The organism is Bartonella schoenbuchensis R1 (genome assembly GCF_002022685.1).
In the GTDB taxonomy this organism is placed as follows: domain Bacteria; phylum Pseudomonadota; class Alphaproteobacteria; order Rhizobiales; family Rhizobiaceae; genus Bartonella; species Bartonella schoenbuchensis.
This window is the reverse complement of sequence record NZ_CP019789.1, coordinates 1,607,228-1,664,898: the sequence shown is the minus strand read 5'-3', so window position 1 is coordinate 1,664,898 and position 57,671 is coordinate 1,607,228. Positions and strand designations below refer to the sequence as shown.

Sequence of the window (57,671 nt, the reverse complement as noted above, 5' to 3'; positions counted from 1 at the left end):
ACTTTGAGATAAAGTAATTTTTTCATCAAAATTATCGTTGTCTTCAAGTGCTGATACTGCAGCTAATGTTGCTTGAAGTGCCATAAAACCAATAACATAATCTCTTGGTGTAATATTGTGTTTTTCTAAAACACCAGCAAGTTTTGGTCGACCAGATACAGAAGCAACAAGCCCTTCAATACTATTATCATTTCCAGTACCAGGTGCGTCCGGTTCTGCGGGTAAATTCGCAACTTCTATTTTAATTTGTTCCATTTTTACAAGAAAATTTTCTGTTAAAGGATAGTTCGCAACGATATTTGAGGGAAGAGTAGATGTTATAACAGAATGATAATCTGTTTCATTTGCCATTGTTTTTTGAGCATATGTTGCAAAAGGAGAGAGTAAAATAAAAAACACATACAATGCCAATTTCAACATGGTTAGAACTATTCCCTTCTTTTACAGTTTTTCAGCAACAACTTTCTTTATTTGCTTTTTTGTTGGTAAGATTTTTTTGCAAAGTATTATTCATTCCAGTAATGAAAAGAATTTATAATTTTTCTTGTTCTAAAATCGTTAGTAGAATTATAGCGTTGTTGCATTGTGACAAAAAAGATTTTTCCATTCTTTAGATGATAAGTACGGCTCAGTAATTAATGCAAAAAGAGCGTTAATTTTAATATCTTTATGATTGTGATAAAAAGTATTTTATCAAAGAAGCTAACAAATCTTTCTTTAAATTCTAATATTTATAACGCCTTTTTGAAAGAATATATACCAATGATAAGCTGGTATTATGGATTTCTTTGTCTTTAGAAAATCATTCAATGATAATAGGTATTACTGCTTAAGAATTAGATTTATCCTTTTTTATCAAAGGGGTTGTTGAATATTTCATAATGATAGTTATTTGTGATAGCATAAATATGAGAGTTATGGACATAACACCAAATACTTTAAAACTAGCCCAGAAATTATCACTGAAATTACGCCAAATAACTTCATTTAGAACAGCAAGAAAAACGAAAAAAAATGCCCACCGATAGGTCAGTTTTTGCCATCCTGTATCGTTCATTTTAAGAGTAGAATCAAAAACATAACGCAATAATGGTTTTTTGAACAATAGGCCACCAAAAAGAATAAGCGCAAATAAACTATTGATGATTGTAGGCTTCATTTTGATAAAAGTGTCATTATGAAGCCAGAGAGTTAAAAACCCAAAGACCAGGACGAATATCCCTGAAATAAGTGGCACTATGGGAACTTTGCGCATAATGAACCATGATAAGCTTAAAGCAATAATAATCGCTATCATAAAAACAGCAGTTGCGGGAAAAATAGGCTTGTTAAAGCTTTTAAAGAGTCCAATATTATTAATTAGCCACTGCCCTTTATAATTGGCGAGAAAAAAAACAACCAATGGGCCCATTTCTAAAAGAAGTTTAAGTGTTGGTGAGGATGTTTCTCGGTTGTTGTTGATATTCTTCAAATTTGGATTATTGGATGAATTAGATTTAGAGTGTTTCATGAAGATTTTCCTACAATAGCTTTCGCAAAATCAGAGGCAGAAAAAGGTTCAAGATCCTCAATCTTTTCTCCTATACCGATAAAATAGACGGGTAATTTATATTTATTTGCAATGGCGATTAGAATTCCTCCTCGTGCAGTACCATCAAGTTTTGTCATAACTAAACCATTAACACCAGCAACATTATGGAAAATGTCTACCTGATTGAGTGCATTTTGCCCGGTTGTTGCATCAAGTGTTTGAAGGACTGTGTGGGGTGCTTGAGGATTATGTTTCTTTAAAACACGAATAATTTTTGCTAATTCATCCATTAATTCACTTTTATTTTGTAGGCGTCCAGCGGTGTCGATGATTAAAACATCACTTTCTTCCTTTTTTGCTTTTTCATAAGCATCAAAAGCTAAACTAGCAGCATCTGCACCAAGTTTAGTTGAAATAACATTAGCTCCTGTACGTTCACCCCAAATATGTAATTGTTCAATGGCTGCAGCACGAAATGTATCACCAGCAGCCAACGTGATTTTCAACCCACCTTCTGCTAATTTAGCAGCTAATTTTCCAATAGTTGTTGTTTTTCCTGTTCCATTGACACCTACCAGCAAAATAACATGAGGCTTATGGCTAAGATCAAGTTCCAGCGGGATAGCAACAGGTTCAAGAACTTTTTTGATTTCATCAGCCATGATGGTATAAAGATCATCTAGAGATAAATCTTTCTCGTAACGGCTGGATGCTAAGATATCAGTAATGCGTGTGGCTGTCTCTACACCAAGATCCGCTTGGATAAGAATATTTTCTAATTCTTGCAATGTGTCTTCATCAAGTTTCTTTTTGATAAAAAGTGCACCAAGGGAATCACTTAATTGCTGAGAAGAAAGAGATAATCCTTTTTTAAGACGCTCAAACCATGCCTCTTTTTGTTCAATAGGCAAGGAAGGTAAATGTTCTTCGATTGTCTTTTCTTTAATTGTGTCAGTGACAATCACTTTTCCAGAAAGAGATTCAAAAGATGAAGATTCACTGTTTTGTATTGGTGTTTCCCTTTGTTTTTCTTTTTCAATATGGGTATTTTCAGATGCAGAAGCGTGATTACTCTTTGTGTTTTGTTCAGCTGTATCAGCTGTAGAAGTTTCATGAAGGGCAGGAGCTTGTTTTTGTTTGATAGTTTGCTCTTTAGATTTACGGAAAGAGAATATTTTTTTAATAAAAGACTGTGTCATAAGAGCTTTCCTATTCAAGCTGCATTCCATTTAATATGTTCAGCAATTAATTTATTACCATCATGGCCAATAATAAGGGCTTTAATGATTGTTCCAGCTTTAGTACCTTTAATATGTGTGAGTGTGTAATCTTCAGTTCGTCCAATTTCATCTTTTTCAACAAGGATTATTTGTTGAGTGTTTTTTGAATGAGAAAGATGTTTTTGATAGGCTTTTTTTCCTGCATTACGGAGCTTTTCTGCACGAGTTTTTATTATTTCGCGGTTAACTTGAGGCATACGGGCAGCAGGTGTTCCTTCTCTTGGGCTAAAGGGAAAAACATGAAGATGCGTTAAATTACATTCATCAATCAAAGCTAAACTGTTTTGAAACATTTCTTCTGTTTCGGTTGGAAAACCAGCAATTAGATCGGCACCATAAACCATTGTGGGGCGTTTAGCACGTAAGTCTTGACAAAACTGGATTGCGTTTTCACGCAAATGTCGCCGTTTCATTCGTTTTAGAATCATATTACTACCAGCTTGTAAAGATAAATGCAGGTAGGGCATTATTCTTTTTTCATAAGCTAGGAGATCGATTAATTCTTGATCTATTTCAATAGAATCGATTGATGAAAGACGTAGTCGTGGTAAATCAGGGACATGATGCAAGATGGCTGAAACTAATTTTCCTAACGAAGCTTTTCCTGGCAAATCGGCACCATAACTTGTAAGGTCAACACCTGTGAGGACTATTTCTTGAACACCATTGCCTATAAACTTTTTAATTTGTTCAATGATAGTACCCATAGGAACTGAGCGTGATGGCCCACGGCTATAAGGAATAATGCAAAATGTACAGCGATGATCGCATCCATTTTGCACTTGTACAAAAACACGCGTACGGCCTTCTATTGCACCAACCATGTGTGGGGCAATGTTGCGCACCTCCATAATATCATTAACACGCAATTTTTCATCGTGATTTATGCCAAAATCAGGAAATTGACGATAGGAATGAGTATGGAGTTTTTCTTCATTCCCTAAAACAAGATCCACTTCTGTCATAAGAGCAAAATTTTCTGCTTCTGTTTGAGCTGCGCATCCTGTAACGACAATACGGGCATGAGGATTTTCACGTTTAGCTTTACGGATAGCCTGTTTTGCTTGTCGTACCGCTTCAGCAGTGACAGCACAAGTGTTAAAGATAATGGCATCACCTTTGAGCTTATCAAGACCAGCAGAAGCACTTTTTTCACGAATGACTTCTGATTCATAACTATTAAGTCGACAACCAAATGTTACAATTTTTATAGCCATCAGGAATAATCCTTTTCATAAGCTCCTGTTAGGGGATCAAAAAGACCGTTGAATTCATATTCTGCCTGGCCTGTCATGACAATATGGTTATCTTCTCGATAATGAATAGCAAGTGTTCCTCCTGGTAGATTTACATCAATATGGCGTTCAGTTAATCCACGTCGGTAAGCGGCTACAGCACTAGCGCAAGCAGCGCTCCCACATGCTTTTGTTAATCCAGCTCCCCGCTCCCATGTGCGTAAGGTTAGACTTTTTTGTGATGTTATAAAAGCAATAGAGATATTACACCGTTCTGGAAAAAGTGGGTCATGTTCAAGCTTTGGTCCATATTTTTCTAATGGAATAGATTGAATATTGTGATCGACGAAAAAAATAGCATGCAGATTTCCGACAGATACAAGACAGGCATCCTGTAGAGGGCCGGCAGTTATTTTTACGTGATTAGTATCGGATATTTCGCGTGAAACAGGCATATCTTTTGCATTAAGATGTGGACACCCCATATCAACGCAAATAAGACCATTACTTTGGCGTTCACCTTCAACAACTCCGGCAGGTGTTTCTAATCGAAAGCTTTTATTAAGGGTGTGATTTGAAAGCCATTCGATAACACAACGTGTACCATTACCGCAGGCTTTTGCTATTGAACCATCAGCATTCCATATTTCGATGCGAAAGTCTGTATCATTTTGAATTGGTGGATGAATAGCCATAATTTGATCAAAATGTGTTTGGGGATCTACAGCTAGGGTAAAAATTGCTTGTGGTGTGATATTATGTGCGCTTTCACGCATATCAGCAACAATGATTTGATTTCCAAGACCATTCATTTTGCTGAAAGGTATCTTCATAAGGTTTCTCTATTTTGAGTGGTAAATGATAAGCACAATAAGGCAATATATGACTGAAAATCTTTCAGATTACTAGTATTTGTTCAAGATAAAACTAAATAAGAAGAGGCATTATTATTCGAGATTGATGATTTTCATCGCACTTCCATGTTTTTTGCCTTTATTTCACGAGTTTTTTTTATTTATTAATTTATCTTAATATAATGGTACATATAAATGGTAGTACATATAAGGGTGCTTTCACGTCTTTTGAGTACGTCTATTTATTATTATTTATGGAAGGCTATTATTATGGGAAGGAGTGAAATATGATCTTTTCAAGAATTTCAGTTTTCATTGCACTATCAGCTATAACTATTTTAAGTGGTTGTTCAACATCCCGATTTGGGAATAATGGTAACACACGAGAGGTTATTTATCCTGTTCAGCAGATGTCGGAATCTGTAACAGAATCTGATCTTACAGAAATTGAAACGTCTGTTTCTTCAATAAGTGAGAGTGAATATCCTAGTAGTGAAATACAAGAAGCGAGTATTGAGCTACCAGGTAATACTGTTGATTTATTTCCTGCCAGTATTGCTGGTGTGTGGAATTTGTCTGTAAACGGTAAAGTTTGCCGAGTTGCAACCCCACAGACAAAATTTGGTCAAGGGTACCGTGCTGGTCCTTTACTTTGTCCAAAAATATTTTCTGGAGTTAAATCATGGGCTATCAAGGGAAAGAGATTATATTTCTATGATGACTCAGGGCACGCTGTAGCTGCTTTTTATTCCACCAATGGGAATTATTTTGAGGGGCGTACATTTGATAACCAGCCAGTTTTTTTAAGCCGTTGATAAAAAAGAAAGATTATTCATAAATATGTGTGTGGATTTTTCTTTTACTGAAAATGATTTGCAAAGGGGATGCTTGGATGGTTTTAGTTTCGACGCGCTATGAAAGTTTAGTTTCCAAAGGAGAAATTAATTCGGATCCAGCTCAATTAGCTTTAATAAAATATTTTGATTGTTTGCTGCAGGAAATTTTGGCACAAAATACTTTTCAGTCTTGGGCATTTTGGCGTCGCTTTAAAAGAAAAAAACAACCCTGTTTACGTGTTTTAGAACAAAATGATAATCATGGTCGTATTCAGGGGCTATATATTTATGGTGAAGTAGGGCGTGGCAAAACCATGTTAATGGATTTGTTTTTCTCTTGTTTACCGCAAGGCAGTAAAAAACGCGCCCATTTCAATGATTTTATGGCTGATGTCCATGAACGTATCAAAATACATCGTCAGATGCTTAAAGGCACAAAAACTAAACAAGATGATCCTATTTTAGCTGTTGCAAAAGATCTTGCACAAGAAGCGCGCGTGCTTTGTTTTGATGAATTTAGTGTAACAGATATTGCAGATGCTATGGTACTCTACCGCCTTATTACGGCTTTGTTTGATCATGGGGTTATTTTCGTTGCCACTTCGAATGTTGCTCCTGATGATCTTTATCGTAATGGTTTGAATCGAGAGCTTTTTTTGCCTTTTATTCAAATTTTAAAGACCCATGTTAACGTTGTTAATCTTGATGCAAAAACAGATTATCGTCTTGAAAAGTCAGATCTACACCATGTGTATGTAACACCGTTAGGGCCTGCGGCAGATGCAAGCATGAATCAGGCATGGGAGTTTGTGCTGCAGGGTCAAAAAGAAATGTCTGATACTCTATCTGTAAGGGGGCGCTTTATTCATATTGCACGTTCTGGTGCAGGGTGTGTGCGCTTTGATTATCAAGATCTGTGTGCAAAGCCTTTGGCAGCAGCTGAGTATTTAGCGTTAGGAGAGCGTTATCATACAGTTTTTATTGATAATGTTCCGGTGATGGATGATACACATCGTAATGAAACAAAACGGTTTATTTTGCTTATTGATACCCTTTATGAACGCCACATAAGACTGTTTATGTCAATGGCAGCAGGGCTTGAAGATTTATATCAAGGGTACTGGCAAACAACAGAAACATTTGAGTTTCAAAGAATACAATCACGTCTTTTTGAAATGCAAAGCCAAGACTATCTAGATATTTGGAAAAAACAGTTTTTGGATAAAATAAAATGATTATTACTTTGTCTTTAGATAAACTATAAAAATAATAGTTCTTTGAATTTAAAAGTATTGTAATAATCTATTGTATTTTTTTAAGATTCATCTTATCGGTAAATGCAGTAAATTTCTAATTTTTGATTTATAGAGGGATTTTATGTCAATGAAGAGAGAAATGTGATTAATTTCATACTTTCCCATTTTTGATAAATTTAGGGGAAATATTCAATCTTATTGGCGCTGAGAATTTTGCGCTTAGTTATCTGATAAAAATTGAGAAAGAAAAAATGGCACGAAAGAAAATAGCTCTTATTGGCTCCGGTATGATTGGGGGTACTTTAGCACATATGATTGGGCTTAAAGAACTTGGTGATGTCGTCTTGTTTGATATTATGGAGGGAATGCCGCAGGGTAAAGCTCTCGATATAGCTGAATCTTCACCGGTTGATGGTTTTGATGTCAATTTAACAGGTTCTAATGCTTATGAGGCAATTGAAGGAGCTGATGTTATTATTGTAACTGCAGGTGTTGCGCGCAAGCCTGGTATGAGTCGTGATGACCTTTTAGGGATTAATCTAAAAGTTATGGAACAGGTTGGTGCAGGAATTAAAAAATATGCACCTTCAGCGTTTGTTATCTGTATTACAAATCCTCTTGATGTGATGGTTTGGGCGTTACAGAAATTTTCAGGTCTTCCGGTGCAAAAAGTTGTTGGTATGGCCGGTGTTCTTGATTCGGCGCGGTTTCGTTATTTCTTGTCTGAAGAATTTAACGTTTCTGTTAAAGATATAACAGCGTTTGTTTTAGGGGGGCATGGTGATTCGATGGTGCCTTTGGTGCGCTATTCAACTGTTGGTGGTATTCCTTTGCCTGATCTTGTTAAGATGGGTTGGACAACTCAAGAAAAACTTGATCAAATTGTTCAACGTACGCGTGATGGTGGTGCGGAAATTGTAAGTTTGCTCAAAACAGGTTCTGCTTTTTATGCACCAGCTTCTTCTGCCGTTTCTATGGCTGAAGCTTATTTGAAAGATACTAAGCGTGTTGTTCCTGTTGCTGCTTATCTTTCAGGTGAATATGGCATCAAAGATATGTATGTTGGTGTTCCTGTTGTTGTTGGTGCTGGTGGTGTTGAAAGAGTGGTTGAAATTGATCTTAATAGGGATGAAAAAGATGCTTTCGAAAAGTCAGTCGACGCAGTGCAAAGGCTCTGTGAGGCTTGCGTTTCTATTGCGCCTAATCTTAAAAAATAAAGCTCAATTCTACGCTTAAATAATAAGATGCTTTAAGTGTTTGAGAGTTGATTTAGTGGTCCATAAAAGAAAAGGGAAAACGAATGAATATTCATGAGTATCAAGCCAAACGTATACTTCACGAATATGGTGCACCAATTGCAAACGGTGTGGCTGTTTATTCTGTAGAACAAGCTGAAAAGTGGGCGAAAAAATTACCGGGACCACTTTACGTGGTAAAAAGTCAAATTCACGCTGGAGGTCGTGGTAAAGGGAAGTTCAAAGAACTTGGCCCTGACGCAAAGGGTGGTGTTCGGCTTGCACAATCGGTTGAAGAAGTTGTTGCTAATGTAAAAGAAATGCTTGGTAAAACTTTAGTAACCAAACAAACAGGTGCAGAAGGTAAGCAGGTTAACCGCCTTTATATTGAAGATGGTGCTGACATTGAAAGAGAGCTTTACCTTTCACTTTTAGTTGATCGTACGGTTGGTCAGGTTGTTTTTGTCGTGTCAACAGAAGGGGCATGGACATTGAGACGGTTGCTGAAGAAACACCCGAAAAGATACTCACTCTTCCTATTGAGAGTGCAAAGGGTGTTACCTCTGTAGATTGTACAAAGCTTTGTGATGCATTAGATTTGCGTGATAGTGCGCGTGAAGATGGCGAAAAACTCTTTCCTATTCTTTATAAAGCTTTTTGTGAAAAGGATATGAGTCTTCTTGAAATCAATCCGCTTATTGTTATGAAAGATGGTCATTTGCGCGTTCTTGATGCGAAAGTTTCTTTTGATAATAATGCTTTGTTTCGTCATCCAGATATTTTAGAGTTACGTGATATTTCAGAAGAGGATCCAAAAGAGATCGAAGCATCGAAACATGACCTTGCTTATATCGCTCTTGATGGTACGATTGGCTGCATGGTAAATGGTGCGGGTCTTGCTATGGCAACGATGGATATCATCAAGCTTTATGGAGCTGAGCCAGCCAATTTCCTTGATGTTGGTGGTGGTGCTTCAAAAGAAAAGGTTACTTCTGCTTTTAAAATTATTACCGCTGATCCGAATGTTAAAGGCATTTTGGTCAATATTTTTGGTGGAATTATGCGTTGTGATGTTATTGCTGAAGGTGTCGTTGCTGCTGTTAAGGATGTTGGTTTGAAAGTTCCTTTAGTTGTTCGTCTTGAAGGCACCAATGTTGAGCGCGGTAAAGAAATTATCGATAATAGTGGTTTGAATGTTATTTCTGCTGATGATTTAGATGATGCTGCTCAGAAAATTGTTACAGCCGTGAAGGAAGCTTAAGTTATGTCGATTCTTGTCAATAAAAATACAAAAGTTTTAGTTCAAGGGCTTACAGGGAAAACGGGAACGTTTCACACAGAACAGGCACTTGCTTATCATGGTACGCAAATGGTTGGCGGTATTAACCCTAAAAAAGGGGGTGAAACGTGGGAAGGGTCAAAAGGAGAAACTCTCCCTATTTTTGCCAGTGTTGCAGAGGGTAAAGAAAAAACGGGTGCTGATGCTTCTGTTATTTATGTGCCACCTGCAGGTGCTGCAGCAGCTATTATAGAGGCTATAGAGGCTGAGATCGGTTTAATTGTCTGTATTACAGAAGGCATACCGGTTATGGATATGGTTGAAGTTAAGGCTAAATTAGAACAATCACAATCACGCTTAATTGGCCCTAATTGTCCTGGTATTCTCACGCCTAATGAATGTAAGATTGGTATTATGCCCGGTTCTATTTTTAAGAAGGGTTCTGTTGGTATTGTTTCACGGTCGGGAACTTTAACCTATGAAGCAGTGTTTCAAACGAGTCGTGAAGATCTTGGGCAGACAACTGCTATTGGTATTGGAGGTGATCCTGTTAAGGGGACTGAATTTATCGATGTATTGGAAATGTTTTTGGCTGATGATGAAACCGAGTCTATTGTTATGATCGGAGAAATTGGTGGTTCCGCTGAAGAAGAAGCGGCACAATTTATCAAAGACGAAGCCAAAAAAGGCCGTAAAAAACCGATGGTTGGTTTTATTGCTGGTCGTACAGCCCCTCCAGGGCGTACAATGGGGCATGCTGGAGCGGTGATTTCTGGTGGTAAAGGTGGTGCAGAAGATAAGATTTCTGCAATGGAATCTGCTGGAATTCGTGTTTCTCCTTCACCGTCACAAATTGGTAAGACTTTGGTTTCAGTTTTGAAGGGATAAAAGAAGGTTTTATCTGGGTGAGTCTTTGTATTCATCCAGATAAACCAAAAAGTAAAAATTTTTTTTACAATGTCCCGACTCTTAGTTAAAAGTAATGTGGGTATATTAAGGAGACGGAACGAGATGTTCCGGGAAGATATATGACAAGGCAGAATGAGATAAATGGTCTTTTTGCGCAAACGTCGTTTCTGTATGGTGGGAATGCAGATTATATAGATCAGCTTTATGCCGAATACGAAAAAAATCCCACGAATGTGGATGAGCAATGGCGTGCTTTTTTTGAGAGTTTTCAAGACAGTAAAGAAGATGTTCTTAAAAATGCTGAAGGGGCAACATGGCAGCGTGACCATTGGCCGTTAAAGGCAAGTGGAGAATTGGTTTGTGCTTTAGATGGTGATTGGTCTGCCTTTGAAAAGTATTTAGGTGATAAGTTAAAGGCAAAAGCCGCTGTGCAAAAAGGGGCGGCTTCTAGCAAACAAGATATTGTTCAAGCAACTCGAGATTCTATTCAAGCGCTTATGATGATCCGTGCTTATCGGACATATGGGCATCTTCGTGCGCGGCTTGATCCGCTCCAGTTGGCAGAAAAACCTGAGGATTATAAAGAACTGTCTCCAGAAACTTATGGTTTTAGTTCTGCAGATTATGAACGCCCGATTTTTATTGATAATGTGTTAGGGTTAGAATACGCAACCATTCCACAAATGCTTGAGATTCTTAACCGTGTTTATTGTTCAACAATTGGTGCAGAATATATGCATATTTCTGATCCCGCTCAAAGAGTGTGGATTCAAGAGCGTATTGAAGGATCAGGTAAGCAGACTGCTTTCACACAGGAAGATAAAAAAGCTATTCTCAACAAGCTTATAGAAGCAGAAGGTTTTGAACAGTTTTTGGATACAAAATATAAAGGCGCAAAGCGTTTTGGTCTTGATGGTGGTGAGGCGCTTATTCCTGCTCTTGAACAAATTATTAAGTGTGGAAATGCTTTAGGTGTGCAAGAGATTCTTGTTGGAATGGCTCACCGTGGCCGTTTAAATGTTCTTTCACAAGTTCTGGCAAAACCGCACCGGGCTATTTTTCATGAATTTAAAGGTGGTTCTTATAAGCCTGATGATGTGGCAGGATCGGGTGATGTAAAATATCACTTAGGAGCTTCAGCTGACCGTGAAATTAATGGTCAAAAAGTTCATTTATCGCTTTTACCTAATCCATCTCATCTTGAAATTATTGATCCGGTTGTTATTGGAAAAGCGCGTGCTAAACAAGATCAACTTGTTGGCCCTGCACGCACTGATGTTATTCCATTAAGTGAGCGTTCAAAAGTAATGCCTGTGTTAATTCATGGTGATGCAGCTTTTGCGGGGCAAGGCGTTCTTCAGGAAACTTTTGGTCTTTCAGGTTTAAAAGGTTATAGTGTTGCGGGCTCTATCCATGTAATTGTCAATAATCAGATTGGATTTACAACTAATCCGCGCTTTTCACGCTCTTCATCTTATTCATCGGATATTGCGAAGATGATTGGTGCGCCAATTTTTCATGTGAATGGTGATGATCCTGAAGCGGTTGTTTTTGCAGCAAAAATAGCAACAGAGTTCCGTCAAACTTTTCATAAGCCGGTGGTGATTGATATGTTCTGTTATCGCCGTTATGGACACAATGAAGGCGATGAACCTTCTTTTACGCAACCTCTTATGTATAAAGCAATTCGTAACCACAAGACGACAGTTCAACTTTACAGTGACCAGTTGGTAGCACAAGGAGTTGTTGGTTTAGAAGAAATTGAGCGCCAAAAGAAAGAATGGCGCGATAAGCTTGAAATTGAATTTGAAGCAGGTGCTTCTTATAACCCCGATAAAGCTGATTGGCTTGATGGAAATTGGTCAGGCTTGAAGGCAGCTAGTGATGCTGAAGAACAGTGTTGTGGTGCAACAGGCGTTGAGTTGAAAACTTTAAAGGAAATTGGGCAAAAGCTTGTCGAGGTTCCATCAAGTTTTCATGTCCATAAAACTATTCAGCGTTTTTTAAACAATCGTGCTAAAATGTTTGAGACCGGTGAAGGAATTGATTGGGCAACAGCTGAGGCTTTAGCTTTTGGTTCACTTTGTTTAGAGGGAACACCAATTCGTCTTTCTGGTGAAGATGTTGAACGTGGGACCTTTTCGCAACGTCATTCAGTTCTTTATGACCAAGAAAATGAAACACGTTATATTCCTTTGAATAATTTACAAAAAGAGCAAGCACTTTATGAAGTTGTAAATTCCATGCTCTCTGAGGAAGCGGTTCTTGGTTTTGAGTATGGATATTCACTTGCTGAACCACGTGGTTTAACGCTTTGGGAAGCACAATTTGGTGATTTTGCTAATGGTGCACAGGTCATTTTTGATCAATTTATTTCATCTGCAGAGCATAAATGGCTTCGTATGTCTGGTCTTGTCTGTTTGTTACCTCATGGTTTTGAGGGGCAAGGGCCAGAGCACTCTTCGGCACGTTTGGAGCGTTATCTTCAACTTTGTGCAGAAGATAATATGCAGGTCGCTAATTGTACAACTCCTGCAAATTATTTTCATATTTTACGGAGACAAATTAAACGCGATTTCCGGAAACCATTGATTTTGATGACGCCTAAATCACTTTTGCGTCATAAACGGGCGGTTTCTTCTTTAAGCGAAATGGGGCCAAAAACGAATTTCCACCATTTATTGCTTGATGATGCGCAATGTCTTAAAGATTCTGCGATTAAATTACAAAAAGATGATAAGATCCGCCGTGTTGTTCTTTGTACGGGTAAGGTTTATTATGATCTTTATGAGGAGCGTGAAAAAAGGGGAATTGATAATGTTTATTTGCTTCGTGTTGAGCAGCTTTATCCTTTTCCAGCAAAAGCTTTAGCGGATGTGCTGTCACGCTTTTTACAAGCTGAAATTGTTTGGTGCCAGGAAGAACCCAAAAATATGGGAGCGTGGTCGTTTATTGAGCCTTACTTAGAACAGGTTTTGACCCGTATTAATGCAAAATATTCACGTGCGCGTTATACTGGGCGCCCTGCGAGTGCATCGCCAGCTGCTGGATTAATGTCTAAACATCTTGAACAACTTGCCGCGTTTCTTGAAGACGCGTTGGGTTCTTAACTTAATTATTACTCTGACGTATGGAAAAATATTATGGCTAGTGAAATCCGTGTTCCTACTTTGGGCGAATCGGTTACTGAAGCAACAATTGGCAAATGGTTTAAACAGTGTGGTGAAGCCGTTGCTGTAGATGAGCCTTTGGTTGAATTGGAAACTGATAAAGTAACGGTTGAAGTTCCTGCACCTGTTGCAGGGAAATTATCAGAAATTCTTGCAAAAGAAGGTGATACAGTTGAAGTGAATGCTCTTTTAGGGTTGATTGAAGCGGGAGCTGCTGGTGCTTCGTCATCGTCTGCATCTTCTCTTTCTGCACCAAGTCCGGCTGCAGCATCTGGACCAGCATCATCTTCTTTGGGTGGTGGTGCAATGCCTCCTGCTCCTTCAGCAGCAAAGTTGATGGCTGAAAATAATATTGAAAAAGATAAAATTTCAGGTTCTGGCAAACGCGGACAGATTCTCAAAGGAGATGTTCTTGATGCGTTAACGCAAAAAACAGGAGCAGGTGCTTCTGTGCCGGTTTCTTCATCTTCATCTAATGAAATGCGTGAAGAGCGCGTTCGTATGACAAAATTACGTCAAACGATTGCTCGTCGTCTTAAGGATGCACAAAATACAGCAGCTATGTTAACGACATTTAATGAAGTTGATATGTCTGCAGTAATGGATTTGCGTAAGCGTTATAAAGATCTTTTTGAAAAGAAACACAATGTTAAGCTTGGCTTTATGGGCTTTTTTACCAAAGCTGTTTGCCATGCATTAAAAGAACTTCCTGCAGTTAATGCTGAGATTGATGGGACGGATATTGTTTATAAAAACTATGTCAATGCTGGAATTGCGGTTGGAACAGATAAAGGGCTTGTTGTTCCGGTTGTTCGTGACGCAGACCAAATGTCAATTTCAGAGATTGAAAAAGAAATTGGTCGTTTAGGGCGCCTTGCTCGTGAGGGAAAATTGGCGGTTTCTGATATGCAGGGTGGAACATTCACTATTACCAATGGTGGTGTTTATGGGTCATTAATGTCGACGCCAATTTTAAATGCACCACAGTCTGGTATTTTAGGGATGCATGCGATTAAAGAACGTGCAATGGTTGTTGGAGGGCAAGTTGTGATCCGCCCAATGATGTATTTAGCGCTTTCTTATGATCACCGTATTGTCGATGGGCAAGAGGCTGTAACTTTCCTTGTACGTGTCAAGGAAAGTTTAGAAGATCCGGAGCGTCTTGTTCTTGATTTGTAGAAGTGCAGTTTTGGGGATGAAAGGAAAAACGAATGTCTTATGATGTTGTTGTGATTGGAGCGGGCCCAGGTGGTTATGTTGCAGCGATTAAAGCAGCACAATTAGGTCTTAAAGTCGCGATTGTTGAAAAACGTGCGACATTGGGTGGTACCTGTCTCAATGTTGGTTGTATCCCTTCTAAGGCATTGTTGCATGCTTCGGAGGTGTTTGCTGAAACGCAGCATGGTTTTGAAGAACTTGGTGTTTCTGTCTCCAAACCTAAGCTTAATCTTAAAAAGATGATGGAGCATAAAGAAACCGTTATAACGGCTAATACGAGTGGTATTTCTTTTTTGATGAAGAAAAATAAAATTGATACTTTTTTTGGTACAGCAAAGATTTTAAATGCAGGCCAAATTGAGATTACCGCTAAGGATGGTAGCCAACAAACAATTGCAACAAAAATATTGTTATTGCTACAGGTTCAGATAGCTCGAGTATTCCAGGTGTCAATGTTGAAATTGATGAAAAGGTTATTGTATCTTCCACAGGAGCACTTGCGCTTGAAAAAGTTCCAACACGTATGGTTGTTGTGGGCGCAGGTGTTATTGGCTCAGAACTTGGTTCAGTGTGGAGCCGTTTGGGTGCAAAGGTTACTGTTGTTGAATTTCTTGATAAAGTTTTAGGATCAATGGATGGTGAAATTTCGCGTCAGTTCCAAAAATTGATGGAAAAACAAGGAATTGAATATAAACTTGGTGCAAAAGTTAAAGCTGTTACTAAATCTAAATCAGCTGCTAAGGTGGTTTTTGAGCCTGTTAAAGGTGGTACAGAAGAAGTTTTGGAAGCAGATGTTGTTTTGATTGCAACTGGACGTCATCCGTATGTTGAAGGTCTTGGTTTAGCAGAGGTGGGTGTTCAATTAGATGAGCGTGGTTGTGTTGTAACTGATCAGCATTGGCAAACCAATATTCCAGGAATTTATGCAATTGGTGATGTCATTAAAGGCCCGATGTTAGCGCACAAAGCTGAGGAAGAGGGCATCGCTGTGGCTGAAATTTTGGCTGGTCAAAAAGGTCATGTTAATTTTGATGTTATTCCTGGTGTTGTTTATACGCAACCAGAAATTGCCAGTGTAGGTAAGACAGAAGAAGAGCTTAAAGCTGCCGGCATTAACTATAATGTTGGGAAATTTCCTTTTATGGCTAATGGACGTGCACGCGCGATGCAAAAAAGTGATGGTTTTGTTAAGATTCTTGCTGATAAAAAGACAGACCGAGTATTGGGTGGGCACATTCTCGGATTTGGTGCAGGTGAGATGATTCATGAAATTGCGGTTTTGATGGAATTTGGTGGCTCATCAGAAGATTTGAGCCGTTGTTGCCATGCACACCCCACTTTATCAGAAGCGGTACGAGAAGCAGCTTTAGCAACATTTTCTAAGCCACTTCATACTTAAGAAAATTTTTAAAAAAGTTTTATGATGTCTCTTGAAAGAGACATCTGTTTTACAGATTAATCTATATCTTTGTGGTTTTATTAACCGCCTCTTTAAAAAAGGGGCGGTTTTTTATATTTTAGCATATTGATGGATTAAAATTGTAATTGTTTATCTTCTTGTTTTTCTCTTATACAGGTCGGAAGCCCCATATGATCAAGTTGTTTAAGGAAGGGGAGTGGTGGTAGTTCTTCTACATTAACCATGGTTTTCACATCCCATATTCCTGTGGCGATAAGAATGGCAGCAGCTGCTGCAGGTACACCGGCTGTATAGGAAATCCCTTGTGCGCCTGTTTCATTGAAAGCTTGTTTATGATCAGCTATATTATAGATAAAAACTTCTCTTGGGCTTCCGTTTTTTATGCCTTTAATGAAGTCTCCAATACAGGTTTTTCCTGTATAGTTTGGCGCTAGAGAAGCTGGGTCAGGTAAGACAGCTTTTACGACTTTCAAAGGAACAACTTCCTGGCCTTCTGCTGTTTTAATAACTTGTTCTGATAAAAGTCCAAGGTTTTTTAAGACGGTAAAAACAGTAATATAAAGTTCACTAAAACCCATCCAAAAGCGGATATTTTGGACATCGAGATTTTTGGATAACGAATGAATTTCATCATGCCCTGTCATGTAAGCCTTTTGTTTTCCAACAACTGGTAAATCCCATTCATGGTTGATTTCAAACATTTGATTGGAAACCCACTTTTTATTTTGCCATGACCATACTTGCCCTGTAAATTCTCGAAAATTGATTTCTGGATCAAAATTGGTTGCAAACCAACGTCCATGCTTTCCGGCATTGATATCAATAATATCAATGTCAGAAATTGTATCAAAATAAGTATCATGTGCTAACGCTGCATAAGCATTAACAACACCAGGGTCGAAACCTGCACCTAAAATAGCCGTTATACCTGCTTGTTCACATTCTTTACGTCTGGGCCATTCGTAATTGTTATACCAAGGTGGTGTTTCACAAATTTTTAAAGGGTCTTCATGAATCGCGGTATCAATATAAGCGCATTTTGTTTTGATACAGGCTGAAAGAACAGACATATTCAAAAAAGGAGAACCAACATTGATAACAATCTCACATTTGGTCTGTTGAATAAGCTTTACAGTTTCTTCGATGTTCATTGCATTAAGCATATGGCTTTTAAGAACACCTGCTACTTTCATTGCTTTTTTATCTTTAATGGAAGCAATTATGGCCTCACATTTTTTGAGTGTTCGTGAAGCGATATGAATTTCTCCAAGTATATCGTTATTTTGAGCGCATTTATGCGCGACAACTTGTGCAACACCGCCAGCACCAATAATGAGAACATTTTTTTTCATTGTAGTTGGTCTCCTTTTTAATATCGCTGCATAATTTTTATATATTATTTTGATTATGAAAGACTGTTTTTATAGTCATTATAGTTGAATTGACGTTGAATGGTTAGATTTCCATTGCATTCTTTAATAACAATGGCTGGCATCGCAACGCCATTAAACCAGTTTTTCTTAACCATTGTATAGCCTGCGGCATCTTGGAAAGACAGTCTGTCGCCTATTTTAAGTAATTCAGGAAATTGGAATGTTCCAAAAATATCGCCAGCAAGACAAGACTTTCCACAAACCATGATTTCATGTGATCCTTGATTTGGTTCTAATTTTGCATTTTCACGATAAATGAGAAGATCAAGCATATGTGCTTCAATTGAGCTATCAACAATAGCGAGGTTTTTTTCATTATACAGTGTATCCAGAACACTAACTTCTAATGTAGTACTTTTTGTGATAGCAGCTTCCCCTGGTTCCAGAAAAACGGTTACATTGTAAGTTTGAGAAAAGCGTTTTAAACGTTCTGCAAGAGCTTCTAGAGGATAATTATTGCCAGTAAAATGAATTCCACCACCAAGGCTAATCCAGTCAACAGCGATGAAGAGTTTTTTAAATTTTTCTTCAATATGATTAAGCATTTGGTTGAAGAGATTAAAATCAGCATTTTCACAATTATTGTGGATCATTAAGCCATTTATAAGGGGTAAGACTTCTTCGATCGCACTTTGATTGGTTTCACCCAAACGGCTAAAAGGGCGAGAGGGATTTGCAAGATCAAAATTTGATGCACTAATACCTGGATTTAGCCTTAATCCTCGTTGAATAGTTTTGGTAGTGCTCGCAAAACGTTGGAGTTGCTGAATTGAATTAAAGATAATTTTGTCTGCATAAGTACATACTTCATCAATTTCATCATCTGCCCAAGCAACCGAATAGGCGTGGGTTTCTTTTCCAAATTTTTCTCTTCCTAAGCGTAATTCATAAAGAGATGATGAGGTACTTCCATCCATATATTCAGACATGAAATCAAATACACTCCATGTTGCAAAACATTTCAAAGCCAGCAAGACTTTTATTCCCGACATTTCTCGTAAACGAGCAATAATTTCCATATTCTTTATGAGTTTGGATTTATCTATAAGATAATAAGGTGTTTTAATCATTGCTCATCCATTCTCTTTTGAAGAATCTTATTATTTCTACCGATGTTTAGTACCTATAGAAATAGGATGTCTCAAGAGAAAAAGTATCATAAAGGAAAATCTGCTATATCTAGCTATAAAAAGACGATCTGTTATCTCATATTGTTTTAAGTTATTTTGAGATTTGTACTACATGCATTGCTTTTAAAATTTGTACTATTTTTAAAACCTTCTATATCTATGATAAGTGTTTTCATAATAACAAAAAATGCTGCTGATTTAGCATAAAAACGATATTGAAATGGGAAAGTTTCATTAGCTATTTTCCTCTAGAGATTTTAACAGTTACAAGATGTTAGGAGCTCAAGAATTTTAAGCTTATCGTCATTATCAGTGTTGTTATTATAAATGTAGTGATAAGTGATAATATTTTGGCATGATATTTGTTGTGTTTGCACATTCAAGTGTTAAATAAGCGGCTATAAAGGCATTATTAATTCAAAGAAAGATTTATGATCTTTTTTGAAAAAAGAAGATTACAGCCCTTAAGATATATATGATTTTTGTTTTGATCATTTATGATCCAAATAATCATAATTATTCATTGTGTCGTCAATTTTATTGTATCGTCAGCTTTATGGGTAAATGCTTTTTAAAAAGTCGCAAGAGGCTAAGGTGGTGTGGTGTGTATAGTTTTCTTTCAAAAAGCAGTTATTTTCTGAAAATTTGCGACGTTTTTTTAATTTTGTTTAAATTTTATTATCATAATTGTGAAATAAAGAAGTTTTTATTTTACCAATACCAAAGCGTTAAAGATAGGGTGGAACTTGGATAATGACAATACGGGAAGCAATGTTGATATTGCTAGTTTTGCTTCCCCTTGGTGGTAGCGCTATCATCGGTTTTTTTGGTTCAACTGCCAAAAATAACGAAGCATGGTTTGCTGGGGCAATAGCGTTTTTTAGCCTTCTTTTCACACTGATACTTTACCCAACGCTTTATGGAAATCATGTAGTACGTTTAGATATTGCTTGGTTACCTGAGTGGGGTGTTAATTTAACTTTGCGCATGGATGGTTTATCGTGGCTTTTTTGCCTTTTAATTACGGGGATAGGCCTGCTTGTTGTTGTTTATGCACGTTATTATATGAACCCGGCAGATCCGGTTCCACGGTTTTTTTCTTTTTTTCTAGCTTTCATGGGATCAATGACAGGGGTGATCTTGTCAGGAAATCTCGTCTTTTTAGTCATTTTCTGGGAATTGACCAGCATTTTTTCCTTTTTATTGATTGGTTATTGGTATCATAATGCTAGTGCGCGTGATGGGGCCCGTATGGCTTTAATCGTTACGGGTTTTGGGGGATTTGCGCTACTTTTGGGAGTTTTACTCATTGGTCATATTGTTGGCAGTTTTGATTTAGATGAGGTCTTGCAATCTGGGAATCTCATCCGGTCGAATTCTCTTTATACACCCGTGCTTATTTGCATTTTATTGGGAGGGTTAACAAAGAGTGCACAGTTTCCCTTTCATTTTTGGCTGCCAAAAGCCATGGCTGCTCCAACGCCTGTATCATCTTATTTGCATTCAGCGACAATGGTAAAAGCTGGGTTGTTTTTGTTTATTCGTTTATGGCCAGTTTTATCGGGAACAGAATCTTGGTTTTTTCTAGTAGGTTTTGCAGGTCTCACAACATTGCTCCTTGGGGCTTATTTTTCAATATTTCAGCAAGATTTGAAAGGTCTTCTTGCTTATTCAACTATTAGTCATCTTGGTTTAATTACAACACTTTTAAGTCTTGGCAGTCCACTTGCATGTGTTGCGGCAATTTTTCATATTGTTAATCATGCTACCTTTAAAGCGTCTTTATTTATGGCGGCCGGTATTGTTGATCATGAAACAGGAACGCGTGACATACGCAAATTAACAGGTCTTTTTCGTTATATGCCTATTACAGGAACTCTTGCTTTAGTCGCGGGTGCGGCTATGGCTGGTGTTCCTTTGTTGAATGGTTTTTTATCAAAAGAGATGTTTTTTGCACAAGCGGTTGAAACACATATGGAATCGTGGTTGGATTGGATTGCGCCTTACGTGGCAACACTTGCTAGCCTGTTTAGCGTGACTTATTCTATACGTTTTATTCATGGTGTCTTTTTTGGGCCAAAACCTGTCAATTTACCCAAAATACTGCATGAACCACCACGTTTTATGCGCTTTCCGATAGAGTTTTTGGTTTTTATTTGTTTGGCAGTTGGTATTTTTCCTAATTTAACAATGGGATTCATTTTAGATAATGCGGTTATAGCTGTTTTAGGGCCTGCGAGAGTTTCTTATAGTTTATCTGTTTGGCATGGCTTTAATACTCCTTTGATCATGAGTTTGGTCGCTTTATCAGGAGGAGTACTGCTTTATATTTTAGGGCGTCGTTATTTTCTATCTTGTGATGAAGGTCCTCCTTTTTTTCGTTATTTAAAGAGGCAGCGTATTTTAAAACGAATTCTCATGATGATTTCTTGGAAATGGGCGCGTGCAGCAGAAGCTCTTTTGTCAACACGTCGTTTACAAGTTCAATTGCATTGGGTGCTTTTGGTTTGTTTTGCGTTTGTTGGTTTTTTATTATGGCATGATGGTTTGATTTCAGCTGGTCCATTATTGCTTTTTCCACTTGATTTACCTTTCATAGCCATTTGGCTGATTGGTGGGGTTTGTGCTCTTTTAGTTGCTTTGTATGCAAAATTTCATCGTTTTGCATCATTGATGCTTTTAGGTGGCGCTGGTTTGATGACCTGTGCGTCTTTTTTATGGCTTTCTGCACCCGATTTGGCGCTGACACAATTGGTTGTTGAAGTTGTAACGGCAATTCTTTTACTTCTTGGTTTGCGGTGGTTGCCTAAGCGTTTATATGATCCTGATCCACTGCCTGTTGGTTTTGTTGTGCGTTTGCGCCGTATGAGCGATTTTATCATAGCGTTTGTAGGAGGAGCAGGTATGGCGTGGTTATCATTTGCGATAATGACGCGCCCCCAAGGGGTAACAATTTCTGATTTTTTTCTTACTCACGCTTATTCTGAGGCTGGTGGTCGCAATGTTGTGAATGTGTTATTAGTTGATTTTCGTGGCTTTGATACAATGGGAGAAATTGTTGTTTTGGGTATCGTTTCGCTCACTGTTTTTGCTCTTTTGCGGCGTTTTCGCCCTGCTCCTGAAAGTGTTGATGCGCCTTTTCAGCAACGTATTCAAACAGCTTTTGATACAGCGCAACCTGATCGTGAAGTTGGAGATACTTTATCGGATTATTTAACTATTCCTTCTGTTATTATGCATTGGCTTTTTCCTGTTATTATCGCTATTGCGGTTTATTTATTAATGCGTGGGCATGATTTTCCAGGAGGTGGGTTTGCTGGTGGTATTACTTTAGCGGTTGGATTTATTCTACAGTATCTTGCTACTAATATTCGCTGGGTGGAAAGCCATTTACGTGTTTTACCTGTTCGTTGGATTGGTTTTGGCTTATTATTATCAGTGGTAACTGGGGCAAGTTCTTGGTTTTTTGGATATCCTTTTTTAACATCGTTTTTTCAATATATTCATCTCCCTTTAATTGAAAATATTCCAATAGCATCTGCTTTGTTGTTTGATTTTGGCGTATTTTCTGTGGTTTTGGGAGCGAGCGTTCTTATTTTAATTGCGCTTGCACATCAATCAATTCGCTTTTACCGAATTAGTAAGAAATCTATTACAAAGAAAAAGGAAAGTTAATGGAAGTTATTCTTTCTTTAGGCATTGGTGTTTTTATTGGATCAGGCATCTGGCTTCTTTTGCGTCCACGAACTTTTCAAGTTATTCTTGGTTTGTCGTTGCTCTCTTATGGGGTTAACCTTTTTATATTTTCAATGAGCAGACCACGCAATAATGCAGCGCCTATTGTTGACCCTTCTATTGTGATTAATCCTGCAAATTATGTTGATCCTTTACCTCAGGCTTTAGTTTTGACAGCAATTGTGATTGGTTTTGCAACAACAGCGCTATTTTTAGTCATCCTTTTGGTTTCACGCGGTTTAACAAATTCAGACCACGTTGATGGACATGAAGTAAGATGACAGAAATTTGGCTGCATCATTTACTTATTTTACCTGTTCTTGTGCCATTAAGCATTGGAGCAATTCTTCTGTTTTATGATGAACGTCGTTCACAACTTAAATCACGCGTTAGCCTTTTTTCCGCAGGTTTATTGGTTGTTATTTCTGTTGTTTTGCTTATGCGTACTGTTGAAATAGCTCCAGCTTCAGATGTATATCGGCTTGGCAATTGGCCTTCACCTTTTGGTATTGTTTTGGTTCTTGATCGCTTAAGTGCTATGATGCTTTTGCTTTCAAATGTGTTAATTGCTGCTGGTTTGATTTTTTCACAAGCTTATTGGTGTAAAGCGGGCCCTCATTTTCAGTCGCTAATGCAGTTTTTGATGGTGGGGATAAATGGCGCTTTCTTAACGGGTGATTTATTCAATTTATTTGTATTTTTTGAAGTTATGTTAACCGCCTCTTATGGGCTTGCATTACATGGTTTGGGTCAATCACGGGTGCGTGCAGGTATGCATTATGTGGTCATTAACCTTGTTGCTTCATTGTTTTTCTTAATTGGTGCGGCACTCATTTATGGGGTGGTTGGTACGCTTAATATGGCTGATTTAGCGATCAAAATAAAACATATAGCTGATGCAGATATTGTTTTATTTAAAGTAGGTGCAACATTTTTAGGTGTTGCTTTTTTGCTCAAAGCTGGCATGTGGCCACTTAATTTTTGGTTGGTACCAGCTTATAGTGCAGCAGCAGCGCCTATTGGTGCTTCTTTTGTGATTTTAAGCAAGGTGGGCATTTATGTTATTTTGCGGTTAACGCTGTTATGGTTTGGTTCTGAAAGTGAATATTTGGCTCATTTTGGTCATACGGTTTTATTTTATGGTGGGCTTGCTACGCTGACTTTTGGTGTTATTGGAGTATTAGCCAGCCAAGTTTTAAGACGTTTGGCATCTTACAGTATTCTTGTGTCTTCTGGTACAGTGTTAACAGCGATTGGAACAGGTAATGTGGCACTGACTACGGGTATACTTTTTTATATTGTTTCTTCGACTTTAGCGCTCGGAGCTTTTTTTCTTTTGGTTGAATTGGTTGAACGCAGTCGAGATATGGCTACTAATGTTTTGGCTGTTACGATGGAATTGTATGGTGAGGATGAAGAAGAAAAGGAAGATGAAATTGGTACTTATTTACCAGTAACGTTGGCTGTTCTTGGAGCTTGTTTTAGTATCTGTGCAATTTTGATTATTGGATTGCCTCCTTTTTCTGGTTTTGTTGCAAAATTTATGATGTTTACAGCCATTTTAAACGCAAACGAGGGAAATTTTTCTACTTATGTACCAGTTTTACGTGATTGGTTTTTTATAGTTTTTGTTATTTTATCTGGTTTTGCAACTTTGGTTGCAATGGTACGTATGGGCATTCGAACTTTTTGGGTTCCTTTTGAAGGCAAAGTCCCACGTATACAAGTGATTGAATTTGCGCCTATCGCTGCTCTTTTTTCTTTATGTTTTATTATGACAATTATCGCTAGCCCTGTGAGTCATTATATGTCTGAAACTGCTAAGACATTGCATGATCCTAAAAATTATATTGAGAGTGTTTTATTTGATTTTTCTCTCAAAAACACTGAGAGGAATCAATGAAGCGCTTTTTTTCTCATCCTTTCTTAAGTGGTGCGATTGTTTTTATGTGGCTTATTTTAAACGGTTTCAGTTTAGGCCAATTCCTTTTAGGAAGTGTAATTTCTTTGTTTGGTGGTTGGATGATGCAGCTGCTTGAACCGGAAAAAATCACAGTTAAAAGTTGGAATGCGGTTTTTCGGTTGGTTTTTCGGGTGTTGGTAGATTCTATTTATGCAAATATTATGATGGCTTGGTTGATTTTAACAAAAAAGCACCAAGAACAACATTCTGGTTTTATTATTGTGCCTCTTGCACTTAAGAGTCGTACAGCTTTAGCTATTTTAGCATGTATCTTTTCGGCAATTCCAGGTACTGTTTGGATTGCGTATAATAGCAAAAATAGTGAGCTTCTCATTCATGTTCTCAATTTAGCAGATGGAAATGATTATCAACAGCTGATCAAACAACGATATGAACAATTGCTTTTGGAGATTTTCTAATGAGTATGGTGATCCTTTATTGGGGAATTTTCCTCTCACAGATTTTCTTAAGTTTGCCGATGATTCTGGCGTTTTTTCGATTGATTTATGGTCCAAGGGCACAAGATCGAGTTGTGGGGTTGGATACTCTTTATATGACGACTGTTCTTTTATTTCTTATATTTGATATTCGTTCAGGGACAAATATTTATTTTGATGTTGCTCTTATGATTGGATTGTTAGGTCCGATCTCAAGTGTTGCTTTAGCAAAATTTTTGATGCGTGGAGAAATTATTGAATGAAAGGTGATGTTTCGCTTTGGATTGCTATTATTATTACTATTTTTTTAGTGCTGGGATCTGGTCTTACACTTATTGGAGCAATAGGGCTTATGCGCTTTTCTTGCTTTTATGAGCGTCTCCATATGCCTTCATTGGGTGCAAGTTTAGGAACTGGAAGTATTGTTATTGCTTCGATCCTTTATGCGATATTTGTAGATGGTCATTTTGTTGTACATGAAGCTTTGTTAGCAATTTTTACGCTTGTGACAATACCTGTTACGACTATGCTTCTCTCACAGGCTGCCGTGCATCGAGACCACTCAGAAGATTGGCTGCAAAAGCCGCCAACCTTTTTGTTAAATGAGACAGAAGAAGAACTGCCTACATTGGAAGATAAAACATCACACTGAAACCAGTGTGACTTTTAATCTAAAATTTGTTTTATTTTGTGTTTCTTTCTTCTTCACACATAATGGGCTTTTCTTCATTGGGATCATTAATAAGGTCATAAAGTATAGCTTCATTTTTAGTTGTCCACCAAATGTATTGGGCTCCCGCATATTTTGAACCTGAAGCTGCAATTACATTTGCTCCAATAATGCGTTCACCGTTCCATGTGAAATCAACTAACGAAATATTGCCAGCGTTGAGATAAGTAACTTCAATACGTTCTCTATTGGTTTGAGTGCCACATTGATAGACAACTGTTTCTTTAGTGGGGTTTGAATTGCTTGGTACTTCAATGACTAAAGAACTGGAAAAAATATTTGTTTTATTGAACAAGAAATAAAAAATAACAAAAGCTCCTAAAGCAAAAAGTCCTAAAATAGGTAGAATTTTTTTCATTGATGCTTCCTTCTTACTCATAAGTGATAACCTTAATTGATGAAATGGTGTCTACGGCGGGATTCGAACCCACGACCCCAGGATTCATACCACTTCGATTTTCATCGCCAGTCTTTGTTATTGTAAGCTGTTTGTGGTCTGGACTGTCTCTTCACCTTGAAGTATACACTTTTTAGGTGCTGCCCGTTCAGTCTCTACACCTTCCTTGTTTTTTTAAAACAGGCTTGGCTCGGGATTGGCATACAGTCTCCTGTGAAGCTTTCCCCGAATTTGAGCAGATCCACTTTAAGGATTTCTCCTCAAAGCGCCCAATTCATTTAGGAATCCTGTGCTCTATCCTACTGAGCTACGCAGACTCAAATCACACCTATTCTTTTAACTAAAGTATAAAAATTAATCAATTAATAAATAGAAATTAATCAGATTTCATTAATTTTTGTTTCAGGAAAGTCAAGACTGCATTTGGTGAAACGTTTTTAGCGATAAATGATTGGCCCAGTGCGCGTGTTAGGATAAAAGTTAAGTTATTTTGCGAAACTTTTTTATCTTGGGCAATAAAGGTCATAAGTGTTTCGGCATCTGGAAGTTTGCCGGGGATATCTTGTAGTTTTGTTGGTAAACCAACGGTTTTAAAATGTGCTTTAATACGTTGTGTCACTGTGGGGCTGATTAAATTTAATTGTTCAGAAAACTGGTGGGCTAAAATTATTCCAATAGCTACAGCTTCACCATGGATTAAACGATTTGAATCATAGGTAGTTGCTGTTTCAAGCATATGTCCAAATGTATGACCAAGATTTAGCAAGGCGCGTTGGCCTGTTTCATGTTCATCGTGCGTTACAATATCAGCTTTAAATTGACATGAGCGAGCAATAGCTTCTATTTGTGTTGGGCCCTTGGAAAAGACTTTTTGCCAATTTTTTTCAAGCCATTCAAAAAAATGAGGTTGATTAATGAGGCCATATTTAACCATTTCTGCATAACCAGCGCGAAATTCGCGTGAAGGTAATGTATTGAGAACATCAGTGTCAGCAATAACGCATTGGGGTTGATAAAAGGTACCGATGAGATTCTTACCATAGGGGCTATTGATTCCGGTTTTTCCACCGACGGATGAATCAATTTGTGCTAGAAGTGTTGTAGGCATTTGAATGAAATGCATACCTCGGCGTATGATGCTTGCAGCAAATCCTGCAAGATCACCAATAACACCGCCCCCCAAAGCAATAATGCTATCGCTTCTTTCTAAATGAGCGACAAGAATTTTATCGATCACATTTTGCAAAATTGGAAACGACTTTGATTGTTCTCCTGCTTCTACGATGATAGGGACCGTGTAGATTTCATTTTCTGCTAATTTTGTCTGCAATGTGTTCAAATGAAAAGCAGCAACATTTTTATCTGTAACAATAGCTAAACGTATTTTTTGATGAGAACTCTTTTGATGCAAATAATGCTTAATCTTTGAGACTGCTTGTGCAATTAAACCTGAGCCGATAACGATATCATAACAATGTTTATTCAGTTTGACAGTAACGATTTTGGTTTGCATGCTTTTTATCTCTATCGTTATTTTATGGATAAATAGCGTTGTACAGCCTGTATCACATTATGTGCTACTATGTGATAATGTTCTTCATGATTGTTAATTGTTAAGTTTGCTTGTGCGTAAATAGGATAGCGTTGCTCCATGAGTTTTTGCATCGTTTCTTTAGGATTTGCCGTTTGAAGCAATGGTCGTGCAAAACACCCTGAAACACGCTCTATAAGGACATGAAGATCTGCTTTAAGCCATATGGATATACTATTTTGATGAATGGCTTTTCGGATGTTTTCATTCATATAGGCACCTCCACCTGTCGCTAAAATGAGAGGACCTTTTTTAATGATGTTTAGAATAACTTTCTGTTCAAGAGCGCGAAATTTTGATTCGCCATACATTTCAAATAATTGGGCGATTGTCATCTGTGCAGCTTTTTCGATTTCTTGATCAGAATCATAAAATGGCAAACTGAGCATAGCGGCGACATGTTTTCCAACAACGGATTTTCCTGAACCCATAAGGCCGACGAATACAAGTGTTTGTTGGTTAAGACGTGATAATAGTTGGTTTTTTATTTGTGTTATTGAAATATTTTGAAGCTGCTTATTTTTCATGATTTTATTTCGATATTTATCTTCTTTAAAATCAATTTCTGTTAATCTTTGTCAGGTATAATAAAGTTAGGAATGTTTTTGGGATAATTTATTTTCTTATGCCAATATTCACCTGATTTTAATAAGTTTTTTCATTATAATCAGCTATTTTCCAGTCTTATGATAGATAGTGTTTATAATTTGGGTTGAATTTCATAATAAAAAATATGCGTCGCAATGCTCCTTTTAATTTATGCAATGTATTTTTGAAAGCAAATCCATGAAAAGTAATGCTGTGATAGATCGTTTTCTTGAAATGATGAGCGCTGAACGAGGGGCTTGTGCTCATACACTTTCTGCTTATCAGAATGATTTACAATGGGCACATGACCAGTTGTGTTCACGTTCTGTTTCACTTTTTTCGGCACAAAGAGAGGATTTAATCAATCTTTTGTCGCTTATGCATACTGCTGGTTTTGCAGCTACTTCGCAAGCACGTCGTTTATCGACTTTGCGTCAGTTTTATCAATTTCTTTATGCTGAGGGATTAAGAACAGATGACCCTTCTCATGATATTGATACGCCTCGTCAAAGACGTCTTTTACCAAAAACCATGAATGAAGATACGGTGACAAAATTACTTGATCGTGCGCAACTAGAAGTAGATCAAACAGATTATGGATCGAAAAATCACATGCGTGCGTTGCGTCTTCAGGTATTAATTGAAATGCTTTATGCGACAGGATTACGCATTAGTGAGTTGGTAAGTCTTCCGGTTCAAGCAGTACGCGGAAAGGAGCAATTTATTGTTGTTCGTGGTAAGGGAGAAAAAGAACGTATGGTTCTCTTATCAGATAAGGCGTGCCAAGTTATTTCTCAGTGGTTAGTTTTGCGTGATCAGGGCAAGGATGCGGCAAGCTTTTATCTTTTTCCTGCTCGCTCATCAACAGGATATGTCGCTCGCCAGTTTGTTGCACGAGGATTAAAAGAGCTTGCTGAAAGAGCAGGAGTGAAAAGCAGCAACTTTTCTCCCCATGTGTTGCGCCATGCTTTTGCTAGTCATCTTTTGCAAAATGGTGCTGATTTGCGTGTGGTTCAGCATTTATTGGGGCATTGTGATATTTCTACTACCCAGATTTATACACATGTATTGGAAGAAAGGCTGTATTGTTTGGTTAATGAGCATCACCCACTTGCCGATCAGCAGAAGGCCGGGTAAAGAAAAAGTAATATTTTGAAAAATACTTAAAAAGATTATAGATATATAAGTTATACACGAATAAGTTAGGAACAATGTATAATTATCTTGATTTTGAAAAACCTGTTGCTGATCTAGATGTGCAAATTCTTGAATTGAAAAAGATTGCTCAAGAAAAGGGTAGTCTTGACATGAAGGATGAGATTGCGCGTCTTGAGATGCGTTCTCAGATGGCTTTGCGCGATCTTTATAAAAAGTTGTCACCGTGGCAAAAAACACAAGTGGCACGCCACCCTAATCGACCTCATTTTATGGATTATTCAGCATATTTATTGAGTGATGTTACACCTTTAGCAGGTGATCGTAAATTTGCTGAAGATGAGGCTATTCAAGCTGGCTTTGCACGCTTTAAGGGTGAAGCGATTGCTTATATAGGTCAAGAAAAAGGCCATGATACACAAACACGTTTACGCTATAATTTTGGTTCTGCTCGCCCAGAGGGGTATCGTAAAGCTGTGCGGATTATGGAAATGGCTGATCGTTTTGATTTGCCATTATTAACTTTTGTTGACACAGCCGGTGCTTATCCTGGTGTAAGTGCTGAAGAACGTGGACAGGCAGAGGCAATTGCACAATCAACAGCGGCAACTTTACGTCTACGCGTTCCTGTTGTTTCAGTCATTATTGGAGAAGGTGGTTCTGGAGGGGCAATAGCAATTGCTGCAGCTAATAAGGTTTATATGTTAGAGCATTCAATTTATTCAGTTATTTCACCAGAAGGAGCGGCTTCTATTTTATGGCGCGATCCAACTCGTGCGAAAGATGCAGCAACCAATATGCATATTACTGCTCAAGACCTTTATAAGCTAAAGGTTATTGATGGCATTATTCCTGAGCCTTTAGGGGGAGCACATCGGGGAAAGGAAGCTGTTATGGAGACGACAAGTAATATTATTTCTGTTGCTTTACATTCTATGGCTGGTAAGGATGGTGAAACCATAAGACAGGAGCGTTGGGAAAAATATCTTCAAATTGGCCGTTCTTTGGCTTAATTGAAGTGGTTTGTGTGAGAGACTTTATAGGTTAGAGTTTTATTTCAATGAAATTAAGTCGATATTTTTTATCATTTTTTTTGTTAGCAGTTGGGATATTGGCAGCGTGTCAGGAGCGGTTGCCTGCCTCCATTCAGGCTAAGGTTAAGCAGCCATTACCCAAAGAAATTCAACATAAAATGGTTGAGTATAATGTCGATCCATATGCACCAATTATGATGCGTTTTTTTAAGGAAGAAAATACTGCTGAAGTTTGGAAACAAGACCGCACCGGGCGTTTTGTGCTTGTGGCAAGTTATGACATTTGTAAATGGTCAGGCCAACTTGGACCTAAATATAAAGAAGGGGATTATCAAACACCAGAAGGTTTTTATACTGTTAACGCAAGTCAAATGAATCCTTATTCGAGGCGTTATCTTTCTTTTAATATTGGTTTTCCTAATCTTTATGATCAAGCACATGGCCGTACGGGTAGTTATCTTATGGTGCATGGGGGTTGTACTTCTGTAGGCTGTTATGCAATGACTGATAATAATATGGGACAAATTTATGCTTTTGCACGGGATGCTTTTAAGGGTGGGCAGAAAGAATTTCAGTTACATACCTTCCCCTTTCGCATGACCGATGCTAATATGGAGCGTCATCGTGACAACCCTCATTATCCATTTTGGATGATGCTCAAAGAAGGTTATGATCTCTTTGAGGCCAAGCGTGCGCCTTCAAAAATTGATGTTTACGAAAAACGCTATGTTTTCGATCGTTTTACCAAAAAAGATTTAAGTGCGGTAAGACCATAAAATATAGATTTTATTGTGAAAGATATCGTGTCTTTTATAATTTTTCAAAACCAGTTTGCTAAATTTATTTAAAAATGATCACTATTCATTACGATGATAATATTATCGTGCCTTAGTAGAACATTTAAGCAGAATTACCGAAAAACGTAGAAAACTGGTTAAAAAAGGTAATAGAAATATAGGCTATTTTCCTATGTTCCACGTGAATCATCAACAATAATTTATTTATATTTATTTATATTTAGGCTGGTCGTTTATGCGGGATGGGGATTTTGCGCGGTATTCTTGGATTAGTTTTATATGTCTGTGGTGCGGCAATGAGTTGTACTGTCAAAGGAAGAACGGAAGAAGGTAAAGCAGTGATTAAAGGAGAGGTAAGGATAACATTTCCTTCCTTATCGAAGGTGTCTTCTATGCGTTTTTTTACAACTTCAGGATCGCATATTTGTTCTTCCATATCGGTGATTTGCGTCATTTTAGTGCCATAAGGTTTTAAAGTGGCTAATGTTGATTGTGCAGAACCTTGAAGAGAAAAGCCTGTTTCAAGCAATTGTGCTGCTTTTCCTTCCCTTGCATTAATGGTATCTAACCCTAAAACGACAGCAATAATCGTACGTTTATTGCGGGTTGCTGAAGCAACAAGATTGAAACCAGAGGCGCAAGTAAAACCAGTTTTCATACCATCTGTTCCATAAAAACGGTTAATGAGGTTGTTTGAATTGAATTTGATTTTTCGCCCATCACCAAAATCAATAGCTGGAATAGAAAAATAGTGAGCATATTGGGGAAATTCCCGGCGGATTTGAACAGCGAGAAGAGCAATATCGCGTGCTGTGGTGTAATTGTCTGGATGTGGCAGACCACTTGCATTGGCAAAATGAGTTCCAAACATGCCTAAACGTTGGGCTTGGACATTCATTTGTTGCACAAAAGCTTCTTGTGAACCGGAAACAGCTTCACTTAAAGCAATGGCCAAATCATTGGCTGATTTAACTAATGTGATGCTTAAAGCTGTTTCGAGTGTAAGGATGGAACCTGCTTCATAACCTGAGTGAGAGGGGGAAGCTTGTGATGCATTTTTGCTGATGGTGATGTGTTTTTGTGGTGAAATTTCTCCTGTGCTCATGGCACGAAAAATGACATAAGTGGTCATTAATTTTGTTAAAGAAGCAGGGTACCATCGTTCAAAAGCTTGGTTATGTTGTAATATTCGTCCAGTTGCAGCGTCAACAGAAATAAAGGGATAAGCTAGAGCTAGAGTGCTTGTCATACTTAAAATGAAAGACAAACAGAGGCTGTATAAGAGTTGACGCATATAATTTTAAATCCAATTATTGTTCAGTTTAAGTAACTTAGAACTGTTTTAGCTTTAAATACAATAGATTTGAATGTATAAAATAAAGAAAGGAACGTTTAATTACGTATAGGTCCCTTCCAATGATGACCGAGTGCTTGAAGCCTTTTAACAGCAAAGGGTGGCATAGGTGGAGGAGTGGGGTCTTGAGCGGCCAATAAGAGCAATTCATCACAGGTTTTTTCTGTTTTTTCGATTAATTGGTCTAAAAAGTCACGTTTATTTAAGCCAATTTCGATAGGAGGAAGAATACGCACACGAATTTTTCCTGGATAGCGGCGAAAATTATCACGTGGCCAATATAAACCAGCGTTGTGGGCAATGGGTACAACTTGGAGTTTTAATTCGTTATAAAGGGCAGTAATGCCTGGTTTATAATTTGGTTCTTGACCGGGTTGTCGGCGTGTTCCTTCGGGAAAGATTAGAATTTGGCGCCCTTGTTTTGCTTTTTGTTTTGCTTTTTGTATGATGATTTTAAGGGTTTGAATAGGGGTTGCTCGGTTAATCGGGATAACTTGTGTTTTGGCCATATACCAGCCAAAAAAAGGGATCCACATCAGTTCACGTTTTAAAATAAGAGCAGGATCATCAAAATAGGGTACAAGGCTAAAAGTTTCCCATGCAGATTGATGTTTTATAGCAATGATATATGCCCCCTTTGGGAGGTTTTCTATGCCTTCAATTTCATAGTGTGTTCCAGCAATGTATTTTTGTAAAAATAATGTAACACGTGCCCATGTTTTAGGGATAACCCACGCTTTTTTACGAGGCATTAAAAAATAAAAAGGGGCATAAAGAATCATTTGCACAAAAGTGGTTGTATAAAAAGCAAACGTAAAGAGAAGAGAACGAAGGATAAGTACCATATTTTTATTTAATATTTGCTGAAGCTCTAGTTGTTCCACTCTATGTGTGAAAATATCGTTATTATAATATACTTATTTTTATGTATTTTAAACTATAAAACAAAAAACTAAGAATATCGCAGGTTGTTAGAAGAAAACTTTTCTCAACAAATTTTATCTATTAGTTGATCTTGATTTTTTTTATCAGATTGAAATTCAAAGAAATTTGGAATTTTTATTAGAAATAAAAGCTTAAAATATTAAATGCGGTAGTTAGCTATGACTGCATTAAATGCGTAAGATAGTTTTATGTTTTTTACGCAAACGACACCCCTTTTATAACTGATCGAATTAAATTCGATTTGATACAAAATCAAGTAAATATGGCTTAAGATGCTCAGATAACATAGCTTATTACAGAGGGTTTTGCTTAGTTATCAAATTTACTTCATTATTTTTGTAAATACTTAATTTTTGTAAATACTTAAATCAAGAAACGATTCTTACAAAAAATAAAAAATCACTTGAAGAAGTGCTTTTGCATTACAAAGTGAATTTTAGTGGAAGTAAAATATATTTTATTGGAGCGGGCGATGGGATTCGAACCCACGACCCCAACCTTGGCAAGGTTGTGCTCTACCCCTGAGCTACACCCGCTCACACATTCTCAAACGCCTTTTGTATGGCTTAGCCTTGTCTGAATTGCAACAAAAAATCACGTTTCAGTAAAATTTATTTTGATGTTAGTGAAATTTATTTTTTAAGGTTAAAAAAATGTTATTCAACTGATGATTTAAATAGTGCTAGATAATTGACTTTATATTTTAGCAAATATGCCCTTATCAAAGGAGGGTTAAGTGATTATAAATTTAAGCAAAACACACTTTTGTCTATCAATAAGTTAAAGAGATTGGCAACATTGTTTGCGTTTTTCAAGATTGATTAGCCGGTTAGGGTGGTCTTTTTAATGATTGAAAAAATTGATGCTTGTGACTCTTTGAGAGGAGCATTGAAAATTTTATTCGATTTTAAACCATAAAAAGCGGTAGTTTTTGTCAAATAGAGTTACTCAATGAGATTTTGAGTTTGCTAAAGTTTTTCATAATCGTGTGGATAGCTTATTAAAGTGGATAGTTTATTTAAATAAGCAGTATCATAAGGTTTATCTTATTTATGATTGCTACTTTAGTGCAAGTGGATGTTTTGGAGTTAAATAAATATAGCTTCAGCATTAAGATCTAGTAAGTATTTGATTTTGTAATACATTTAACTGAAAAGATTATTAAAGAGAATAAACTAATCACAATTATGGTGATGCATTCTATATATCAAGTTTTTAAATGTGAGGGATCGGTGTACAGATAGTGTATAGAAAGAGTGCGTAGTGGAACAATGATCTTGGACATGCACTCAAGAAAATGTAAATTACATTGTTAAGATTTTTTGGCATGATTGGCATGCTTTAAAAAGTTCACGATAAAGTTTTTGAAATGATATACTCATGATACACTATAATGGATTTGATATTTTGGTAGTGGATTAATATTTTGGCTGTAAAGAAAGCACATGAAGTTGATCATTTTCTCACGCATTTTTCGCGTTCCTTTCCCATTGTTTTAATTTATGGTCCTGATCGTGGTCTTGTTTGTGAACGTGCGCAGCGTTTTGCTAAGCTCACGCAAGTGGCGATAGATGATCCTTTTTCTACGATTCGTCTCAATGCAGCTGAGATTGATAAAGACCCCGTACGATTGCAGGATGAAGCCCACACTTTATCACTTTTTGGTGGTGATCGTTTGATATGGATATCCAATGGTGCGAATCAAAAAGGTTTTCTTGCTGCTCTTAAGCTTTTAATTAAAGAACCACCTAAAGCGTGTTTCGTTTTGATTGAAGCAGGGGATCTAAAAAAAGGTGTGGGGTTGCGCAATATTGTTGAAACGGCATCAACAGCTCTGGCTTTACCCTGTTATACGGATGATATCCGTTCCCTTGATAGAGTGATTGATGAGGTTTTGAATAATTTTAAAATGACTCTTTCTTTGGAAGCGCGCAAGTGGTTATATGAAAGTTTAGGGGCGGACCGTCTTATTTCGCGTGGTGAATTGGAAAAGCTTTGTCTTTATGCTTTAAAGAAAGACCAAGTTACGCTTGAGGATGTGAAGGCTGTGGTAAGTGAGGCTAGCGCTCTTTCTCAAGATGAGGTCATTGATGCTATTTTACTGGGGGATGTGGCGGGTTTTGAGATGCATTTTAGTCGATATGCGACTATGCAAAATACACTTTTTTTTGTTTTAAGTGCAGCACAAAGGCATTTTCAACAATTACAGCTGTTGCGCTATCAAGTGGAAGTTGAAGGGAAAGCTGCTTTTGCAGTCATATCTCAAGCACGGCCACCGATTTTTTTTCGTAGGGAAAAAATAGTTGAAAAAGCCCTAAAATATTGGGGGTTGGAACAAATTGCTTATGCTATGGAAAAAATTCAATGCGCTGTTTTAGATAGCCGTAAAAATCCATTTTTGGGTGAAGCTATTGTTCATCAAGTTTTATTAGGATTGGCAGTTAGTGCACAAAAACGCATCTCTTCTTAAAATATTGGCTCCATCGGCATTAAAGTCTTTTTGTGACTTGGGTAATTTTTTGTAATTTGGGTAATTTTATGAGATATATTTTTCCTTTATGGTGATTTTTTTGTCAAAAGACAAAAAACGATAATTCATAAAAGCTTTTGATCATGAGATTGTAGTATTGCGCGTAATACGAGCAAGCATTGTTTGTTTTGAGTAATTGCCAAATTTGCATCAAGATCAAAAAGATCATTGTACAACATGATTTAAGTATAAAATACAAGGTTACTTAATATTTTGGGGTACGGTGTATGAAGAAGTACTCCTTTATCAATGATAACATGGGAGTTAAGCAGTGATCTTAGTAATTTGAGGTATCAATGAAATTTGTTGATTTATCGTTGTTGATTTTAGTATAGTTTTTTTAAATTTGGCTATCATAATTGTTATCCTTAAAAAGATATCTGTTTTATACGAGAACAACTTTCATTTATGAAGTTTAGATCATTTTTATAAAGCTTAAAGAGACTTAAAGGGAAAGTTATCAGAGAGTATGAAGATTTGATAAAAAATGTATTGTGCTATGGCTGTCGTATTCTCATTAATGCAGTAAGTCATTATGTACGTGATAATGGCAGTGCTTTTGCAAGTCATATCGTACTTTCAGGGCTTTTAGCATTTTTTCCTTTTTGTATTTTTGGAGCGTCTCTGGCCAGTTTTTTTTGGGATTTTGCGTATACACCGCAAAAAATTGAAGCGCTTATGCACTTGTTGCCCGATGCAATTGCAGAACCTTTTTCTAAAGAAATCGTCAATGTTTTGGTAACGCAACGAAGAGGCTTATTAACGCTTTCTTTTGTTGGGGCGGCTTATTTTGCTTCAAATGGGGTAGAAGCTTTACGTGCAGCCTTGAATAAGGCTTATCGTGTTGTTGATCAGCGAAGTTTGTTTTTTTGTCGTTTTCAAAGTTTGTTTTTTGTGATTATCGGAACAATCGGTATTAGTGTTATCAGCTTTTTATTAGTTTTAGCACCTTTGCTGATAAAAATTACACAAAATCATTTTCCTTTTATTGTTGAATATATTGGTGTTATTCGTTTATGGCGTTACACGATTGCGGTGGTTGTTTTATTTATCAGTCTTTTGATTGTTCATAAATGGTTGCCCGCAAAGCGCAGGAAATTGAGAGATATTTTACCAGGAATTATCGTGACGCTATTTTTGTGGTTTTCGGCATCGATTACTTTTGCACATTATTTAACAATGTTTAATTATGTGTCCACTTACGCTGGGTTAGCATCTATTATGATTGCTATTATTTTTCTTTATATGTTGAGTGCGATTTTTATTTTGGGGGGTGAAATAAACGCAGCAATTATGTTTTATCGCACTCGTTTACAACATTCAGATTTATGAAAGAACTTTTTGTTTAGGGAATAAAGGTGCACATCCTACTATCACTTTTTGGTGATTGATAAGGATGCTTTGCGCCTAAAGCTAAAATTGATTGTATTATGCGTCATCAGTTTCAAATATGTATTATGGCAAGTTAAGTTGCTTTTGTTTGTTCTCAATGCTTAGAATACTTATTTAGTGAAACGCTTATTAACAAAGGCTGTTTTTAAGGAGTTTGACGGTACAAGACTTGGAATGTAAATTATAAGGCCATGAGGTGTCGTGTATTGTGAAGACAGATTAAAGCCCTTGGCAATGGATGATGCGGGTGGAAATAGCAAAGTGAAGCTTACCTTATACTTAATACTGGGTAGTACATATTTTTATTCAGCAAGCTCAATCGACTAAACTTTAGTGATAGGTGTTTTAATAGGAGGTTTGTGAGAGTGGGGCAATTTGCAAATGGACTTTATTTTATTATTAATGATCATTTCTAATTTCTATTTTTGAGTGGTTTTAAGGCATAGTTATTTGTGGTCGTTGAGAGCGTTATTTTGTTTCTTTAATGATAGCTTTTATGAGTGCTTTGGCATCGTTATTGGCCCATGGAGCTATACCATTAAATGAAGCAATAAGGTCACCATCTTGATCAACAAGGAGTGTAATGGGTAGCCCTAAAGCTAGTCCTTGTTTGCGGATGTTGGTAAAAATGTTCATTTTTTCGTCGCGGTAGTAGGTCAAATTATCAGCATGCACTTCACGTAAAAATTGTTGAATTTTTTCAGGAGAAGCGACTTTATCGATGTTAATGGCTATGACATCAAAATTCTCTCCCTTCATATCGCGTTTTAATTGTGCTAGCTCTGGCATTTCTACACGGCAAGGTGCACACCAAATGGCCCATAGATTAATAAGCAGTGGTTTTCCAGTAAATTCGGAGAATTTATGTTCTTTTCCCTGAATATCTTTAAAGGAAAACTGGCTTACATTATAAAATGTATCGGCAAATCGGAGGTGCTTAAAAGAGCCTTTAGCTTCTTTTTTGATCGCTGTTATCTTTTCTTCTTTTATTTTATTGGCGTTTGTTTCTTGTGCTTTTGCAACTGAAATAAAATAAGGAAAAAGAGACGCTTTATTATTATGGTTTATTGTTGTGTATAAACTTAAGGCAATGATAAAAAATGTAAGCAAGCGTTGTGTTTTTTTATTTTTCCAGTTGATAAAAGTTTGAGAAATCATAATTTTGTCCTTTGAATGGGCGCTTTTAAGGTATGACAGATAATAAATTGAGATAAATGTAGGGTGGCCATTTTGCACAAGGCCCTGCTGCGGTTATGGAAGACATTAACGCTTCCATTGATTGTGATCAAAAACTTTATCGGCAAGATATTGAAGGTTCACTTTCTCATGTGGCAATGCTAGCACAAACGAAAATTATTTCACACTCTGATTATGAAAAAATTGTGCATGGTTTAGAATTTATTTGCCAAGAAGTTAAAGAAAGGCACGTTTACTTTTTCACGAAAGCTTGAAGATATTCATATGAATATTAAGGCGCGGTTTGAGCCAATTGATTGGTTCTGTAGCAGGCCGTTTGCACACAGCGTGTATCTCGTAATGATCAGGTTGTAGTTGATTTTCATTTATGGGTGCGTGATGAAACGCGAAAGATAGTGCAAGTATAAAAGAGTTCATAGAGCAATTGCTTATTCGAGCAGAACAGCATGTCGATAGTTTTATATTTTTATGCCAGGTTTTACACATTTACAAACTGCCCAGCCAGTAACGTTTGGTCATTATATGATGGTTTATGTTGAAATATTTGGTTGGGATTTATCACGTATGCGTGATGCGTGTGAGCGAATGAATGAGTCGCCTCTAGGGGCTGGTGCATTGGCAAAAACAAGTTTTCCAATCGATCGCTTTATGACAATACAAGCTACTGGGGTTTCATGAGCCGATGCGCAATTTAATAGATAGTGTTTCAGATCGTGATTTTGCGTTGGAATTTTTAAACACGCTGGTGCGTTTTGTGCAATATATCTTTTAATGTCTTAGCAGAAGAGATTATCCTGTAGTCGAGGGCACAATTTCAGTTTATTCATTTATCAGATGCTTTTTTAATAGGTTCATCTATTACGCCACAAAAGAGAAATCTTGATAGAGAAATTTTGATGCTTCTGAGTTTATACGGGCGAAATCGGGACGGTTGAGTAGTGCGTTTATTGGATTTTTAACAATGATGAAAGACTTACTTCTTGCTTATTTAAAGGACATGCAGGTTCAAAGGATATGCAGGAAGATAAAACTTATGTGTTTGATGGGGCTTTGAGCTTGGAATTGTCAGCTGGTAGCAATGACGGGGATCATTGGTAATTTGGAAGTAAATAAAACACTCATAAAGCAAGCAGCAGATTCTGGTTATGCAGTAGCAACAGATTTAGTTGATTGGCTTGTACGCAAATTGGGGCTTTTCTTTCGTGAGGCTCATCATATTACTGGGCACATCAGTGGCATTGGCAGAAAAAAAGAAATGCCGTCTTAATGATTTATTATTGGCTGAACTTCAAACGATCTATCCTAATATAAATACAGCGTTTTTGATGTTTTAACAGTTGAAAAATCAGTTGAAAGTCGTAAAAGTTTTGGTAGAACAGCGCCTTTAGAAGTACTTCGCCAAATTACCTATTGGAAAAGGTATCTTGTGAGTGTGTGAATAGATTTTAAATGCGTGAATAGATTTTAAATGTAAATACAAAAAATGCAGCAAAATATCGATATAAGAAGAAAAGGGCATATGAGAGCTATTTTAAAGAATTTAATAATTGTCCTTTTTTTTAATGTTGTTATAGTTGGGTGCGGGCGTAAAGGGGCATTAGAATTACCTTCTTCAACAACGGTGGAGTCTTCACAAGGAGCTTTTGTTTCTGAAAGAAAGGCGGATAAACCTTTTATTCTCGATCGATTGATACAATAGAGGTTTTTATGCGTTTTTTCCCTTATCATCAAGACATGCTCTATGCTGAAGGTCTTTCACTTTCTACACTTGCAGATAAGGTTGGAACACCTTTTTATTGTTATTCAGCCAATGCACTTGTTACACATTTTCAAGACTATCAAAATGCATTTCATGATATAGCTAGCCTTATTGCTTATGCGGTCAAAGCAAATTCCAATCAGGCTATTTTACGGCTTTTAGCACACAATGGAGCGGGTGCTGATGTGGTGTCAGAAGGTGAATTACGACGTGCTTTAGCTGTTGGTATTCCTGCGCATCGTATTGTTTATGCTGGGGTTGGTAAAACGGTTAGAGAGATAGATTTTGCTCTTGCACATGATATTTGCTGTTTTAATGTCGAATCAGAGCAGGAACTTGAACAATTATCAGCACGGGCTGTTGCACTTTCAAAAAATGCACGTATTTCGTTGCGTCTTACTCCAGATGTAGATGCAAAGACCCATCAGAAAATTACAACTGGTAAGTCTGAAAATAAATTTGGTATTCCACTAGCATTGGCATATGATGCCTATAAAAAAGCAGCGCAATTGCCTGGTCTTCAAGTGTGTGGTGTGGCTATGCATATTGGTAGCCAGATTTGTGATTTAAAACCATTTGAAGAGGCATTTATAATTGCTGCAGATTTTGTGCGCCACTTACGCAATGATGGTTATGCCATAACCCATGTAGATATTGGAGGTGGGCTTGGGGTTTCTTATGGTCGTGAGTCGTGTTTAGTGCCTTCTCCTTTTGATTATGCAGCACTGGTAAAGAAACATATTGCACCTTTAGGGATCACTGTAATTTTAGAGCCTGGGCGCAGTATTGTAGGCAATGCTGGTGTGTTGATAACATCTGTTGTATATTTCAAAAGAGGAAAGGGGCGCAATTTTGTTATTGTTGATGCAGCAATGAATGATTTTATGCGTCCAACACTTTATGATGCTTGGCATGATGTGATACCAGTGAAAAAAACACCATTAAATGGTATGATGATCAATGCAGATATTGTTGGCCCTGTTTGTGAAACTGGTGATTATTTAGCATTAGATCGTTGTCTGCCAGTGTTAGAGGCGGGTGATCTTTTGGCAATTACTGGGGCAGGCGCTTATGGTGCGGTGATGGCAAATACCTATAATAGCCGACTTTTGGCACCGGAGGTTTTAGTTCAAGATACGCGTTATGCTGTTGTTCGCCCACGTCTTGATTATGCGCAATTGATTGGTTTTGATCATATTCCAGATTGGGTTGAGAATTTTTAAATGTCTTTGACATTGTTTCCAATAAACTTTTATGGAACGATTTATATGGTACAAATTATTTTGTATAAGTCTTATGATTCTTAAACTTATTATTAAAAAGGACAAATGATTGTCTATGAAAGATGAAAACATCAAAGGTTTTCTGAAAATAAGGCTTTTATTTGCACGCCTTCTCGCTTGGTGTTTCTTATTTTTTGAGCGGATATGGCCGCGACTGTTACCATTTTTTTTAGCGTTAAGTCTTTTATGTTCACTTAGTTGGTTTGGTGTTTTTAATCTCTTAAGTTATTGGTGGCATTTATTTTTTCTTTGGCTTGTACTTTTTGCTATTTTGGGAAGTTTGTTTCTGCTGTTTGGCTTTCGCTTTCCAACACTAAGGGATGTTGATTGTTATATTGAACAGACAAATGGGTTTAAAAATCAGCCTTTAAGTGTTCAAAAAGATCGTTTGTGTGTTGAAGATGATGATGGTTCTGGTGTGGTTATTTGGCGTGAACATCAACGCCGCATGGCAGAACAGTTGCATCATGTTCAAATCGGATTTGCTTACCCCAATAGTGCTGCCTATGACCCTATAGCTCTTAGGGCACTATTTATTTTATTGTGTGTGTGTGCTTTTAGTTTTTCTTTTGGCTCATCTGGGGGGCGTTTATCAGATGCGTTTGATCTACGCCCTGTGGTTGATGAATCATCAATACGTATTGATGCTTGGGTAACACCACCTGCTTACACAGGTATTGCACCTATTTATTTAACACAAGGTGAGACAACAAAGCTTACTATTCCTGAAGGTAGTGATGTTGTTGTGCGCGTTGTTAATGGCGCTGGTGTTAAGGTTAAGGCTGTGCCTGAAGACGGTGGACACAAAATTTTACTTACTGAAAAAAGTGAACAAACGGCTTTAAATGATCCAATGACTCGTTTTGAAACACGTTTAGATCGTTCAATGCATTTGTCTGTGTCATCGCGTCATAGGCAACAACAATGGCATTTGCACATGATTAAGGATAAAGGGCCGACGATTCATTGGCTTGCAAAACCAGAGCGGATTTTGGCTGGTTCATTAGAATTGCGCTATGAGATGGATGATGATTATGGTGTAACAAAGGCTTTTGTTGCAATAGAACCTCTTCTTGATCAGAATAAAAATGCTTCTCCTCTTTATAAAGCGCCTGAGATAAAGCTTCTTTTAGCGCGTGGTGGAAAAGGTAAAATGCGAACAGTCCAAGATATATCTGGTCATCCATGGGCTGGTAGCGAGGTTAAAATCACTTTGGTAGCAGAAGATGGGGCTGGTCAGCAGGGGCGTAGCAAAACTTTTATTATGATGTTACCACAGCGTATTTTTGCCAACCCTATTGCCCGTGCAGTAGATGAGCAGCGTCGTTTGTTAGCACTTGATGCACATGCACGAGAACGTGTACTTGATATGCTTTCTGCCTTGCTTGTGCGCCCGGAAGATGGCCTTCAAAATGTGACACATTTTCTGGCATTGCAAAGTGCATGGATAAGGCTTTCTGCCGCAAAAACAGATGATCAATTGCGTGATGTGGTTCATTATTTATGGCAAATTGCTTTAGGTATTGAAGGTGATCAGTTTGAGTCTGCTCAGCAAAGGTTAAAACAAGCACAGGCTGCTTTGCGTGATGCATTGCGCCATGGCACTTCAAGTGAGGAAATTGAGCGACTGATGGCAAATTTACGCCAAGCTGTGAATGATTATATTAGTGCTTTGCCTGAAAAAGAATTAAAAGATAGCAATGAGCGTAGAGCTACACTTTCTGAAGATTCATTATCCCAAAAGTTGGATTCGATTGAAGAGATGGCTAAGTTGGGTTCTTCTTCTGCAGCTGAACAGCTTTTAGCTGAAATTGAGCAGACACTTGATCATTTGCAGAATCGAAAAAGTAATCAAGCTAAAGAGGAAAATGATCATCAAGAAACACAAATGAAAAAAAAGCTAGATCAACTTGGTGATTTGATGCGTCGACAGCAGGAAATTCTTAATGATACGCACCATTTAGAAAAGAAACAACGTTATGATGAAACAGATGTCACAAGCAATAAGGAAAAGCAAAGTAAAGCTTTGGAAGATCGCCTGATTGAATTGCAGTCTGAGTTATCAGAATTAGAAAAAGGACTCTCAGCACAAGGTCTTAAACAAAATGATGCGTTGAAAGAGGCAGAAAAGAAAATGAACTTAGCAAAGACCGCTCTTGATAATGGGGACTATGAAACGTCAATGCAAAATCAGTCAGAGGCTTTAGAATCTTTGCGACAAGGCGCGCAAAGTGTTCTACAAGAAATGCGTGAGATATTGAAAAAAGGGGATAGTCACAATGATGCTCATGGCCCTCAAGATCCATTAGGACGCCCGCTTTCTTCACAGACAGGTCAAGGTCAAGAAGGTGTGGGGGGAGCACAGAAAAATGATCAAATGCGTGCACGACGGATTTTGGAAGAAATTCGCAAACGCCTTAATAATGGTCGTATTCCTGAGGCAGAAAAAAGCTATCTTGAAAGATTGCTTCACTTTCGTTAGTCAAATTTAAATCAATATTAGAAAAAGCGCATTAAAAATTTTTATAAAGTAAGATGCGTTCAAAATAAAGAACACAGCAAAGTAACCGTGCTTTTGATGAAGTGATAATGCCGTGGTGTCCTCTTACTTATGTTACTTTGTTTTTGAATTATTTTGGTTAAAAGTGGAAGGTGAAAGTTTTTGCTCTTGAGGGGAAGGGGTGCAAACCCATATAAGTTGATTATAAAAGGCTGCAACGTTTGATATTTGTTTCTACATGGTAATGTAAATTGGATATAGTTACACTCAAAGATTTTTATGCTTCTACACTTGGTCTTCGGGTGCAAACGACGATTTGTGACCAATTGAATTTCTATTGGCCAAATCTTGCTGATAAGCGGGTAATGGGTTTTGGTTATGCAGTTCCTTACCTTTCTGTGTTGTGCACGCGTGCAAAACACTGTTTTGCTTTTATGCCCGCTAGTCAGGGCGCTTTACCCTGGCCTTGTGCTGATAGGGTTGCTACAGCACTTGTTTTTGAAGAAGATTTACCTCTTCCTGATGCTTCGATTGATTGTGTTTTATTGGTACATGCACTTGAATATACAGAAAATTCACGCGAAACTCTTAAAGAAATATGGCGTGTTTTGACACCTAATGGCCATTTGATTGTTATTGTTCCCAATCGCAGCGGTTTTTGGGCACGCAATGATCGTACACCTTTTGGTTATGGTGAACCTTATAGTCGCCAACAAATTGTTCGTTTATTTGAAGAAACAAATTTTATATCCGGACCTGTGCAAGAAATTGTATATTATACACCTTCCTTAAATTATACAGCGCGGTTGTTTTCGTTTTTCTATAGACCATTTGTACGCCATCTTTTTCCTTATTTTGGTGGGCTTTTAATGTGTCAGGCGCACAAACGTATTTATCAAGGCATAAGTATACAACGCCGTCAATCACGACGTGTGTTCATTCCTACATTATCACCACAGGCTCGCGAGAGATATGTCTTGTCTGGATCTGATTTTGTTTCAGAAAAAAGTTGATGATGTTAGAATTATTTGAAAGGTAATCATTGCTCATAAAATTTTAAAGATTAAGGCGATAGCCGTTTTGATCTGTGACGAGGATCTGAGCATTAGAGGGGTCTTTTTCAATTTTTTTGCGTAAACGATAAATATGGGTTTCTAATGTGTGGGTGACAATGTTTTTATTATAGCCCCAAATATGTTCCAGCAATGTTTCGCGGCTTACAACTTTGTTACGCATGTTATAAAGATATTTAAGAATTGCTGCTTCTTTTTCGGTAAGGCGGATTTTATTGCCATGGCAATCAATAAGAAGTTTTTGCCCAGGTTTAAAAGTGTAAGAACCAATACGAAAAATTGCATCTTCATGGTATTCATATTGATGTAATTGAGTTCGAATACGCGCTAACAATACTGCAAAACGAAAAGGTTTTGTTACATAGTCATTAGCACCTGCTTCGAGGTTTAAAAAAGTATCACAATCTGTGTCATGGTCAGTTATCATAATAATGGGAGCACGAAATTTTTGATCGCGTAATTTTTTTACAGCTTCGCGACCATCTAGATCAGGCAGTTTAATATCAAAAATAGCAAGATCGACTTTTTCTTTATGAGCTATTGCGATTCCTTCTTTGGCTGTTTTTGCTTGGAGCACTTCAAATTCTTCATGGATTTGCAATTGTTCTAGTAGAATAGAGCGCAAGTCATCCTCTTCCTCAACAATTAAAAGGGTGTAGCTGTTCATTTTTTTTCCTTATAAAGCCTATGTGCGCTATACTTTGTGGAAAGTAGTTTCATGAAAATAAAATCTTATGCAAGTAGAATTAAAAAAGAAATGCTATAAAAAACAAACTTTTGTTGGTTTTATGGTCATCCGTCGACAAGCAGGTGTCCATACACGGGGTATTCTTTGTGCTGGTCAGCATCGTTTTTTTTGTGCTTTAGGGCGAGGCGGTATTTCCCCTTATAAGCGCGAAGGTGATGGTGCTACGCCTTTGGCAAATATGCGTTGTTTAGGAGGATTTCGCGATAATTTTTATCGTCCTTTTCCACGTTCAGTTTTGCCTTTTCATCGTATTCGCGCACAAGATGGTTGGTGTGATGCTAGTGGTGATGCTAATTATAATCGTTTGGTTCACCTTCCTTACCCTAAAAGTGCTGAAAAAATGCACCGTGAAGATGGCCTTTACGCGATTGGCCTTATTCTAGATTGGAATAGCACACAGCGTAAAATGGAAAGAGGAAGCGCTATTTTTATGCATTTAGCACGGGACAATTATGCCCCAACAGAAGGATGTATTGCACTTTCCCGCCGTGATATGGAACGTCTCTTACCCTATATTAATTGGCGGACAAGAATTGTTGTTTTAGGTTAAAAGCATTTCTGGTTTAAGCCCACCCATAGAGCAAACTTCTTTCCACTCATCTTCTGTGACAGGTTGTACTGATAAGCGCATGGTTTTAACCAGTGCCATGTTTTTTAATTTTGGATTAGCTTTGATTTGTTTTAATGAAACAGGATTTGGCATATCACAAAGGGCACGAATATCTACACATTCCCAGCGTGGATCAGAAGTTGTCGAATCAGGATGTGCTTGTGCACATACTTCTACAATGCCTACTATTTCTAACCCTTTGTTGGAATGATAGAAGAATCCTTTATCACCATATTTCATGGCACGCATATTATTGCGCGCTTGATAGTTGCGTACACCATCCCATTGTTCGCCGTGTGCGCCTTTTTGCTTTTGCATGGCCCACGACCATTTTTGAGGTTCAGATTTAAAAAGCCAATAAGCCATTTAGCCTCCCTTTTTATGAACTGTGTTTTTTTGTATGCACTGTGTTTTGTTTTTGCGTTTAATTTTATAAATAAGTGTTGGAAAGATTTTAGCCATAGGGATTATATTCTCAAACTTTTGCTCCTCTCCGTCCTGTACCGATTAAGGGGGGTGCTTTTTCATCCAACGGCCAGCGTGAGCGAGGGGCAATATCAAGAGGGCTTGTTTGCCCCTGTTCTATGCGTTTTGCACCGGCAAAAGCAATCATTGCAGCATTGTCTGTGCACAAAGAAGGGGGGGGAGCAATAAATTCAAAACCATGTTGGCAAGCCAGCTCTTGCAAGCTTAAACGAATGGCTTGATTGGCTGATACTCCACCTGCAACAACCAAGGCAGGGGGGCGGCATTCTTTCTGATGAGAAAGAGGATAGTGGTGGGTAAAATATTGCAAAGCTAAACTAACACGATCTTGCAATGTATCAATGACTGCTGCTTGAAAACTTGCAGCGATGTCAGCAATATCGCGCTGTGTTAAAGGAGCCATTGTTGTTGCGGCTTTGCGAACAGCAGTTTTTAGACCGGAAAAAGAAAAATCTAACCGTTTTTCACCTTTTAAAGGTCGTGGGAGAGAGATGCGATTTTTATCTCCTAATAGCGCGGCTTTTTCAAGAGCTGGACCACCAGGGTAAGGAAGACCTAAAAGATTTGCAGTTTTATCAAAGGCTTCTCCCAAGGCATCATCAATGGTTGTTCCTAAGCGTTGGTAATTTCCTATCCCGTGGACAAGAATGGTTTGTGTATGACCGCCTGAGACTAGGAGCAATAAATAGGGAAAATTTATATCATGAGTCATGAGTGCTGTTAAAGCGTGCCCTTCTAGATGATTGACAGCAATAAAAGGTTTTCCGGTAGCAAGAGCTAATGCTTTTGCACTCATAAGTCCCACTAAAAGCCCCCAATCAGACCAGGGCCACTTGTGGCTGCAATAGCATCAATATCTTTCAACTTTATATTAGCTTGTGTAAGCGCTTTAAGAATCAAGCTATCAAGAATTTCAACATGAGCACGCGCAGCAATTTCGGGAACAACGCCACCATAAGGTGCGTGATGTTCAATTTGGCTCCAAACGATATTGGAAAGAATACGACTTTTTCCATTACTGTTGTGCTCAATAATAGCAGCAGCAGTTTCATCACAGCTTGTTTCTATTCCCAATAGACGCATTGCAGGATAACCTTATGTTGAAAGATTTTTCATGTAGTGGGTATCACGGATCAAGAGGGATGCAAAGAGTTCTGTTAAAATATAAGGTGTATGAGAGAAATATAAGGTATATGAGAGACAATGCATCTGGATATGGTCTATGGGGTGTCGTCAGTGATGGATTGCTCCATTTGAAAATTCAACAAAAATAGAATGTTTAGTATAGGATGCATTTTAAAATGTGGTAAGTCATGTTCGCTAACCAGTTCTTGGAATTTTTGTAGTCAAACCATATGATGTACAAGCTATATGATGTAAGTGTGAGAGGTTGGCAGCGTTAAACCTTAGAAAGTTTTTTACAATTAGGTTTTTAGCACACTTGATGTTGTTTATCCCAAAATTGATGTGTTTTTTAATTTTTTGATAATGAGTGACTGCTTTAACAATAAGTGACTGCACATTGGAGTTGTTGCATTTACTGTTTATAATCAACAATTTTTAAGGATTTTTTTTAAACATCAGTTTTGATGTACTTCCAAGACTTTTTCTCTAAAATATTAAGTGTACTTGCGGAAAGATAGGCTATTAAAATATTTAGTTTAATTGAAATATCTGGCTTGTGAGTTAAGAAAAATTGAGTAAAAATACTTAAAAAGCGAGATATTCAATCAATGCTTAGCTTTTTTAAAGTTTCTTTCATTTTGTTATTTTATAATAAAAATGAGCGGGAGAAAAGAGACATTTATGGCAAAATTTTCAAAACCCAGAGCAAAACCACATTATACCGGTACTAACCGTAAAACACCTGTAATTGAGTGTGATGTGATAGATTGTGATTTAGAGCAAGAAACACAAAACTCAGCAGAATCAATGACAAAAGAAACACAAAGCAAACAAAAAGCAAAAGAAAGGAAGGCACCTGGTATTGCTTGGTTTCATTCATTGATTTTAATAGTTGTTGGCAGTTTTATCACCTTAAGTTTTTGGATAGGAATGCAATGGGCGGGTTTTCTTTCTCCTTTTTTGAGAAGCGAGCATATTAGGGGAGAGCAAGCTTTACAGATTGCTGAAATTGCAAAAAGCCAAGCTGAAGAAACAACGCGGCAATTGCATCATATTATCCAAGAACTTGATGCATTAAAGACGGCTTTTTCTATTTTTTCATCACAAGGTGAAAAGTCTCTTCAAAGGGGTGAGGCATCACAAGAAGAAAGTAAGGAAATTTTTGCGGCTTTAGAGAAAAAGGTTAATGCTCTTGAAGAGAATATACAAAATTTAGTTGCAATCTCACACGCTATTCATGAAGCTTTATTAGCTGGGCAGGGCAATACAAATGATTTTGCTGCATTAAAGCAACAAATAGACACTCTACGAGAAGAAATTGCTGCTAAGAGTGATGCAAAAGGGGGAATAGACCCTGAATTTTTAATGGCGATTAATGCTTTAAAAATGCAGTCGATCGGGGTGAACCTTATGCCAATGAATTGGAAATAATACAGCGTTTTTCACCTTCAGTTTCTGGGCTTGATCTTTTGCAAGAAACGGCAAATGCAGGTCTTCCAAGCACTGCTAAGCTTGCGGCTGATTTTTCTAGTATTGCAGATACGATTGTTGGGCAACAAAATATTGTTGCACCAGATGCTGGTTTTTTTGCACACATTTGGGCCTGGATAAAAAGTTTATTTGTTTTACGGCCAGTTGGAAATGTGGAAGGTGTGACGGTAGGTGCGATTGTAGCGCGGATGGAAATGGCCATTCAAGTTGGAGATTACGAAAAGGCTTTAGCAGAGTGGCAAACATTACCCCAAAGTGCTCAGGATATTTCGGTAGATTTTATGCAGCAGTTAAAACGGCATTTAACTGTTCAACGTGTTTTTCAGCAATTACTGATTTTTGTGCAACAAGGATCTTCTAAGGCTATAAAAATGTAAATGGGGCCAAGAATGATACGTGTTTTTATTTATATTTTTGTTGTTTGTGTTCTTGGTGCAGCTTTTGGGTGGGTTGCTAGTCATAATAGTGTTGTGACCATAACATTTATGCACACGCGATTATCTATTTCATTGTTAGCTTTTTTAAGTACATTTATTGTATTTTTGGGGATTTTATGGGGACTTTTGTATGTTGTTTGTTTTGCACCTGGGGCTTTTTACAATTATTTTTATACACGCCGTCAAAGACGTGGTCGTGAAGCCCTTTCACAAGGCCTTCTTGCAGCCTTTATTGGTGACCATCTAACAGCACAAAAAATGGAGACACGGGCGTTAAAGTATCTTGAAGAAAATTGTGAACCGTTAATAAAACTTTTACAAGCTCAAACTCTGGTTTTGCAAAAAGATTCTATTCGCGCCATTCACCTCTATGAGGAGATGAGACAAAAGAAATCAACAAAACTTGCTGGGCTTTATGGTTTGTTTCGTGAGGCTATGGATACGAAAACTTATGAAGCAGCACAGCACTATGCACAAGAGGCGTTTACTTTATCACCATCACTTGTGTGGGCTCATCAGGCTGTGCTTGATCGATTGAGTGCTGAGGGGCAATGGGATGAAGCACTGGATGTTTTTGAAAAAGTGCAAAAAGCTTTACCACGCTCTGCCCGTTTGACTGCAGAGCGCAATCATACCCATGCTCTGTTATTGAGTGGAAAGGCGCTTCATGTCTTTAAAATCCATCCTGTAAAAGCACGTAGCGCTATTTTAAAAGCACATAAGTTGGTACCTGATTTTGGACCGATAACGGTTATAACAGCTGGTATTCTTTATAAATTAAATGAAACCCGCAAGGCTGATAAAATAATCATTGAGGCTTGGAAGAAGGATCCTCATCCTGATTTTGGAGCACTTTATCTTGGCAGAGAAGAAAGAGCTGTTGGACGTTTGAAAAAAGCTAAAAAACTGGCTTCTTATAATAAAAACACTTTTGAATCAGCCTTTCTTATTGCTAAAGCTGCTTTAGATGCAGGTGAGTTAACGTTAGCAAGAGAACAAGCAAAAAAAGCACTAAATTATCACCCCGTGAAAGTGTGTATTTGTTGTTAGCAGATATTGAAGAGGTACAAGGAAATGATCAGGGGTTAGTGCATCAGTGGCTCTCTTTAGCACGCAATGCAGAACGTGATCCAACATGGATTTGTGATAATACTCTTTTTTCTTCTTGGTCAGCGGTTTCTCCAATAAGTGGGCGATTGGGCTGTTTTGAATGGAAAGCACCTCCTCGTCGGTTTCCTTTGACATTAGAAGCTGATGACATTGTACTGAAAAAAGAAGACAAACAAAATGTTACTGAAATAGCTTTTAAGGATAATCTCTTAAGCAAATGTCCACCTAAAGAAAGTGACAGCCCCTTTGAGGTTTACACAAACAAGCAGGATGAAGAAACACTCAATCAGATCCATTTAGATGTTGATGACTCAAACGTTAAAACAACGAAAAAAAAGGTTTCTGCATCAAAAAAGAAATTTCAATTATTTTAAATATTTTAAAGAGAAAAATTTAGAGTAAACTTTGTTGACAAGAAATTATTTTCTTGTTCTTTGGAAGCGCGTAGTTAAACTATATTGCTGCAATAATAACTAAAAAGAAATTTTTTGGCAAAAATGTATCTTGGCAAAAAACAAACAAATAGAAAACCAAGAATTGCAGTGGTTTTACATCGTCAATCTCCATGCATTGGCCGCTTGGGACAATTTCTGCAACAAAACGGTTTTGTTCTTGATACTTATTGCCCTATTGCAGGACAAAAGCTTCCCGATACATTGGAACATTACGCAGGTGTTGTCATTTTAGGTGGCCCGATGAGTGTCAATGACAGGGAAGCGTATATTCGTGAAGAAATTAATTGGATTTCTTTATCCATGAAAGAAAATAAACCTTTTTTAGGTATTTGTCTTGGAGCACAAATGTTAGCGCAAAATCTTGGTGGGCGTGTTTGTGCGAGAAGTGACAAAATTGTTGAAGTTGGTTGGTATCCACTAGAAGCAACACCTCAAGGTAGAGCGATTATGGATTGGCCTGAAATGGTTTATCATTTTCATGATGAAGGTATTTATGATTTACCTAAAGAGGCAGTTCTTTTAGCAAGTGGTCAAACATACCCTGTACAAGCTTTTCGTTATGGAAATAATGCGTGGGGTTTGCAGTTTCATGCTGAATTAACACGGGCTATGATGCAGCATTGGGTGGTGCGTTCAGCTAAAAAATTGACTAAAAAAGGTGCCCAACCTGCCTATGCACATTTACAAGGGCGTTTAATGTATGACAAAGCTTTGCGCCAGTGGTTTAAAAATGCATTGCAACAAATTTTTGGTGTTGCTGCCACTTAAATAAATTTAAAAATTATGTTTATTTTGAATAATGATCTTTGAAAAAGAAAATTTTCGTTTCGTTGGTATTCTATTATGGATATCAAAATAAGGGCTTTTGATGCTATATTGGCACATTTTGCTCTTCAAAACAGGCTTTTCATGAGGAAGGGAAAGGGAGAGTAGACTTATAGTTGAAGGGCTTGGAAAATTGCTACCGTTTCATTGTTTTTAAAAATCAGAGGTTTAAAGAAATATCTGTGCGCAAGACAATAGGGGGAAATTTTGAAATTTAGATATTTTTTAAGTGATGCTGATAACAGGATTTTGCATCTATTGGGTCTAAAAAGTATAATAATAGTATTTTAAATTAAGCGTGAGGGCAATAATTTATTAGGGTATGTTTCTTTTGATTTTCTATTTTTACGACATTCTTATTTTGTTGATCTTCTCAAAGTTGATAGGGCTTTATGAGTGAAGTTTCAATGATATGCCTCATTTCTTAAAAGCAGATGCGATAGTAGATGATAGAATTGATTGGAAACGGTATTTGTAGAGAAGAGATGTTTTTTCAGTATAGCCGATTAATTTTCATACAGATGGAGTATCTGGTGTAAATGGCTTCTTTCTTTTGATAATTAAGGATATTTGACACGCAAAATTTAAATTTCTGTTTTTTTGCATGCAAAATCCTTCTCTACTGTGTAAGTAGTTTGTTTTCTTGTACACAAAGCCCGTTTTTTAAGCTTTATTTTTTAGATAGCTCGAAGAGTTGCAAGCAGCCAGCTTATTGTCATTGTTATAGGTCACGTAAGAGTGAGTAAAACTGTGTTTTCAGCTTGGCTGCTTTGCACACCGCTTTAAGTTTGAAAAGCGGTGTTTTTGAGTTGTGCAATCATGTTAGCTGCAAAGGTAAAGCGAGAAATATTGAGATCACTTTCAATGAGAGCACCAATTCGGTTTGTTACATTGCAAATTTGATCTTCTTCTGTTTTGACCCATGCTGCAAGTGGATCATTTTTATCACCATAGTTTTTTAAGATTTTTATAACAATTTGCCGCACGTTTTCAGCAATATTTTCTTTAGCTTGGCTTAAGACCATACCATCATAATAATCAAGAACAGGAATTGTTTGACTGGCGTCATTAATGCGGTTTATGCGAATAATCTGAGTCAATGAAAAATAGATTTTTGCAGCTTTCGTAAGATCACTTTGGCTTTGTTTTGCGATTAAAGAAATATCACAAATCATTGGGGCAGCCTCAAGAAGAGCTAATTGTTTAGCTAAAGTATTTGGTATTACTTCTTCACTATATAATGCTACTTTTTCTGCAATTTTTTCATGTATATCTTCATTGTTGGAGTGCGTAAGCTGTTTTTCAATGGCTTTACGCGCTTGTTGAATTGTTGTCACAAGTTCTTCTAGTGATACAGATAAATCGATATTGAGCAATCCCCAATTGGTTGTTTCAAAAAGCATTGAGGTAATTGCTGCATAAAATTTATTTTGAACAACACCGGATATTTTATTGTCAAGATTATCAATTTGATCAGAAAGCTGAGGAATTTCAAATCCATCACGAATAGCAATGAAAACACGAATAATATTTTCAACCTTTTGTCCTGTTTTATCTTGCAGGCGACTAACAAAAGTAGGCCCTCCACGATTAACAATATCATTGGCAATGAGCGTGGCAATAATATCACGACGCAATTGGTGGTTGATAATTTCGTTTTTAAAGCTTTTTTGGAGTTGAGTTGGAAAATAGTTTAACAAGGTTGTATCAAAATAATGATTGTCAACAATGGAATTGTTAATGATTTCTTCTTGCAACGTTAATTTAGCATAAGCCAAAATAACAGCCAGTTCTGGGCGTGTAAGACTTTGACCTTGGGCCATTCTTTGGCGCAAAGTTTGATCATCAGGCAGAATTTCAACCCTGCGATCAAGCAGCTTTTTCTGTTCTAAATCATGTATAAAGCGGGCTTGGTAAGGTAGGTCAATAATGCCACGACTTTCAGCCAAAGAAAGGGCAAGAGTTTGCAGATAATTGTTGCGTAGAACTAATTGTTCAACTTGTGGTGTCATTTGTTTTAAAAGTGTATCACGTTCTTTACGCGTAAGCATTTGAGCACGCATTGCTGATGCAAGAACAATTTTGATATTCACTTCAAGGTCAGAACAATTGACCCCTGCGGAATTGTCAATGGCATCGGTATTACACCGCCCACCATTTAAGACATACTCAATACGACCACGTTGGGTAAGACCAAGATTGGCCCCCTCACCAATGACTTTGGCGCGTATTTGTTCGCCGGTAATGCGAAGTGCGTCATTAGCACGATCGCCCACTTGAGCATCGGTTTCTGTTATTGCACGTATGTAGGTACCAATGCCACCAAACCATAAAAGATCAACAGGAGCTTTTAAAATGGCTGAAATAATTTCAAAGGGTGTTCCTGTTTGTTTTTCAAAACCAATGGCTTGTGCAGCTTCAGGGGAAAGAGTAATGGTTTTGGCTGCTCGTGAAAAGATACCACCACCTTTTGACAATTTTGCTTTGTCATAATCTTGCCAACTTGAGCGGGGAAGTTGAAACAGACGCATACGCTCTGCATAACTTTCAGCTATATTGGGTTGTGGATCAATGAAAATATCGCGGTGATCGAAAGCTGCGATAAGTTTTGTTTGTTTGGACAGTAACATTCCATTACCAAAGACATCCCCTGACATGTCGCCAACGCCGACACAACTAAAGGGGGTTGTTTGAATGTCATGATCAAACAATTCCCTAAAATGTCTTTTAACAGCTTCCCACGCGCCTTTAGCCGTGATTCCAATGACTTTGTGGTCATAACCTGCTGATCCTCCAGAAGCAAAAGCATCATCAAGCCAAAAGTTATCTGCTTGGCTGATTGCGTTTGCAGTATCGGAAAAAGTTGCTGTGCCTTTGTCTGCAGCAACAACAAAATAAGGATCGTCACCATCATGGCGAATCACATTTTTGGGGGCACTTATTTTGCCATTGACGAAATTATCAGTAATGGAAAGCAAAGCTGTGATATAGTCAATATAGGCTTGTCTGGCTGCTTCTGCTACCACAGCGCGGTCGTTGGTTTGGGGAAGGTGGTGGGGATAGAAGCCACCTTTTGCACCCACAGGGACAATAACGGCATTTTTAACCTGTTGGGCTTTGACTAAATCTAATACTTCAGTACGGTAATCTAATGCGCGGTCTGACCAACGAATACCACCACGAGCAATAGAACCAAAGCGTAAATGGACCCCTTCTACTTCTGGTCCGTAAACAAAAATTTCTCGATAAGGGCGTGGTTCAGGTAAACCTTCAATTTGGCGTGGGTCTAGCTTGGTTGCCAAAATACGCCGTGGGTTACCATTTGGAAGGGGAACAAAAGCATTGGTCCGTAAGCTTGCAGCAATGAGATTGCGATAGCGGCGTAAAATGAGGTCATCATCCAAATTGGGGACCATCTGCAATTTTTCTTCAATACGCTGTTGAATGATTTGTTCGTTATTTTGGCGTTCTTTTTCTTGGTGGCTTGGATGAAACTTCAAATGAAACAAAGCGTAAAGATCTTTGGTAATGTCGGGATAAGCATTTAAAGTTTGAGCGACACGTTTTTGTGAATAAGGAATTCCAGCCTGTTGGAGATAGCGTCCATAATGGCGCAAAATAACGATTTCACGCCAATCAAGTTGAGCGGTTTGTGTTAAGGCATTAAAGGCATCATCATCGGCATTTTTAGCCCAAATGGCTTCAAAGGTTTCAGCGTGTTTTTGACCATTTTCATTAAGATCAATACAGGTTTGGAAAGCACTTTCCAGTTGCATATCATGAAGATACACATATTTCCCATGCCCATCTGGTAATTCAAGTGTTTGTTCAGCGATGACACGAAAGCCCATATTTTCAAGAAGTGGTACACGTATAGAAAGGGCAAGTGCTTCGTGGCGATGAAAAAGTCTGAGAGAAATGTTGCGTTTTTCTTTATGATGGGTGTGATAAAAAGTGACAAAAAGAGGCTTTTCATCATTAAGGCTTAAGATATGATCTGCGTCTGCAATGGCATCTTCAGCTGAAAATAAATCACGATAGCTGTTTGGGAATTGGCTTGCTAGAAGCGTTTGTTGTTCTGTTGCTTTGTGAGCAAGAGCCACAGCTTGAACATTATCTTCCCAGTTTCTTGTTATTGAGCGAACTTGTTGTTCAAGTATGGTGCGTTCAATAACAGGAGCACTGTGGTTTCCTTTGCGGTGAATGATATAGTGAATGCGAATGAGTGTGCTTTCTAGGAAGAGCGGGTAAGATTCAAAGAAATCACCTTCATAAGTTTCGACAAAATATGCGCCAATTTTTTCAGGAATATTACTGCTGTATTGATCACGCGGGACGTAAACAAGTATGGAAACGAAGCGTCCAAAAGAATCAGTGTGCGCAAGTACGCGCAAACGTGGACGTTCATCTAATTGCAAAATAAGTTCGGCATTTTCTGTTAAAGTATCAACATCAGAGCGAAACATTTCATCTCTTGGGTAAGTTTCTAAAACGTTGATAAGTGCTTTTCCAGAATAGTCAGCCTGATTGTATCCAAGGCGTTGAATAATGGTTTGTGCTTTTTCTTTTAAGAAAGGAATTTGCAAAACAGAACGGGTATAAGCAGAGGATGTGAATAGCCCTACAATGCGTAATTCCCCACATACACGCCCTTCTTTATCAAAAATTTTAATTCCAATATAATCTAACCAAATGGGACGGTGAATTTTTGAGCGGCTATTGGCTTTTGTTACAATAAGAAGGTCATCGCTTTCCATAAAGGATAAGACTTCTTTGGGGCGTTCTTCTACATGTGTATCGCCAATAATGCGAATGGAGGCATCTGTAAGAATACCCAATTCAATATTGCCAGCTTTCAAACTGTTTTGGGGTTCTTTGTTTTTAATAAAGTCATAAGTGCGCATTCCAAGGAAGATAAAATTATTATCTGTAAGCCAGTTGAGAAACTCAATGGTTTTTTCACCTTCTTTTTGGTAATTTTGCGGGAGGTTTGTTTGATAGGCGTGGATGTGCTTTTTAAGTTCCTCCAACATAGGTTTCCAGTCTTGCACAGCGGCATTGACTTGTTCAAGAACTAAGGTAAGCTCATCTTTGAGTGTTATGGCCTTTTGTTTGCTTAATGCTTCAATGTGAATTTG

General features: G+C 37.6%; 40 protein-coding genes, 1 tRNA gene and 6 pseudogenes (2 of these 47 running past the window's edge). 29 read left to right on the top strand and 18 right to left on the bottom strand.

The window, feature by feature from the left end:
• From BscR1v2_RS07475 to dapF, 5 genes are all read right to left on the bottom strand, one after another.
• Positions 1 to 399: the 5' portion of a hypothetical protein gene (locus BscR1v2_RS07475; protein WP_236829002.1), read on the bottom strand. 63 nt of this gene lie to the left of the window's left edge; the window shows 399 of its 462 coding nt (coding positions 1-399); it begins with the start codon at positions 397 to 399; its stop codon lies off the left edge, out of view.
• A 430-nt stretch (positions 400 to 829) separates the two neighbouring features.
• Entirely contained in the window at positions 830 to 1,510 is a 681-nt protein-coding gene (locus BscR1v2_RS07470) for a septation protein A (RefSeq protein WP_078690266.1), read from the bottom strand.
• The gene (gene ftsY, locus BscR1v2_RS07465; protein WP_078690347.1) at positions 1,507 to 2,730 is read right to left on the bottom strand and encodes a signal recognition particle-docking protein FtsY; all 1,224 of its coding nucleotides are present in this window, start codon (positions 2,728 to 2,730) and stop codon (positions 1,507 to 1,509) included. Before ftsY ends, BscR1v2_RS07470 begins: the two co-directional genes overlap by 4 nt.
• A 14-nt stretch (positions 2,731 to 2,744) precedes the next feature.
• Positions 2,745 to 4,028 carry a tRNA (N(6)-L-threonylcarbamoyladenosine(37)-C(2))-methylthiotransferase MtaB gene (gene mtaB, locus BscR1v2_RS07460; RefSeq protein WP_078690265.1) on the bottom strand — a complete coding sequence of 428 codons (1,284 nt, stop codon included), beginning with the start codon at positions 4,026 to 4,028 and terminating at the stop codon, positions 2,745 to 2,747.
• A complete protein-coding gene (gene dapF, locus BscR1v2_RS07455) occupies positions 4,028 to 4,879 on the bottom strand; it encodes a diaminopimelate epimerase (RefSeq protein WP_078690264.1) in 852 nt (283 codons plus the stop codon). Before dapF ends, mtaB begins: the two co-directional genes overlap by 1 nt.
• A gap of 308 nt (positions 4,880 to 5,187) precedes the next feature.
• Here dapF and BscR1v2_RS07450 point away from each other — a divergent pair, with 308 nt between their 5' ends.
• The 8 genes and pseudogenes from BscR1v2_RS07450 (at position 5,188) to lpdA (ending at position 16,202) form a co-directional block, all read left to right on the top strand.
• Positions 5,188 to 5,715, top strand: a complete 528-nt coding sequence (locus BscR1v2_RS07450) for an AprI/Inh family metalloprotease inhibitor (protein ID WP_078690263.1) — start codon at positions 5,188 to 5,190, stop codon at positions 5,713 to 5,715.
• A 77-nt stretch (positions 5,716 to 5,792) separates the two neighbouring features.
• Positions 5,793 to 6,971, top strand: a complete 1,179-nt coding sequence (gene zapE / locus BscR1v2_RS07445) for a cell division protein ZapE (protein WP_078690262.1) — start codon at positions 5,793 to 5,795, stop codon at positions 6,969 to 6,971.
• A gap of 272 nt (positions 6,972 to 7,243) precedes the next feature.
• Complete coding sequence (mdh, locus tag BscR1v2_RS07440) at positions 7,244 to 8,209, top strand: malate dehydrogenase (protein WP_078690346.1); 966 nt, start codon at positions 7,244 to 7,246, stop codon at positions 8,207 to 8,209.
• A gap of 83 nt (positions 8,210 to 8,292) precedes the next feature.
• Positions 8,293 to 9,422: pseudogene (gene sucC, locus BscR1v2_RS07435) on the top strand (ADP-forming succinate--CoA ligase subunit beta); the annotation flags it as partial.
• Between the two features lie 69 nt (positions 9,423 to 9,491).
• Positions 9,492 to 10,394: a succinate--CoA ligase subunit alpha gene (gene sucD, locus BscR1v2_RS07430; protein ID WP_010704443.1), complete on the top strand. Its 903-nt coding sequence runs from the start codon at positions 9,492 to 9,494 to the stop codon at positions 10,392 to 10,394.
• A gap of 140 nt (positions 10,395 to 10,534) precedes the next feature.
• A complete protein-coding gene (locus BscR1v2_RS07425; RefSeq protein ID WP_078690261.1) occupies positions 10,535 to 13,525 on the top strand; it encodes a 2-oxoglutarate dehydrogenase E1 component in 2,991 nt (996 codons plus the stop codon).
• A 33-nt stretch (positions 13,526 to 13,558) separates the two neighbouring features.
• Positions 13,559 to 14,764, top strand: coding sequence for a 2-oxoglutarate dehydrogenase complex dihydrolipoyllysine-residue succinyltransferase (odhB, locus tag BscR1v2_RS07420; protein ID WP_078690260.1), 1,206 nt, complete (start codon positions 13,559 to 13,561; stop codon positions 14,762 to 14,764).
• 32 nt (positions 14,765 to 14,796) lie between these two features.
• A pseudogene (gene lpdA, locus BscR1v2_RS07415) lies at positions 14,797 to 16,202 on the top strand (dihydrolipoyl dehydrogenase).
• Between the two features lie 134 nt (positions 16,203 to 16,336).
• On the opposite strand, the gene BscR1v2_RS07410 reads toward lpdA, so the two are convergent.
• Positions 16,337 to 17,575 (bottom strand): saccharopine dehydrogenase family protein, encoded by a 1,239-nt coding sequence (locus BscR1v2_RS07410; protein WP_078690259.1) that lies wholly within the window; start codon positions 17,573 to 17,575, stop codon positions 16,337 to 16,339.
• A gap of 53 nt (positions 17,576 to 17,628) precedes the next feature.
• Positions 17,629 to 18,726 (bottom strand): carboxynorspermidine decarboxylase, encoded by a 1,098-nt coding sequence (nspC, locus tag BscR1v2_RS07405; protein WP_078690258.1) that lies wholly within the window; start codon positions 18,724 to 18,726, stop codon positions 17,629 to 17,631.
• 813 nt (positions 18,727 to 19,539) lie between these two features.
• Here nspC and BscR1v2_RS07400 point away from each other — a divergent pair.
• Genes BscR1v2_RS07400 through mnhG form a run of 6 tightly spaced genes read left to right on the top strand, consistent with a single transcriptional unit; the run spans position 19,540 to position 25,573 of the window.
• A complete protein-coding gene (locus tag BscR1v2_RS07400; RefSeq protein WP_078690257.1) occupies positions 19,540 to 22,461 on the top strand; it encodes a monovalent cation/H+ antiporter subunit A in 2,922 nt (973 codons plus the stop codon).
• Positions 22,461 to 22,802, top strand: coding sequence for a Na+/H+ antiporter subunit C (locus BscR1v2_RS07395; RefSeq protein WP_078690256.1), 342 nt, complete (start codon positions 22,461 to 22,463; stop codon positions 22,800 to 22,802). The genes BscR1v2_RS07400 and BscR1v2_RS07395 overlap by 1 nt, the downstream gene beginning before the upstream one ends.
• A complete protein-coding gene (locus BscR1v2_RS07390) occupies positions 22,799 to 24,424 on the top strand; it encodes a monovalent cation/H+ antiporter subunit D (RefSeq protein ID WP_078690255.1) in 1,626 nt (541 codons plus the stop codon). The genes BscR1v2_RS07395 and BscR1v2_RS07390 overlap by 4 nt, the downstream gene beginning before the upstream one ends.
• Positions 24,421 to 24,903 carry a Na+/H+ antiporter subunit E gene (locus BscR1v2_RS07385; RefSeq protein WP_078690254.1) on the top strand — a complete coding sequence of 161 codons (483 nt, stop codon included), beginning with the start codon at positions 24,421 to 24,423 and terminating at the stop codon, positions 24,901 to 24,903. Before BscR1v2_RS07390 ends, BscR1v2_RS07385 begins: the two co-directional genes overlap by 4 nt.
• Positions 24,903 to 25,184, top strand: coding sequence for a K+/H+ antiporter subunit F (locus BscR1v2_RS07380; protein WP_078690253.1), 282 nt, complete (start codon positions 24,903 to 24,905; stop codon positions 25,182 to 25,184). Before BscR1v2_RS07385 ends, BscR1v2_RS07380 begins: the two co-directional genes overlap by 1 nt.
• Positions 25,181 to 25,573, top strand: a complete 393-nt coding sequence (gene mnhG, locus BscR1v2_RS07375; protein ID WP_078690252.1) for a monovalent cation/H(+) antiporter subunit G — start codon at positions 25,181 to 25,183, stop codon at positions 25,571 to 25,573. The genes BscR1v2_RS07380 and mnhG overlap by 4 nt, the downstream gene beginning before the upstream one ends.
• Positions 25,574 to 25,604: 31 nt before the next feature.
• Here mnhG and BscR1v2_RS07370 read toward each other — a convergent pair whose 3' ends face one another.
• The 3 genes and pseudogenes from BscR1v2_RS07370 to BscR1v2_RS07360 all read right to left on the bottom strand — a co-directional run bounded on the left by BscR1v2_RS07370 (position 25,605) and on the right by BscR1v2_RS07360 (position 28,166).
• On the bottom strand, positions 25,605 to 26,009 hold the full coding sequence (locus BscR1v2_RS07370; RefSeq protein WP_078690251.1) for an MliC family protein: 405 nt from the start codon (positions 26,007 to 26,009) through the stop codon (positions 25,605 to 25,607).
• A 415-nt stretch (positions 26,010 to 26,424) separates the two neighbouring features.
• Positions 26,425 to 27,561, bottom strand: a complete 1,137-nt coding sequence (gene aroB / locus BscR1v2_RS07365; protein WP_078690250.1) for a 3-dehydroquinate synthase — start codon at positions 27,559 to 27,561, stop codon at positions 26,425 to 26,427.
• Positions 27,527 to 28,166 (bottom strand): annotated as a pseudogene (locus BscR1v2_RS07360) (shikimate kinase). The gene aroB and the pseudogene BscR1v2_RS07360 overlap by 35 nt, the downstream one beginning before the upstream one ends.
• Positions 28,167 to 28,425: 259 nt before the next feature.
• Between BscR1v2_RS07360 and BscR1v2_RS07355 the strand changes: the two are divergent.
• From BscR1v2_RS07355 to BscR1v2_RS07345, 3 genes are all read left to right on the top strand, one after another.
• A complete protein-coding gene (locus BscR1v2_RS07355) occupies positions 28,426 to 29,364 on the top strand; it encodes a site-specific tyrosine recombinase XerD (protein WP_078690345.1) in 939 nt (312 codons plus the stop codon).
• A 74-nt stretch (positions 29,365 to 29,438) separates the two neighbouring features.
• Positions 29,439 to 30,395, top strand: coding sequence for an acetyl-CoA carboxylase carboxyltransferase subunit alpha (locus tag BscR1v2_RS07350; protein ID WP_078690249.1), 957 nt, complete (start codon positions 29,439 to 29,441; stop codon positions 30,393 to 30,395).
• 47 nt (positions 30,396 to 30,442) lie between these two features.
• Positions 30,443 to 31,192, top strand: a complete 750-nt coding sequence (locus BscR1v2_RS07345; RefSeq protein ID WP_078690248.1) for a L,D-transpeptidase family protein — start codon at positions 30,443 to 30,445, stop codon at positions 31,190 to 31,192.
• Between the two features lie 241 nt (positions 31,193 to 31,433).
• Here the strand turns inward: BscR1v2_RS07345 and BscR1v2_RS07340 are convergent, their stop codons facing one another.
• From BscR1v2_RS07340 to BscR1v2_RS07330, 3 genes are all read right to left on the bottom strand, one after another.
• The gene (locus BscR1v2_RS07340) at positions 31,434 to 32,507 is read right to left on the bottom strand and encodes a D-alanyl-D-alanine carboxypeptidase family protein (protein WP_078690247.1); all 1,074 of its coding nucleotides are present in this window, start codon (positions 32,505 to 32,507) and stop codon (positions 31,434 to 31,436) included.
• 98 nt (positions 32,508 to 32,605) lie between these two features.
• A complete protein-coding gene (locus BscR1v2_RS07335) occupies positions 32,606 to 33,412 on the bottom strand; it encodes a lysophospholipid acyltransferase family protein (RefSeq protein ID WP_078690246.1) in 807 nt (268 codons plus the stop codon).
• Between the two features lie 561 nt (positions 33,413 to 33,973).
• Positions 33,974 to 34,048: transfer RNA gene (locus tag BscR1v2_RS07330), tRNA-Gly, on the bottom strand.
• Positions 34,049 to 34,938: 890 nt separating this feature from the next.
• Here BscR1v2_RS07330 and holA point away from each other — a divergent pair.
• Together holA and BscR1v2_RS07320 are read left to right on the top strand one after the other, a co-directional pair.
• Entirely contained in the window at positions 34,939 to 35,982 is a 1,044-nt protein-coding gene (gene holA, locus BscR1v2_RS07325; protein WP_078690245.1) for a DNA polymerase III subunit delta, read from the top strand.
• 537 nt (positions 35,983 to 36,519) lie between these two features.
• Complete coding sequence (locus BscR1v2_RS07320) at positions 36,520 to 37,374, top strand: YihY/virulence factor BrkB family protein (RefSeq protein ID WP_078690244.1); 855 nt, start codon at positions 36,520 to 36,522, stop codon at positions 37,372 to 37,374.
• Positions 37,375 to 37,902: 528 nt separating this feature from the next.
• On the opposite strand, the gene BscR1v2_RS07315 is transcribed toward BscR1v2_RS07320, so the two are convergent.
• Positions 37,903 to 38,592 carry a TlpA disulfide reductase family protein gene (locus BscR1v2_RS07315; protein ID WP_078690243.1) on the bottom strand — a complete coding sequence of 230 codons (690 nt, stop codon included), beginning with the start codon at positions 38,590 to 38,592 and terminating at the stop codon, positions 37,903 to 37,905.
• 95 nt (positions 38,593 to 38,687) lie between these two features.
• Between BscR1v2_RS07315 and argH the strand changes: the two are divergent.
• The 5 genes and pseudogenes from argH (at position 38,688) to BscR1v2_RS07290 (ending at position 45,186) form a co-directional block, all read left to right on the top strand.
• Positions 38,688 to 40,069 (top strand): annotated as a pseudogene (argH, locus tag BscR1v2_RS07310) (argininosuccinate lyase).
• A gap of 81 nt (positions 40,070 to 40,150) precedes the next feature.
• Positions 40,151 to 40,330, top strand: coding sequence for an LPS translocon maturation chaperone LptM (gene lptM / locus BscR1v2_RS07305; protein ID WP_010704420.1), 180 nt, complete (start codon positions 40,151 to 40,153; stop codon positions 40,328 to 40,330).
• Positions 40,331 to 40,338: 8 nt separating this feature from the next.
• Positions 40,339 to 41,613 (top strand): diaminopimelate decarboxylase, encoded by a 1,275-nt coding sequence (gene lysA / locus BscR1v2_RS07300; RefSeq protein WP_078690242.1) that lies wholly within the window; start codon positions 40,339 to 40,341, stop codon positions 41,611 to 41,613.
• A gap of 115 nt (positions 41,614 to 41,728) precedes the next feature.
• On the top strand, positions 41,729 to 44,155 hold the full coding sequence (locus BscR1v2_RS07295) for a TIGR02302 family protein (RefSeq protein WP_078690241.1): 2,427 nt from the start codon (positions 41,729 to 41,731) through the stop codon (positions 44,153 to 44,155).
• 269 nt (positions 44,156 to 44,424) lie between these two features.
• Positions 44,425 to 45,186: a class I SAM-dependent methyltransferase gene (locus tag BscR1v2_RS07290; protein ID WP_078690240.1), complete on the top strand. Its 762-nt coding sequence runs from the start codon at positions 44,425 to 44,427 to the stop codon at positions 45,184 to 45,186.
• Positions 45,187 to 45,229: 43 nt separating this feature from the next.
• On the opposite strand, the gene BscR1v2_RS07285 is transcribed toward BscR1v2_RS07290, so the two are convergent.
• Positions 45,230 to 45,913 (bottom strand): response regulator transcription factor, encoded by a 684-nt coding sequence (locus tag BscR1v2_RS07285; RefSeq protein WP_078690239.1) that lies wholly within the window; start codon positions 45,911 to 45,913, stop codon positions 45,230 to 45,232.
• A gap of 67 nt (positions 45,914 to 45,980) precedes the next feature.
• Here BscR1v2_RS07285 and BscR1v2_RS07280 point away from each other — a divergent pair, with 67 nt between their 5' ends.
• Positions 45,981 to 46,544, top strand: a complete 564-nt coding sequence (locus tag BscR1v2_RS07280; protein WP_078690238.1) for a L,D-transpeptidase family protein — start codon at positions 45,981 to 45,983, stop codon at positions 46,542 to 46,544.
• On the opposite strand, the gene BscR1v2_RS07275 is transcribed toward BscR1v2_RS07280, so the two are convergent.
• Complete coding sequence (locus BscR1v2_RS07275; RefSeq protein ID WP_010704414.1) at positions 46,536 to 46,970, bottom strand: EVE domain-containing protein; 435 nt, start codon at positions 46,968 to 46,970, stop codon at positions 46,536 to 46,538. The genes BscR1v2_RS07280 and BscR1v2_RS07275 overlap by 9 nt on opposite strands.
• A 109-nt stretch (positions 46,971 to 47,079) precedes the next feature.
• Positions 47,080 to 48,173, bottom strand: a pseudogene (gene tsaD / locus BscR1v2_RS07270) (tRNA (adenosine(37)-N6)-threonylcarbamoyltransferase complex transferase subunit TsaD).
• 723 nt (positions 48,174 to 48,896) lie between these two features.
• Here tsaD and BscR1v2_RS08530 point away from each other — a divergent pair.
• From BscR1v2_RS08530 to BscR1v2_RS07255, 4 genes and pseudogenes are all read left to right on the top strand, one after another.
• On the top strand, positions 48,897 to 49,646 hold the full coding sequence (locus tag BscR1v2_RS08530; protein WP_335617877.1) for a hypothetical protein: 750 nt from the start codon (positions 48,897 to 48,899) through the stop codon (positions 49,644 to 49,646).
• Positions 49,637 to 50,083, top strand: a complete 447-nt coding sequence (locus tag BscR1v2_RS08525; protein ID WP_335617876.1) for a COG4223 family protein — start codon at positions 49,637 to 49,639, stop codon at positions 50,081 to 50,083. The genes BscR1v2_RS08530 and BscR1v2_RS08525 overlap by 10 nt, the downstream gene beginning before the upstream one ends.
• Before the next feature lie 12 nt (positions 50,084 to 50,095).
• A pseudogene (locus BscR1v2_RS07260) lies at positions 50,096 to 51,627 on the top strand (heme biosynthesis HemY N-terminal domain-containing protein).
• A 123-nt stretch (positions 51,628 to 51,750) separates the two neighbouring features.
• Complete coding sequence (locus tag BscR1v2_RS07255) at positions 51,751 to 52,476, top strand: glutamine amidotransferase (protein WP_078690344.1); 726 nt, start codon at positions 51,751 to 51,753, stop codon at positions 52,474 to 52,476.
• Positions 52,477 to 53,315: 839 nt separating this feature from the next.
• On the opposite strand, the gene BscR1v2_RS07250 is transcribed toward BscR1v2_RS07255, so the two are convergent.
• Positions 53,316 to 57,671 carry the 3' portion of an NAD-glutamate dehydrogenase gene (locus BscR1v2_RS07250; RefSeq protein WP_078690237.1) on the bottom strand. The gene runs 357 nt beyond the window's last position, so the window shows 4,356 of its 4,713 coding nt (coding positions 358-4,713); its start codon lies off the right edge, out of view; it ends in the stop codon at positions 53,316 to 53,318.

Coding starts and splice junctions, on each gene's coding strand:
- BscR1v2_RS07470 (WP_078690266.1), bottom strand. CDS start 1,510: ATGAAACACTCTAAATCTAATTCATCCAATAATCCAAATTTGAAGAAT.
- ftsY (WP_078690347.1), bottom strand. CDS start 2,730: ATGACACAGTCTTTTATTAAAAAAATATTCTCTTTCCGTAAATCTAAA.
- mtaB (WP_078690265.1), bottom strand. CDS start 4,028: ATGGCTATAAAAATTGTAACATTTGGTTGTCGACTTAATAGTTATGAA.
- dapF (WP_078690264.1), bottom strand. CDS start 4,879: ATGAAGATACCTTTCAGCAAAATGAATGGTCTTGGAAATCAAATCATT.
- BscR1v2_RS07450 (WP_078690263.1), top strand. CDS start 5,188: ATGATCTTTTCAAGAATTTCAGTTTTCATTGCACTATCAGCTATAACT.
- zapE (WP_078690262.1), top strand. CDS start 5,793: ATGGTTTTAGTTTCGACGCGCTATGAAAGTTTAGTTTCCAAAGGAGAA.
- mdh (WP_078690346.1), top strand. CDS start 7,244: ATGGCACGAAAGAAAATAGCTCTTATTGGCTCCGGTATGATTGGGGGT.
- sucD (WP_010704443.1), top strand. CDS start 9,492: ATGTCGATTCTTGTCAATAAAAATACAAAAGTTTTAGTTCAAGGGCTT.
- BscR1v2_RS07425 (WP_078690261.1), top strand. CDS start 10,535: ATGACAAGGCAGAATGAGATAAATGGTCTTTTTGCGCAAACGTCGTTT.
- odhB (WP_078690260.1), top strand. CDS start 13,559: ATGGCTAGTGAAATCCGTGTTCCTACTTTGGGCGAATCGGTTACTGAA.
- BscR1v2_RS07410 (WP_078690259.1), bottom strand. CDS start 17,575: ATGAAAAAAAATGTTCTCATTATTGGTGCTGGCGGTGTTGCACAAGTT.
- nspC (WP_078690258.1), bottom strand. CDS start 18,726: ATGATTAAAACACCTTATTATCTTATAGATAAATCCAAACTCATAAAG.
- BscR1v2_RS07400 (WP_078690257.1), top strand. CDS start 19,540: ATGACAATACGGGAAGCAATGTTGATATTGCTAGTTTTGCTTCCCCTT.
- BscR1v2_RS07395 (WP_078690256.1), top strand. CDS start 22,461: ATGGAAGTTATTCTTTCTTTAGGCATTGGTGTTTTTATTGGATCAGGC.
- BscR1v2_RS07390 (WP_078690255.1), top strand. CDS start 22,799: ATGACAGAAATTTGGCTGCATCATTTACTTATTTTACCTGTTCTTGTG.
- BscR1v2_RS07385 (WP_078690254.1), top strand. CDS start 24,421: ATGAAGCGCTTTTTTTCTCATCCTTTCTTAAGTGGTGCGATTGTTTTT.
- BscR1v2_RS07380 (WP_078690253.1), top strand. CDS start 24,903: ATGAGTATGGTGATCCTTTATTGGGGAATTTTCCTCTCACAGATTTTC.
- mnhG (WP_078690252.1), top strand. CDS start 25,181: ATGAAAGGTGATGTTTCGCTTTGGATTGCTATTATTATTACTATTTTT.
- BscR1v2_RS07370 (WP_078690251.1), bottom strand. CDS start 26,009: ATGAAAAAAATTCTACCTATTTTAGGACTTTTTGCTTTAGGAGCTTTT.
- aroB (WP_078690250.1), bottom strand. CDS start 27,561: ATGCAAACCAAAATCGTTACTGTCAAACTGAATAAACATTGTTATGAT.
- BscR1v2_RS07355 (WP_078690345.1), top strand. CDS start 28,426: ATGAAAAGTAATGCTGTGATAGATCGTTTTCTTGAAATGATGAGCGCT.
- BscR1v2_RS07350 (WP_078690249.1), top strand. CDS start 29,439: ATGTATAATTATCTTGATTTTGAAAAACCTGTTGCTGATCTAGATGTG.
- BscR1v2_RS07345 (WP_078690248.1), top strand. CDS start 30,443: ATGAAATTAAGTCGATATTTTTTATCATTTTTTTTGTTAGCAGTTGGG.
- BscR1v2_RS07340 (WP_078690247.1), bottom strand. CDS start 32,507: ATGCGTCAACTCTTATACAGCCTCTGTTTGTCTTTCATTTTAAGTATG.
- BscR1v2_RS07335 (WP_078690246.1), bottom strand. CDS start 33,412: ATGGTACTTATCCTTCGTTCTCTTCTCTTTACGTTTGCTTTTTATACA.
- BscR1v2_RS07315 (WP_078690243.1), bottom strand. CDS start 38,592: ATGATTTCTCAAACTTTTATCAACTGGAAAAATAAAAAAACACAACGC.
- lptM (WP_010704420.1), top strand. CDS start 40,151: ATGAGAGCTATTTTAAAGAATTTAATAATTGTCCTTTTTTTTAATGTT.
- lysA (WP_078690242.1), top strand. CDS start 40,339: ATGCGTTTTTTCCCTTATCATCAAGACATGCTCTATGCTGAAGGTCTT.
- BscR1v2_RS07295 (WP_078690241.1), top strand. CDS start 41,729: ATGAAAGATGAAAACATCAAAGGTTTTCTGAAAATAAGGCTTTTATTT.
- BscR1v2_RS07285 (WP_078690239.1), bottom strand. CDS start 45,913: ATGAACAGCTACACCCTTTTAATTGTTGAGGAAGAGGATGACTTGCGC.
- BscR1v2_RS07280 (WP_078690238.1), top strand. CDS start 45,981: ATGCAAGTAGAATTAAAAAAGAAATGCTATAAAAAACAAACTTTTGTT.
- BscR1v2_RS07275 (WP_010704414.1), bottom strand. CDS start 46,970: ATGGCTTATTGGCTTTTTAAATCTGAACCTCAAAAATGGTCGTGGGCC.
- BscR1v2_RS08530 (WP_335617877.1), top strand. CDS start 48,897: ATGGCAAAATTTTCAAAACCCAGAGCAAAACCACATTATACCGGTACT.
- BscR1v2_RS07255 (WP_078690344.1), top strand. CDS start 51,751: ATGTATCTTGGCAAAAAACAAACAAATAGAAAACCAAGAATTGCAGTG.